The sequence below is a fragment of the Gelidibacter japonicus genome (assembly GCF_010725055.1).
Taxonomy (GTDB): Bacteria; Bacteroidota; Bacteroidia; order Flavobacteriales; family Flavobacteriaceae; genus Gelidibacter; species Gelidibacter japonicus.
The window spans coordinates 1-57,671 of sequence record NZ_BJKB01000013.1 but is presented as its reverse complement, the minus strand read 5'-3'; the positions used below and the strand labels follow the sequence as shown (position 1 = coordinate 57,671).

Annotated in this window: 55 protein-coding genes (1 of these 55 running past the window's edge); 40 read left to right on the top strand and 15 right to left on the bottom strand. The window is 38.3% G+C overall.

Annotated elements, in window-relative coordinates:
- Positions 1–226 carry the start of a response regulator transcription factor gene (locus tag G6N06_RS13555; protein ID WP_163517297.1) on the bottom strand. 404 nt of this gene lie to the left of the window's left edge, so 226 of the gene's 630 nt are visible here — the first part of the coding sequence; its start codon is at positions 224–226; the stop codon falls past the left edge of the window.
- Between the two features lie 152 nt (positions 227–378).
- A complete protein-coding gene (gene nadE / locus G6N06_RS13550; RefSeq protein ID WP_163517296.1) occupies positions 379–1,167 on the bottom strand; it encodes an NAD(+) synthase in 789 nt (262 codons plus the stop codon).
- A gap of 94 nt (positions 1,168–1,261) precedes the next feature.
- Here nadE and gldB point away from each other — a divergent pair, with 94 nt between their 5' ends.
- The 3 genes from gldB (at position 1,262) to G6N06_RS13535 (ending at position 3,250) form a co-directional block, all read left to right on the top strand.
- The gene (gldB, locus tag G6N06_RS13545) at positions 1,262–2,221 is read left to right on the top strand and encodes a gliding motility lipoprotein GldB (RefSeq protein WP_163517295.1); all 960 of its coding nucleotides are present in this window, start codon (positions 1,262–1,264) and stop codon (positions 2,219–2,221) included.
- The gene (gldC, locus tag G6N06_RS13540) at positions 2,221–2,556 is read left to right on the top strand and encodes a gliding motility protein GldC (RefSeq protein WP_163517294.1); all 336 of its coding nucleotides are present in this window, start codon (positions 2,221–2,223) and stop codon (positions 2,554–2,556) included. Before gldB ends, gldC begins: the two co-directional genes overlap by 1 nt.
- An 82-nt stretch (positions 2,557–2,638) precedes the next feature.
- Complete coding sequence (locus G6N06_RS13535; protein ID WP_163517293.1) at positions 2,639–3,250, top strand: DUF4230 domain-containing protein; 612 nt, start codon at positions 2,639–2,641, stop codon at positions 3,248–3,250.
- Here G6N06_RS13535 and G6N06_RS13530 read toward each other — a convergent pair.
- A complete protein-coding gene (locus tag G6N06_RS13530; RefSeq protein WP_163517292.1) occupies positions 3,245–3,550 on the bottom strand; it encodes a rhodanese-like domain-containing protein in 306 nt (101 codons plus the stop codon). The two genes, G6N06_RS13535 and G6N06_RS13530, sit on opposite strands and share 6 nt — an antisense overlap.
- 75 nt (positions 3,551–3,625) lie before the next feature.
- Between G6N06_RS13530 and G6N06_RS13525 the strand changes: the two genes are divergently transcribed.
- The 25 genes from G6N06_RS13525 to G6N06_RS13405 all read left to right on the top strand — a co-directional run bounded on the left by G6N06_RS13525 (position 3,626) and on the right by G6N06_RS13405 (position 24,896).
- Positions 3,626–4,198 (top strand): TetR/AcrR family transcriptional regulator, encoded by a 573-nt coding sequence (locus G6N06_RS13525; protein ID WP_240338071.1) that lies wholly within the window; start codon positions 3,626–3,628, stop codon positions 4,196–4,198.
- A 178-nt stretch (positions 4,199–4,376) separates the two neighbouring features.
- Positions 4,377–5,450, top strand: a complete 1,074-nt coding sequence (gene paaE / locus G6N06_RS13520) for a 1,2-phenylacetyl-CoA epoxidase subunit PaaE (RefSeq protein ID WP_163517290.1) — start codon at positions 4,377–4,379, stop codon at positions 5,448–5,450.
- Positions 5,451–5,599: 149 nt separating this feature from the next.
- A complete protein-coding gene (gene paaA, locus G6N06_RS13515; RefSeq protein WP_163517289.1) occupies positions 5,600–6,556 on the top strand; it encodes a 1,2-phenylacetyl-CoA epoxidase subunit PaaA in 957 nt (318 codons plus the stop codon).
- 59 nt (positions 6,557–6,615) lie between these two features.
- Positions 6,616–6,906 (top strand): 1,2-phenylacetyl-CoA epoxidase subunit PaaB, encoded by a 291-nt coding sequence (gene paaB, locus G6N06_RS13510; protein WP_027125816.1) that lies wholly within the window; start codon positions 6,616–6,618, stop codon positions 6,904–6,906.
- Positions 6,907–6,966: 60 nt separating this feature from the next.
- Positions 6,967–7,317, top strand: coding sequence for a four helix bundle protein (locus G6N06_RS13505; RefSeq protein WP_163517287.1), 351 nt, complete (start codon positions 6,967–6,969; stop codon positions 7,315–7,317).
- 100 nt (positions 7,318–7,417) lie between these two features.
- Complete coding sequence (gene paaC, locus G6N06_RS13500; protein WP_163517286.1) at positions 7,418–8,170, top strand: 1,2-phenylacetyl-CoA epoxidase subunit PaaC; 753 nt, start codon at positions 7,418–7,420, stop codon at positions 8,168–8,170.
- Between the two features lie 86 nt (positions 8,171–8,256).
- Positions 8,257–8,757, top strand: coding sequence for a 1,2-phenylacetyl-CoA epoxidase subunit PaaD (gene paaD, locus G6N06_RS13495; RefSeq protein WP_163517285.1), 501 nt, complete (start codon positions 8,257–8,259; stop codon positions 8,755–8,757).
- 92 nt (positions 8,758–8,849) lie between these two features.
- Complete coding sequence (locus G6N06_RS13490) at positions 8,850–9,629, top strand: enoyl-CoA hydratase-related protein (RefSeq protein WP_163517284.1); 780 nt, start codon at positions 8,850–8,852, stop codon at positions 9,627–9,629.
- A gap of 280 nt (positions 9,630–9,909) precedes the next feature.
- Positions 9,910–10,272 (top strand): four helix bundle protein, encoded by a 363-nt coding sequence (locus G6N06_RS13485; RefSeq protein ID WP_163517282.1) that lies wholly within the window; start codon positions 9,910–9,912, stop codon positions 10,270–10,272.
- A 57-nt stretch (positions 10,273–10,329) separates the two neighbouring features.
- Positions 10,330–11,532, top strand: a complete 1,203-nt coding sequence (locus tag G6N06_RS13480; protein ID WP_163517384.1) for a 3-hydroxyacyl-CoA dehydrogenase NAD-binding domain-containing protein — start codon at positions 10,330–10,332, stop codon at positions 11,530–11,532.
- Between the two features lie 29 nt (positions 11,533–11,561).
- Entirely contained in the window at positions 11,562–11,933 is a 372-nt protein-coding gene (locus G6N06_RS13475) for a four helix bundle protein (RefSeq protein ID WP_163517280.1), read from the top strand.
- Between the two features lie 57 nt (positions 11,934–11,990).
- Entirely contained in the window at positions 11,991–12,398 is a 408-nt protein-coding gene (locus G6N06_RS13470) for a PaaI family thioesterase (RefSeq protein WP_163517279.1), read from the top strand.
- Between the two features lie 49 nt (positions 12,399–12,447).
- Complete coding sequence (gene ypfJ / locus G6N06_RS13465; protein ID WP_163517278.1) at positions 12,448–13,311, top strand: KPN_02809 family neutral zinc metallopeptidase; 864 nt, start codon at positions 12,448–12,450, stop codon at positions 13,309–13,311.
- A 101-nt stretch (positions 13,312–13,412) separates the two neighbouring features.
- On the top strand, positions 13,413–14,627 hold the full coding sequence (gene pcaF / locus G6N06_RS13460) for a 3-oxoadipyl-CoA thiolase (RefSeq protein WP_163517277.1): 1,215 nt from the start codon (positions 13,413–13,415) through the stop codon (positions 14,625–14,627).
- 96 nt (positions 14,628–14,723) lie between these two features.
- Positions 14,724–14,969, top strand: a complete 246-nt coding sequence (locus G6N06_RS13455) for a ribbon-helix-helix domain-containing protein (protein WP_163517276.1) — start codon at positions 14,724–14,726, stop codon at positions 14,967–14,969.
- Positions 14,966–15,298, top strand: coding sequence for a type II toxin-antitoxin system PemK/MazF family toxin (locus G6N06_RS13450; protein WP_163517275.1), 333 nt, complete (start codon positions 14,966–14,968; stop codon positions 15,296–15,298). Before G6N06_RS13455 ends, G6N06_RS13450 begins: the two co-directional genes overlap by 4 nt.
- Positions 15,299–15,461: 163 nt before the next feature.
- Positions 15,462–17,960, top strand: a complete 2,499-nt coding sequence (paaZ, locus tag G6N06_RS13445; protein WP_163517274.1) for a phenylacetic acid degradation bifunctional protein PaaZ — start codon at positions 15,462–15,464, stop codon at positions 17,958–17,960.
- A gap of 75 nt (positions 17,961–18,035) precedes the next feature.
- Entirely contained in the window at positions 18,036–18,332 is a 297-nt protein-coding gene (locus tag G6N06_RS13440) for a GIY-YIG nuclease family protein (RefSeq protein WP_163517273.1), read from the top strand.
- 49 nt (positions 18,333–18,381) lie between these two features.
- Positions 18,382–19,134: an enoyl-CoA hydratase/isomerase family protein gene (locus tag G6N06_RS13435; protein WP_163517272.1), complete on the top strand. Its 753-nt coding sequence runs from the start codon at positions 18,382–18,384 to the stop codon at positions 19,132–19,134.
- Between the two features lie 68 nt (positions 19,135–19,202).
- Positions 19,203–19,577 carry a four helix bundle protein gene (locus tag G6N06_RS13430; RefSeq protein ID WP_163517271.1) on the top strand — a complete coding sequence of 125 codons (375 nt, stop codon included), beginning with the start codon at positions 19,203–19,205 and terminating at the stop codon, positions 19,575–19,577.
- Positions 19,578–19,684: 107 nt separating this feature from the next.
- Positions 19,685–20,299, top strand: a complete 615-nt coding sequence (locus tag G6N06_RS13425) for an acyltransferase (RefSeq protein WP_163517270.1) — start codon at positions 19,685–19,687, stop codon at positions 20,297–20,299.
- A 294-nt stretch (positions 20,300–20,593) separates the two neighbouring features.
- Positions 20,594–20,917, top strand: coding sequence for a GIY-YIG nuclease family protein (locus G6N06_RS13420; RefSeq protein WP_240338070.1), 324 nt, complete (start codon positions 20,594–20,596; stop codon positions 20,915–20,917).
- Complete coding sequence (locus G6N06_RS13415; RefSeq protein WP_163517269.1) at positions 20,904–22,250, top strand: dihydrolipoamide acetyltransferase family protein; 1,347 nt, start codon at positions 20,904–20,906, stop codon at positions 22,248–22,250. Before G6N06_RS13420 ends, G6N06_RS13415 begins: the two co-directional genes overlap by 14 nt.
- Positions 22,251–22,507: 257 nt before the next feature.
- A complete protein-coding gene (locus G6N06_RS13410) occupies positions 22,508–24,592 on the top strand; it encodes an alpha-ketoacid dehydrogenase subunit alpha/beta (RefSeq protein ID WP_163517382.1) in 2,085 nt (694 codons plus the stop codon).
- Positions 24,593–24,653: 61 nt separating this feature from the next.
- Positions 24,654–24,896 (top strand): hypothetical protein, encoded by a 243-nt coding sequence (locus G6N06_RS13405; RefSeq protein WP_163517268.1) that lies wholly within the window; start codon positions 24,654–24,656, stop codon positions 24,894–24,896.
- 34 nt (positions 24,897–24,930) lie between these two features.
- Here G6N06_RS13405 and G6N06_RS13400 read toward each other — a convergent pair whose 3' ends face one another.
- From G6N06_RS13400 to G6N06_RS13385, 4 genes are all read right to left on the bottom strand, one after another.
- Complete coding sequence (locus G6N06_RS13400) at positions 24,931–26,598, bottom strand: SulP family inorganic anion transporter (RefSeq protein ID WP_240338069.1); 1,668 nt, start codon at positions 26,596–26,598, stop codon at positions 24,931–24,933.
- A 166-nt stretch (positions 26,599–26,764) separates the two neighbouring features.
- Positions 26,765–27,295 (bottom strand): DUF4136 domain-containing protein, encoded by a 531-nt coding sequence (locus G6N06_RS13395; protein ID WP_240338068.1) that lies wholly within the window; start codon positions 27,293–27,295, stop codon positions 26,765–26,767.
- An 86-nt stretch (positions 27,296–27,381) separates the two neighbouring features.
- Positions 27,382–29,376: a urocanate hydratase gene (gene hutU / locus G6N06_RS13390; protein WP_163517380.1), complete on the bottom strand. Its 1,995-nt coding sequence runs from the start codon at positions 29,374–29,376 to the stop codon at positions 27,382–27,384.
- Between the two features lie 14 nt (positions 29,377–29,390).
- On the bottom strand, positions 29,391–29,552 hold the full coding sequence (locus G6N06_RS13385) for a C1orf53 family protein (protein ID WP_163517266.1): 162 nt from the start codon (positions 29,550–29,552) through the stop codon (positions 29,391–29,393).
- Between the two features lie 106 nt (positions 29,553–29,658).
- Between G6N06_RS13385 and G6N06_RS13380 the strand changes: the two genes are divergently transcribed.
- From G6N06_RS13380 to hemL, 4 genes are read left to right on the top strand one after another with little or no spacing between them, the layout of a single operon-like run.
- Positions 29,659–29,982 carry a hypothetical protein gene (locus G6N06_RS13380; RefSeq protein WP_163517265.1) on the top strand — a complete coding sequence of 108 codons (324 nt, stop codon included), beginning with the start codon at positions 29,659–29,661 and terminating at the stop codon, positions 29,980–29,982.
- Between the two features lie 4 nt (positions 29,983–29,986).
- A complete protein-coding gene (locus G6N06_RS13375; RefSeq protein WP_163517264.1) occupies positions 29,987–30,898 on the top strand; it encodes a 1-aminocyclopropane-1-carboxylate deaminase/D-cysteine desulfhydrase in 912 nt (303 codons plus the stop codon).
- Between the two features lie 31 nt (positions 30,899–30,929).
- Positions 30,930–31,730, top strand: coding sequence for a glucosaminidase domain-containing protein (locus G6N06_RS13370; RefSeq protein WP_240338067.1), 801 nt, complete (start codon positions 30,930–30,932; stop codon positions 31,728–31,730).
- Between the two features lie 3 nt (positions 31,731–31,733).
- Positions 31,734–33,020 carry a glutamate-1-semialdehyde 2,1-aminomutase gene (gene hemL, locus G6N06_RS13365; protein WP_163517262.1) on the top strand — a complete coding sequence of 429 codons (1,287 nt, stop codon included), beginning with the start codon at positions 31,734–31,736 and terminating at the stop codon, positions 33,018–33,020.
- Positions 33,021–33,104: 84 nt separating this feature from the next.
- On the opposite strand, the gene G6N06_RS13360 is transcribed toward hemL, so the two are convergent.
- Entirely contained in the window at positions 33,105–33,587 is a 483-nt protein-coding gene (locus G6N06_RS13360) for a hypothetical protein (RefSeq protein WP_205334775.1), read from the bottom strand.
- Positions 33,588–33,827: 240 nt separating this feature from the next.
- Here G6N06_RS13360 and G6N06_RS13355 point away from each other — a divergent pair, with 240 nt between their 5' ends.
- Positions 33,828–34,694: an alpha/beta hydrolase gene (locus G6N06_RS13355; protein ID WP_163517261.1), complete on the top strand. Its 867-nt coding sequence runs from the start codon at positions 33,828–33,830 to the stop codon at positions 34,692–34,694.
- A 10-nt stretch (positions 34,695–34,704) separates the two neighbouring features.
- Positions 34,705–35,484 carry an alpha/beta hydrolase gene (locus G6N06_RS13350; RefSeq protein WP_240338066.1) on the top strand — a complete coding sequence of 260 codons (780 nt, stop codon included), beginning with the start codon at positions 34,705–34,707 and terminating at the stop codon, positions 35,482–35,484.
- A gap of 56 nt (positions 35,485–35,540) precedes the next feature.
- On the opposite strand, the gene G6N06_RS13345 is transcribed toward G6N06_RS13350, so the two are convergent.
- From G6N06_RS13345 to lysS, 3 genes are all read right to left on the bottom strand, one after another.
- A complete protein-coding gene (locus G6N06_RS13345) occupies positions 35,541–38,015 on the bottom strand; it encodes a zinc-dependent metalloprotease (protein WP_163517379.1) in 2,475 nt (824 codons plus the stop codon).
- Between the two features lie 401 nt (positions 38,016–38,416).
- Positions 38,417–39,316: an endonuclease/exonuclease/phosphatase family protein gene (locus G6N06_RS20140; protein ID WP_371865864.1), complete on the bottom strand. Its 900-nt coding sequence runs from the start codon at positions 39,314–39,316 to the stop codon at positions 38,417–38,419.
- Between the two features lie 7 nt (positions 39,317–39,323).
- Positions 39,324–41,012 (bottom strand): lysine--tRNA ligase, encoded by a 1,689-nt coding sequence (lysS, locus tag G6N06_RS13335; protein WP_163517258.1) that lies wholly within the window; start codon positions 41,010–41,012, stop codon positions 39,324–39,326.
- Between the two features lie 285 nt (positions 41,013–41,297).
- Between lysS and G6N06_RS13330 the strand changes: the two genes are divergently transcribed.
- From G6N06_RS13330 to G6N06_RS13320, 3 genes are all read left to right on the top strand, one after another.
- A complete protein-coding gene (locus G6N06_RS13330; protein WP_163517257.1) occupies positions 41,298–41,456 on the top strand; it encodes a YqaE/Pmp3 family membrane protein in 159 nt (52 codons plus the stop codon).
- A 487-nt stretch (positions 41,457–41,943) separates the two neighbouring features.
- Positions 41,944–42,660: a lipoyl(octanoyl) transferase LipB gene (gene lipB, locus G6N06_RS13325; protein ID WP_163517256.1), complete on the top strand. Its 717-nt coding sequence runs from the start codon at positions 41,944–41,946 to the stop codon at positions 42,658–42,660.
- A 2-nt stretch (positions 42,661–42,662) separates the two neighbouring features.
- Positions 42,663–43,142 (top strand): hypothetical protein, encoded by a 480-nt coding sequence (locus G6N06_RS13320; RefSeq protein ID WP_163517255.1) that lies wholly within the window; start codon positions 42,663–42,665, stop codon positions 43,140–43,142.
- A 68-nt stretch (positions 43,143–43,210) separates the two neighbouring features.
- On the opposite strand, the gene G6N06_RS13315 is transcribed toward G6N06_RS13320, so the two are convergent.
- From G6N06_RS13315 to rnhB, 4 genes are all read right to left on the bottom strand, one after another.
- Positions 43,211–44,260 (bottom strand): nucleoid-associated protein, encoded by a 1,050-nt coding sequence (locus G6N06_RS13315; protein ID WP_163517377.1) that lies wholly within the window; start codon positions 44,258–44,260, stop codon positions 43,211–43,213.
- Positions 44,261–44,374: 114 nt separating this feature from the next.
- Complete coding sequence (locus G6N06_RS13310; protein ID WP_163517254.1) at positions 44,375–45,706, bottom strand: OmpA family protein; 1,332 nt, start codon at positions 45,704–45,706, stop codon at positions 44,375–44,377.
- A gap of 114 nt (positions 45,707–45,820) precedes the next feature.
- On the bottom strand, positions 45,821–48,169 hold the full coding sequence (locus G6N06_RS13305; RefSeq protein ID WP_205334774.1) for a DUF3352 domain-containing protein: 2,349 nt from the start codon (positions 48,167–48,169) through the stop codon (positions 45,821–45,823).
- Between the two features lie 111 nt (positions 48,170–48,280).
- The gene (gene rnhB / locus G6N06_RS13300) at positions 48,281–48,883 is read right to left on the bottom strand and encodes a ribonuclease HII (RefSeq protein WP_163517252.1); all 603 of its coding nucleotides are present in this window, start codon (positions 48,881–48,883) and stop codon (positions 48,281–48,283) included.
- A gap of 814 nt (positions 48,884–49,697) precedes the next feature.
- Here rnhB and G6N06_RS13295 point away from each other — a divergent pair.
- From G6N06_RS13295 to G6N06_RS13285, 3 genes are all read left to right on the top strand, one after another.
- Complete coding sequence (locus G6N06_RS13295; protein WP_163517251.1) at positions 49,698–52,964, top strand: SusC/RagA family TonB-linked outer membrane protein; 3,267 nt, start codon at positions 49,698–49,700, stop codon at positions 52,962–52,964.
- Between the two features lie 21 nt (positions 52,965–52,985).
- Positions 52,986–54,491, top strand: coding sequence for a RagB/SusD family nutrient uptake outer membrane protein (locus tag G6N06_RS13290; RefSeq protein ID WP_163517250.1), 1,506 nt, complete (start codon positions 52,986–52,988; stop codon positions 54,489–54,491).
- Positions 54,492–54,699: 208 nt separating this feature from the next.
- A complete protein-coding gene (locus tag G6N06_RS13285; RefSeq protein ID WP_163517249.1) occupies positions 54,700–56,622 on the top strand; it encodes a putative porin in 1,923 nt (640 codons plus the stop codon).
- Positions 56,623–57,671 lie beyond the last annotated feature (1,049 nt).

Here is a 57,671-nt window from a genome sequence, read left to right as displayed (position 1 = left end):
CTTTCTCATGCTCTTTTTTAATTGCTCTTAAGGCTGTGATGCCATTAAGTTCAGGAAGGTCAATTTCAGAAATGATAACATCTACGGGATACCGTCTTATAAATTCAAAGATTTCAATACCTGTACCCACAGTTCCGACCACTTCAATGTCTGGATCTAATTCGAAAAGCAATTTCAAGCCTTCTCTTACAATGGGATGATAGTCCACAACCAATACCTTGATCATAATTTGTTGTTTGTTAGTTAATTAAGTAAACCTATGCGCTTAAGAGGATAAGTTTAAGATTGTGGAGTTTTGTTACGTAAATGTATGAAAAAAATCATGATATTCAACTGATTTTGACAACATTCCATGAATTTCACAATAAAAACAGCAGATTACTTTAAATTTTTGGGTATTTCACATATTGGAATTGGAACCATTTTATGTTGGTTGTTTGCGTTAAGTTTTGAGAAAAGTTCAAAGACTTCGCGTTTTCTGCCTTCGAAATCCTCGAGTTTTTTCCCGTTTTCCTTCATGCTCATTGCCCATTCCAATTCAGGATAAGAGGCACCTATTTGGTCTTCATCACTTCGATCATCGCCAAACAAACCGTCACTAGGTACCGCATTGATGATGGAACTTGAAATACCCAACATTTTCGCGAGATCATATACCTCCGATTTTGTAAGATCGGCAATAGGGCTCAAATCTACACCACCATCACCATATTTTGTAAAAAAGCCAACCCCAAAATCTTCTATTTTATTTCCTGTGCCCGCCACCAATAAACCATGCAGTCCGGCGTAGTAATATAGTGTGGTCATTCTCAATCGCGCCCGGGTATTGGCAAGTGCCATATCAACAGTAGCTTGATTGTCAATAATAGAAACTTCAGCTTTGAATTGGTCAAAAACTGGCGTGAGATCCACCAATGTGTTCTTTACGTTTGCAAAGTTGTCTTTTAATTGTTTTATATGTTCTTTCCCTCGTGATACATGGTTTATTGGCTGATGTATGGGCATTTCTAGGCATAAGAGATCCAAGCCTGTCTTGGCGCATAACATCGAGGTCACTGCCGAATCAATACCGCCAGAAATACCAATAACAAAACCATTTACTTTGGCATTGTTGGCGTAATCTTTTAGCCAATTTACTATGTGGTCAATAACTTTTTCTGTTTGCATTTTTTGGAAGATTTAACACAAAGAATACTACCTTTGTACCACAAAAATAAAGCAATCGTCTAAGTAATAAAAATTTAAGAGGTTTAAAACAACTATGAAGAATATTGGTTTTCTATTAGTCCTGCTGTTGGTTTTTAACGCTTGTAAAGAAAGTGATCAGATAGAAAGTGAAATTTCTAAAATTGATATAGACCTGAACGTGGAGCGTTTTGATTTGGATTTTTCGAAGGCCAAATCTGACGACTTACCTAAGTTGAAACGGGATTATCCCTTTTTGTTTTCAGAACGTATCCCTGATTCTATATGGATTGACCGTATTAATGATTCCCTGCAGAAAGAACTCTCTGGTGAGGTGGAAAAAACCTATGCTAAATTTGATGATGTGCATGATGATATCGAATCGCTATTCCAGCATTTAAAATATTACGACAAAACGTTTAAGGTGCCTCGGGTTATTACGGTAACATCAGATGTTGATTATAGAAACAAAACTATTGTAACCGATACCATTGTGCTGATTTCATTAGATACCTATTTAGGTTCTGACCACCACTTTTATGAAGGTATACAACGGTTCTTGACTTTAAATATGAAGCGTTCTCAAATTGTGAGCGATTTAGCGGCTAATTATTCGGAGGGTTATATCTTACAAAATAAACCCAAAACCCTTTTGGATGATATGATCTACTTTGGGAAGCAGTTATATTTTAAGGATAAAATGATTCCATTCAAATCAGATGCTGAAAAGATTGGGTATTCTGAAGAGCAATTGGAGTGGGCTGAAGCAAATGAAAGTGAAATCTGGCGCTATTTTATCGAACGGGAACTTTTGTTCAGTACAGATAATAGTTTGGCTGGACGCTTTATTGCTGATGCACCTTTTTCTAAATTTTATTTAGAACTTGACAGCGAGTCGCCAGGTAAACTAGGTCAGTATATCGGATGGCAGATAGTAAGATCTTATATGAAAAATAATGATGTTCCGTTTATGGAGATGCTGCAAAAGGATGCTGATGAAATTTTTAATAATTCTAAATTTAAACCACGAAAATAATGTCAAAAACTATAAAATCAACCATTGAATTGCACGTTGAATTGGATGAAAACCGCGTGCCTGAAAAACTGAGTTGGACAGCGCCAGATGGCGGTATCGACAACGAAGAAGCCAAAGCCATGATGCTTTCAGTTTGGGATAGTGAAGCGCAAGAAACTTTGCGTATCGATCTTTGGACAAAAGATATGCCCGTAGATGAAATGAAAGTTTTTTTCCATCAGACCTTGGTCGAAATGAGTAATACATTCCAGCGTGCCACAGAAGATGAGAAAATGTCCGCAACCATGATGGATTTCTGCGATTATTTTGCCGAAAAATTAGAACTCAATAAATAAGAGATATAAACCTGCCAGTTTTCAAAAATCAACCTGCAAGGTTTCTAAAACCTTGTAGGTTTGAATCAATAACAAATAAACAATGCGCAAACTCCTGTACATTTTAATTTTAGTGATGGTCGTATTGTTCGGCTATCGCTATGTTTTCAATGACAAGGATAAAACGACTTTACAGGAAAATTCGGCTCTCATCCAAGAGCAGATCAGAAATGTCAGTAAATTGGTCGTCACCGAAGGGCATTTCAGTCAGGTGTTTACCTATAAAAACTCAAAAGCTATTTTTGCCAACCTAGTCAATGTAGAAAAGAAGGCTCTGGTAGTAGTCAATGCAGACGTGACGGTGTCTTATGATTTGAGTCAGATTGAATATGAAGTGGATGAAGCTTCGAAAACCCTCAAGATTTTAAGCATTCCAAAAGAAGAGATCAATATCAGTCCGGATTTTGAGTATTATGATATCACCGCTGATTATTTGAATCCATTTAAAGCAGAAGACTACAACAAAATCAAAGACAAAGTCAGAGCACAATTGATGAAAAAGATTGAAGCATCCAACTTAAAAAGCAATGCACAAAATCGTTTGATCAGCGAATTGTCCAAATTCTATATCTTGACCAGCTCTTTAGGTTGGACACTGCAGTATGAAGGCAATTCCATCAAATCTTCCGACGATTTGCAGAACATCAAACTATAATTTCTTATTCAAACTCAACCAACCACCACCATTGGTGGCGATAATATTATTCAAATTCAAGTATTCAGCGGCCTTTGCTGATCTGGCACCACTCGCACAGCAGGTAATTACTGGTTTCTTTAATTTCTTGAGTTCTCCAATCCGATTTTTAAGTTCATCCAACGGAATGTGTCTTGCATGTTTAATATGTCCATTGTCCCATTCTTTTTGAGTCCTAACATCCAGAATAATCGCGCCCTTTTCTAAAAGCTCATTAATTTGTCTCTTTTTGATACCGAATATAAAATCAAAAATTCCCATAAATTTCTTTTGTTTAAATTTACGAAATATTGAATAAACCTAGACTCATAATCTTTGAATTTAAAACCTCGAAACTTGAATACAGAAGGCACTCGTAGGGATGAAATCATCAACACCGCCACCAAACTTTTTAAAGAAAAGGGATATAGCGCTGTGACCATGCGCGATTTGGCAACGGCTATGGGAATGAAAGCAGCAAGTCTTTACAATCATATAAATTCAAAGCAGGAGATTTTAAAGGCCATCATTATTTCCTTGGCTGAAGAGTTTACCCAAGGTATGGATGTTATTAAAAAATTGGATGAAAAGGCGATCGAAAAATTGAAAATGATCGTTGCTCTTCATGTTGATATTACTACAAGGAATCCCTACGGAATGGCATCGCTTAACAATGATTGGATGCATTTGGAAGAACAACTGGTTTATTATTTGAAATTACGTGAAAGCTACGAGCAGGATTTCGTAGAGATCATTAAAAACGGGATTGCTTCCAATGAAGTCGTCAACAAGAACCCGGAAGTGATCATGTTTTCAATACTTTCTACTTTACGTTCCTTGTATTTATGGATTCCGAAAAAAGAAGAAATAGATTCAAAAGTTTTAGCCGAAAATCTGAGCGACCTCCTCATCAATGGAATTAACAAATAGTTTACAATAAATTTTGTAAATTTGTAGCTCAAACTAACAAGCGTTAGTCCGTAAGTTGCAAGAATAACAAAACCTGGCTGGTTTAAAATTTGCCGCTTTAAAGGCTGTACTCTTTTAGTTTTAAACAGTTTACCTATTACTAACAATAAGACACCACGCTTTCAGGCGTGGCACTATTATGGCAGAATTCCACAACCTCAAAGTGGCAGATATTTATAAGGAAACAAAAGATTGCGTAGTCATTGCTTTTGATGTTCCTGAAGACTTAAAGGATAAATTCAAATATCGCCAAGGTCAACATTTGACTTTGCGCAAGGAGTTCAATGGTAAGGACATTCGGCGTAATTATTCGCTATGCTCAAGTCCGTTGGACAACGAATGGAAAGTTGCTGTTAAAACCATACGGAATGGTGTGTTTTCGAATTTCGCATTCAACGAATTAAAAAAGGGTGATACTCTTGAGGTCATGGTGCCACATGGTGAATTTACGGTTGATGTTGATGTTGAGGCGAGTAATAATTATATCGCATTTGCCGCAGGAAGTGGCATTACGCCATTAATGTCCATTATTAAAACCCATTTGCACGAGGAGCCAAACAGCACCTTTAAGTTGTTTTATTTGAACAGAACCGTAAAATCCATTATCTTTAAAGAAGAAATCGAACAACTTAAAAATCAGTTCTTTGGAAGGTTTCAGGTCTTTTATTTTTTAACAAAGGAACAGCGTGATATTCCGTTTTTGAACGGACGTTTTGACAAAGAAAAATTGGCTGTGTTGACCAAAACTTTTATAGATATTCCAGATACGCAACATGCTTTCATCTGTGGTCCTCAGGATATGATTTATTTAATTCGTGATGAGTTGGAAGCAGCAGGAATGCCTAAGGATAGAATCCATTTTGAATTATTTTTTACAGGAAGTTCTGAAGAAGAAAACAAACATATTGCAGAAGTCCTTGAGCAAAAAATCGAGGGTACCCGAGTAACCATTATTGATGGCGGAAAAGAATTCCATTTTATCATGGACAATGATTTTGACAATATTCTCGATGGTGCCTTGTCTGCTGGGGCCGATTTGCCATTTGCTTGTAAAGGTGGCGTTTGTAGCACCTGCAAATGCCAGGTTTTAGAGGGTTCAGTCAAAATGAAAAAGAATTATGCGCTGGCTGACAAGGAGGTAGAACAGAATTATGTGTTGAGCTGTCAGGCTGTCCCTACAAGCGATAAGGTTGTGGTGGATTTTGATGTTTAGTCGGCACCAACCTGCAAGGTTTAAGTTTGTTTAAAGATTACCCTTGTAGAACAGGATAAAGAGATCATAAAGCGTGACAAGACCTCACAGGTTTTAAAAACCTGCCAGGTCTGAGCAAAGTAAATAACCATTCACTAATAATTATTAAAATGAGTGAAGAGCAAATTAGGAATTTAGAAAAACAATTCGAAGAACGTATCGCAAGAGACGAAAAAATCGAACCGAAAGATTGGATGCCAGAAAAGTACCGTCAGACGCATATTCGTCAAATGTCGCAACATGCGCATTCTGAAATTGTAGGGATGCTTCCAGAAGGCAATTGGATCACCCGGGCCCCTTCTTTAAGACGGAAGGTAGCTTTGTTGGCGAAAGTCCAAGACGAAGCAGGCCATGGTCTGTATCTTTATTCTGCCACTGAAACCTTGGGTATTTCACGTGAAGAAATGTATGAGCAATTACACACGGGAAGAGCAAAATATTCAAGTATTTTCAACTATCCAACCATTACTTGGGCTGATATTGGAGCCATTGGATGGTTGGTGGATGGCGCAGCCATTATCAATCAAGTACCATTGTGCAGTACCTCTTTTGGACCTTACGCTCGTGCGATGGTGCGTGTATGTAAGGAAGAAAGTTTCCATCAACGTCAAGGTTATGAAATCATGATAAAATTGTCAAACGGCACTCCAGAGCAAAAGGAAATGGCACAAGATGCCTTAAACCGATGGTGGTGGCCAAGTTTAATGATGCTGGGTCCTACAGATGCAGAATCAGTCCATACCGAACAATCCATGAAATGGAAATTGAAACGTAAATCCAATGACGAATTACGTCAGCAATTCATTGATCAAACCGTGCCACAAGCAGACTTGATTGGCTTGACCATTCCCGACCCCGATTTGAAATGGAACGAAGAACGTGGTAGTTATGACTTTGGTGAAATTGATTGGGATGAATTTTGGCAGGTGGTCAAAGGTCATGGACCAATGAACAAAGAGCGTTTGAAAGCCAGAGTTAGTGCGTGGGAACGTGGCGAATGGGTGCGAGATGCAGCAATGGCATACGCAGAGAAAAAAGCCGAAAGAAAAGAAAAAGAAGCAGTTTAGCCAACCTGCAAGGTTTTTAGAACCTTGTAGGTTTGAAACATAATATGAAGTCACAAACTATGACAACAACAAAGAATTGGCCTTTATGGGAAGTTTTCGTAAGAAGTAAAAACGGACTGGAACATCGTCATTTTGGCAGTTTGCACGCGGCAGATGCAGACATGGCCTTGGAGAATGCACGCGATGTTTACACCAGAAGAAATGAAGGTGTCAGTATATGGGTCGTAGAATCCAAAAACATCACCGCCTCCAATCCAGAGCACAATGGTGAAATGTTTGAACCTGCAAAAGATAAGGTCTATCGTCATCCAACGTTTTATGAGTTGCCTGATGAGGTGAAGTATATGTAAAACGAACTTGAAATTGAACGTGAAGTTGCCCGCCTGCCGGACGGGCATGAAATTGAAAAAATGAGTGAGAACAAATATGATTTATGCGAACGTTTAGAAGATTTTGCGGCTTCAATCATTTTATTATATGATAAAAAGCCGTTGTCTTATGCTAGTGATTATTTGGCTAAACAACTCATTCGTTCCTCATGTTCATCAGCTTTAAACTATGGAGAAGTTTTGGGAGTAGGAATAGATGCAGACAAAATTAATAAGTTAAGAATTTGCTTAAAAGAATTGAGAGAAAGTCAACGAAACCTCAATATTCAATCTAAAGCTAAATTGTTTTCAAATGAAGATTTATTTGGATTAAAGAATGAAAATGATCAACTGATAAGAATAATAGTTACAAGAATTAAAAACATTAATTAAAAAAGGAGTTGAAATTTAAATCGGATTTCAATTCGAAAAGGACAAATTATGTATTGGAGCCCTTCAATTTCAACTTCAATTTCAACTTCAATTTTTTAAAATGAAAGATAATCTCTATCAATACATCCTCGGCATAGCCGACAATTCCCTAATCCTCGGGCAACGCATGGGTGAACTTTGTGGACACGGACCAAGTTTGGAAACCGACATTGCTTGTACCAATATTTCTTTGGATTTATTCGGTCAAGTACGCAGCTATTATCATTATGCCGCCAAAATTGCAGGTGATGGACGAACTGAAGACGATATTGCCATGCTTCGGAAAGAACGTGAATATGTCAACGTGCTTTTGGTAGAACAGCCCAACACTGATTTTGCTAATACCATGGCACGTCACTTTTTATTTGATGTGTATCACTTTTTATTCTTAACAGAGTTGAAGAAAAGTAAGGACATGACTTTGGCGGCAATCGCCACAAAATGCATAAAAGAGGTAAGTTACCATCAGCGATTTTCATCGGACTGGATCAGGCGATTGGGTGACGGAACTGAAGAGAGCCAAATGCGTATGCAGGCGGCAATTAACGATTTATGGACCTATACCGATGAATTGTTCCACCAAACTGAAGCCGATAAAGCGATGGTTTCAGAAGGCATCGGGGTAGATGTCACCAAATTAAAAGCAGCTTATTACGAAAAAGTAAATACGATTTTAGAAGAATCAACCTTGTCCGTTCCAGAATCCAAATATTTCCAAAGAGGAGGGAAAATGGGTATCCATACCGAACATATGGGGTTTTTATTGGCGGAACTGCAGTACATGCAACGTACTTATCCAAATATGGAGTGGTAAAGAATTGTTGATTGATGAACTGCGATTTATGATTGTAGAAGTACTTCGAAAATCATAAATCTACAATCCTCAATCTGAAATAAAATATGGTCACAACAGAACAAAATATCGACCCAAAATTAATCCCGATCCTGGAAGCAGTTTCCGATCCGGAAATCCCAGTCCTCTCCATTATGGACATGGGTGTGGTGCGTACTGCTGTCATTCAAAATGAGATTGTAAAAGTTCAAATCACACCAACCTATAGTGGTTGTCCTGCCATGGATGTTATTGGTGACGACATTAAAAAAGCTTTAGAAGATGCAGGATACAAATCGGAAATAGAATTGATTTTATCCCCAGCTTGGACCACCGATTGGATTACACCAAGAGGCAGAAAGGCATTGGAAGATTATGGCATCGCGGCTCCTTTGGGTGCTGAAGCCGATAAAGATGTTTTACTCCATGGCAAACGCCTGGTAAAATGTCCACAATGTGGTTCAACAAACACAAAAATGGTGAGCCAATTTGGTTCAACAGCGTGTAAGGCACAGTTTCAATGCGATGACTGTTTAGAGCCCTTTGATTATTTTAAATGTTTAAAGTAGCAAGGATCAACGATTGCAGATCGAAGATTGTTGATTTTTGAAGTACTTCTAAAATCAACAATCGTTAATCTTCAATCAAAAAATCATATAAAATGAATTCAATATTATTAGAGATAAAAAATAGTGTAGCGTATATCACGCTCAACCGCCCAGAAGTCTTCAATAGTTTTAATCGCGAAATGGCGTTACGGTTACAAGACACACTTGATGCTTGTGAGAAAAATGATGAGGTTCGAGCCATCGTTTTGACTGGAAACGGAAAGGCATTTTGTGCGGGTCAAGATTTGAAAGAAGTGACCTCGCCAGAATTAAATCCAGGGTTTAAGAAGATCTTGGAAGAACATTACAATCCGATAATTACAAGAATCCGCTCAATTAAAAAACCAATCATTGGCGCAATCAACGGTGTGGCGGCAGGAGCCGGAGCAAATATTGCCTTGGCTTGTGATATAGTTGTAGCTCATGAAAAGGTCAGTTTCATCCAAGCCTTTAGCCTCATCGGTTTGGTGCCCGATAGTGCAGGAACTTTCTTTTTACCAAGACTTATCGGATTCCAAAAAGCATTGGCATTGGCTATGCTTGGCGATAAAGTATCGGCAGAAGAAGCTGACAAAATGGGAATGCTTTATAAGGTTTTGCCTTTGGAGAGTTTTGAACAAGAGGTTAATGAATTGGCATTAAAACTTGCCAATATGCCTACAAAAGCTTTGGGAATGATCAAGGAATTATTCAATACTTCCATGACCAACGATTTGGAAGCCCAGTTAGCAATGGAATCTAAATTTCAAATTGAAGCAGCACAAACCGAAGATTACGCCGAAGGAGTTGCTGCATTCGTTGAAAAAAGAAAACCGAATTTCAAGGGTAAATAAATATATATTGTAGATTGTTGAATGTCGATTTAAGATTTTTGAAGTGATATTTTTGCATAAATGGAGAGTTTTATTAAAAAAACATTACCGGGGTTCTCGTACCATATGAATTTGCATAAAAAGGAGGCCGATAACTTATTATGAGGCAAAACTTCAAAAAACAACAATTTTCAATCAACAATCCTAAATACTGAGAAAGAAGTATTGACTATTGTTGATTTAAGATTGTAGAAGTTAGAAATGTTAATTTTAAAATCATTGACAGTTTAATTATAAAATTATGAAACCGAACCAATTAGAAGAGCGACTTATTCAGTTTGCAATTGATGTTATTTTGATTTGTAAAAAAGTAGATAATTCATTTGCTGCAGAACATTTAGCCAAACAACTTATAAGATCGGCAACTTCAGCCGCTTTGAATTATGGGGAGGCTCAAGGCGGAGCGTCAGCTAGAGATTTTATTCATAAGATTAAAATTTGCTTAAAGGAGTTAAGGGAATCATTAATCAACATGAAGATTCAAAAAGGAGCCAATTTAATTACTGATATAAATGCGTTGGATAAGTTGATAAAGGAAAATAATGAATTGATTTCGATTTTTGTAGTTAGCATAAAAACGGCATCATTAAAGTTGAAATCTTAAATTATGTGTGGAGCCAAACTTCAAAAATCAACAATTTCCAATCAACAATCTTCAATAATGCAAATAGGAATTATCGGCTCAGGAACCATGGGAAGTGGCATCGCACAAGTAGCTGCAACATCGGGCTGCAAAGTAAAATTGTACGATACCAATCAATCTGCATTGGACAAGGCAAAAGCAGCTTTGGAAAAAATATTGTCACGATTGATTGAAAAAGATCGCATTGATGCTAACGAAAAATCTCGAATTCAAAACAACATTTCCTACGTTGATAATTTAAAAGACCTATCAGACTCCGATTTAACCATTGAAGCCATTGTTGAAAATCTGGACATCAAGAAGAAAGTGTTATCAGAATTGGAAACCTATGTTTCAAAAGACTGTATTATAGCCTCCAATACGTCAAGTTTGTCTATTGCTTCTATTGCCGCATCCTTAAAAAAACCAGAACGTTGTATTGGGATCCATTTTTTCAATCCAGCCCCATTGATGCAATTGGTTGAAGTGATTCCGGCGATACAAACCTCAAAAGAAGTTTTAGAGACATCGAAGAAAATTATATCCGATTGGAAAAAAGTCGTTGCCGTTGCAAAAGACACTCCCGGATTTATAGTCAATCGTGTGGCCAGACCCTTTTATGGCGAAGCTTTAAGAATATACGAAGAGGGTATTGCTGATTTCGCAACCATCGATAAGAGTTTGAAAACTTTAGGAGGTTTCAGAATGGGACCTTTCGAATTAATGGATTTTATTGGAAACGACGTTAATTATACAGTAACAGAAACCGTATTTACTGCCTTTTATTTCGATCCGAGATACAAGCCAGCCTTTACGCAGAAACGTTTTGCAGAAGCCGGTTATTTAGGTCGAAAATCAGGAAAGGGTTATTACGATTATGATGAAAATGGCGCTATGATTATTCCGACTGAGTCTAATAAATCTCATAACGAAGGATTAGCCCAAAAAATTTTCGACCGCGTTTTGGTTATGCTTATCAATGAAGCCGCAGATGCGTTATTCATGAACATTGCTTCCGCAGAAGACATCGATAATGCAATGACCAAAGGTGTCAACTATCCTAAAGGCTTATTGGCGTGGGCCGATGAAAAAAGCATCGAGTGGTGCGTTTCAAAAATGGATGAATTATATAATGAATATCATGAGGATAGGTATCGGTGTAGCCCGCTTTTAAGAAAAATGAAAGAGAAAAAGACTAATTTTTTAGAAGTGAGAGGTTCGAGGTTAGAGGTTCGAGGTTAGAGGTGAGAAAGAAACATTAGAATATTAAAATGAAAAGTAATTATTATTTCAAATTTGAGGATTTACAAGTTTATCAAAAAGCCATAGCTTTTGGTGAATTAGTTAATAAACAAATTGATTCATTTCCCAAACACGAAATGTATAGATTATCATCTCAATTTATTAGAGCTGCAGACTCTATAGCTTTTAATATTGCTGAAGGTTCAGGGAGTACAGACACGAATTTCAACAGATATCTAAAGATGGCTTGGGACAGCGCTCATGAATGTGTGGCTGTTTCAACTAAAGAACGACTTAGAGGTTACATAACTTTTCAGGAGGAAGAAGAAAATAGAAAAATGGTTACTGAAATATCAAAAATGATATCTGCTTTGAGAAGACACTTAAACAATAAGAGCTGAATTGTGATAAATCGTATGATTTCACTCACCTCTCACCTCTACAAAACTCATCACTAAATGGACGGAAACCTCATACCTTACAAAATGCTCGCTCTCGATGCCTACAGCACCTACCTCGGCATTGAGATTTTAGAATGTGAAATAGGACGATGTAAGGTCGGAATGACCATCAGAAAAGAAATGCTAAATAGCATGGGAAAGGCCCACGGTGGCATCAGTTATTCATTAGCAGACACTGCTTTCGGATTTGCGGCCAATACGCATGGTAAATACGCAGTTTCCATTGAAACGAGTATCAATCATATCGAAGCATTAAATGAAGGCGATTATATAGTGGCAGAATCCGTAATTGAGAAGGTGAAAAACAAATTAGGATTTAATATCATCGAGGTTAAACGAGGTGATGAATCGGTCGCTCTTTTTAAAGGTATCGTATATAGAACCAATAAAGATTGGGAAGAATAAATAAGAATGTTTTAAATTTAATAACTAATAATTTTAAACACTAAAACATATGAAATGGAAAGGTAGAAGACAGAGTGGGAATTTGGAAGACCGTCGTGGCATGTCCAACAAAGGCAAATTAGCTGCGGGCGGTGGCTTAATAGCTATCGTGGTCGTCTTACTTCAGCTGTTTGGAGGTGAAACGGGACAGCAATTGGCACCAATCCTTGAGCAGGTCAATCAGTCGCGATCCGTATCAGAACCAGGAGAGCAAAGAGAATTAACTGCAAAGGAGAAAGAGATGGGCGCTTTTGCTGCTACACTTTTAGCAGATACCGAAGATGTTTGGAACCAAATTTTCAAGGAGAATAATCTTGGCGATTATCAAGAACCAGGAATGGTATTGTTTACAGATGCTGTAAGAAGTGGCTGTGGAAATGCCAGCTCTGCCTCAGGTCCTTTTTATTGTCCAGCCGATCATAAACTTTATATGGACTTGGTGTTTTTTGATGAATTAAAAACACGATTTGGAGCGAAAGGCGGCGATTTTGCCATTGCTTACGTCACGGCTCACGAAGTTGGCCACCATGTTCAGACCTTACTCGGCACTTCTCAAAAGGTAAGGCAGATGCAACAACAATCCAGTGCGGCACAAGCCAATCAGCTTTCAGTAGCACAAGAACTGCAAGCCGATTTTTACGCAGGTGTTTGGGCGCATCACAATAGAGAATATTTGGAAGAAGGCGACATTGAAGAAGCTTTAAGTGCTGCAAATGCAGTAGGTGATGATGCCATTCAAAAACGAACGCAAGGTAGCGTGCAACCAGATAGCTTTACCCATGGTACTTCCGAGCAACGCATGCATTGGTTTATGAAAGGGTATAAAACTGGCGACATCAGACAGGGCGATACGTTTTCGGAAATACTGAATTAAATTATTCCTACGAAGGCAGGAATATCGGAACCTTGTAGGTTTGGAAATTAATAACAAAACAAAAGAAAAGATTCCCGCCTTCGCGGGAATGACATAAGCTTATGAAAGAAGCATATATCATAGACGGAATCAGAACTCCAATAGGAAGTTATCAAGGCACTTTATCTGCAGTAAGAACTGACGATTTAGCAGCTTTGGTCATAGCAGAAATTGTCAAACGGAATCCAAACATTCCAAAGGAGGCTTATGACGATGTCATTTTGGGCTGTGCCAACCAAGCCGGAGAGGACAACCGAAATGTGGCGCGTATGGCTTTGTTATTGGCGGGATTGCCATTTACTGTTCCAGGTGAAACGGTCAACCGCTTATGCAGTTCAGGACTATCGGCAATCATTCAGGCCAATCGCGCCATAAAAGCAGGTGACGGCGACGTGTTTATTGCCGGAGGTGTGGAGCACATGACCCGCGGACCGTATGTAGTAGCCAAACCATCCAGTGCTTTTGGAACCGATGCTAAAATGTACGATTCGAGTTTTGGCTGGCGCTTTGTCAATCCGAGAATGCAAAAATTATATGGAACCGATGGTATGGGTCAAACTGCTGAAAATCTAGTGGAGAAATATAAGATCTCTCGAGAAGATCAAGATAAGTTTGCTTGTTGGAGTCAGATGAAAGCAGCTAAAGCCCAAGAAAACGGACGTTTAGCTAAAGAAATCATGACTGTTGAAATTCCTCAACGAAAGAAAGATCCCATTCTGTTTTCAAAAGATGAATTTGTAAAACCGAATACCTCTTTAGAAGTTTTAGGAAAATTGCGCGGGGCATTCAAAGCTGAAGAAGGAAGCGTCACCGCTGGAAATTCTTCAGGACTGAACGATGGTGCGGCCGCAACGATTATCGCTTCTGAAGCAGCTGTAAAAAAATACAACTTGAAACCATTGGCGAGAATTGTAAGTTCAGCAGTGGTTGGTGTCGAACCAAGAGTCATGGGCATCGGTCCAGTGGAAGCTTCTAATAAGGCATTACTAAAAGCAGGTTTGACGATGGACGATATGGACATCATCGAACTCAATGAGGCCTTTGCGGCACAAGCTTTGGCGTGCACCAGAGCATGGGGATTGGCAGATGACGATCCAAGATTGAACCCTAACGGAGGGGCCATTGCCATTGGTCATCCGCTCGGTGTAACGGGAACTCGAGTGGCATATTCTGCTGCACTGGAGCTTAGAGAAACGGAAAAAAGATATGCTTTGATTACAATGTGTATTGGGGTTGGACAGGGGTACGCTGCTATTATCGAACGAATTCCTGCGTAGCAGGAAACCTTTAGGTTCAGCGTAGCTAATCTCATTGGTGAAAGTTGAACTATTAATCAATAAATATTTTCTATATTTATATAAAACAAATATAAAATGGCAACATTTACATCGTCATTACCGGACGAATTGCTTAAAGAGCTTGCTGACACGGCAAAAAAACTTAAGCTACCGAAGAACAAAATTATAGAGAAAGCATTGGAATATTATTTAGACCAAATCAAGCGTGCTGAATATGCCAAATCTTTTCAACGTGCTGCAAAGGACCCAGAAATGCTGTTAATTGCAGAGGAAGGCTTGGAAGATTATGTCAGGATTTTAGAGGATCTGGAGAAGAAATGAAACAGGGTGAAATTTGGAGTGTTTATTTCGATCCAATAAAGGGCAGTGAACAGGCTGGTAATAGACCAGTAGTTATTATTAGTGGGAATTTGATGAATTCAAAATCTGATTTGGCAATTGTATGCCCGTTAACCAGCTCAATCAAAGATTATAAAGGAAATCCCATTTTGAAACCTGATAAAATTAATGGTTTGGAATTGCCGTCGGAAATTTTGGTTTTTCAAGTTAGAACGCTTTCGAAATTGCGCTTTAAGAAGAAAATAGGAATTATTTCAGAAGAAACTGTTTTAGAAATAAAAAAAACACTTGATGATATTTTACGATTATAAAATTGAATATTGTGTTTATTTTAATTTTCGGTATTGAATGAAAAGACCTGGCTTTTCAGAGAATTTTGGATTGGGGTCTGTAAGGTTTGAACAGAATTATAAATATATAAGTAAAGAAGTTTAACTAAAAAAAGCCCTTTCCTTTGGAAAGGGTTGTGATAGGATGAAAAAAATACAAAATTACGTCACAGGACAATGGATAGAAGGGAAAGGAGAAGGTACTCCGATGTACGATGCCATCACTGGCGAAGTCGTTGCGCTTTCAGACACTCAAGGACTGGATTTTGCTGAAATTCTCCACTACGGAAGAACCAAAGGCGGCGAAGTACTGCGTAAAATGACCTTTCAAGAACGTGGGAATATGTTGAAAAGTCTCGCTTTGTACCTTACCAAAAAAAAGGAAGCCTTTTACGAATTAAGCTATAGAACTGGCGCAACCAGAATGGATAGTTGGATTGATATTGAAGGCGGATTCGGTAACCTTTTTTCCAACGCGTCCCTAAGAAAATTATTTCCTAACCAATCCTATCATGTAGAAGGAGAGCCTATCGATTTGTCCCGAGGCGGACGGTTTATGGCACATCATATCATGGTGCCAAAACGCGGGGTGGCTGTTCATATCAATGCCTTTAACTTCCCCGTATGGGGCATGTTGGAAAAATGCGCCTCCAATTGGATGGCAGGTGTTCCCGCAGTTGTTAAACCTGCAACAAATGGTTCGTTTTTAACGGAAGCTGTTGTGCGTGAAATTATAGCCTCGGGCATTCTTCCAGAAGGTGCGTTACAATTAATCACAGGATCAGCCAGAACAATTTTAGATACGGTCGAATCTCAAGATGTGGTGACTTTTACAGGGTCTGCAACCACCGGGCGACTCCTAAAATCGCATAAACGTATCATAGAAGAGTCCGTGCCATTTAATATGGAGGCCGATTCTTTGAATGCTTCTGTCTTAGGGAAAGATGCCATTCCTGGAACACCTGAATTTGATTTGTTTATCAAAGAAGTCAGAAATGAAATGACGGTCAAATGCGGGCAAAAATGTACGGCAATCCGTAGAATTATCGTACCGCAAGATTTGGTCGATGAAGTTCAGATTGCCTTAGGAAAAGCCTTGGACAAGGTCACTATCGGCGATCCGAGACTTAAGGGCGTAAGAATGGGTGCATTGATAAGCAGGGATCAAGTAACGGAAGTTAGGAATCGGGTGAAGGAATTGGCCAAAACCGCTAGTATTGTCTATGGCGATTTGGACAAGATTGATACCATCGGCGCTGATTCCAAAAAAGGAGCGTTTTTAAGTCCGATTTTGCTGCGTGAAGACAACCCATTTAAAAACTTATCGGTGCACGAAACCGAAGCTTTTGGTCCAGTGAGCACCATTATGCCTTATAATAATATAGAAGAAGCTGTTACCTTGGCCCAAATGGGGAAAGGTTCACTAGTATCGTCTATTGCAACTTTCGACGATAAAATTGCCAAAGAATATGTGGTCAATGCGGCAAGTCATCACGGACGGATTTTAGTCATCAATCGTGAAATGGCAAAGGAAAGTACAGGGCATGGGTCGCCATTGCCAAACTTAGTACATGGAGGTCCAGGACGTGCTGGAGGTGGTGAAGAAATGGGAGGTGTAAGAGGAATCAAACATTACTTACAGCGTACCGCTATTCAAGGATCACCAACAACATTGACGGAAATCACTGGAATTTATCAAGCTAATGCCAAATATATTGAAGCCGAGCAGCATCCTTTCAAATACCATTGGGAGGACATCCAACCTGGAATGTCGTTAAAAACCCATAAACGAACCCTTACTGATACGGATATTATCAATTTTTCGAATCTTACTTGGGACCATTTTTATGCACATACAGACATCACCTCTTTGGACGGAAGTATTTTTGAAAAACGAACTGCCCATGGTTATTTCATCATTGCCGCTGCTGCTGGGTTATTTGTCTATCCAAATAAAGGACCTGTAGCCGCAAATTACGGATTGGAAGACTGTCGATTCTTACGCCCATTATATCATAACGATACGATTTATGTGCGATTGACCTGTAAGCAAAAAGTGGATAGAGATGTCGCTTCCGCAGAACATCCAAGTGGGATTGTAAAATGGTTTGTTGAGGTTTTTGATTCAGAAGATGAATTGGTAGCCGTCGCTACAATTTTGACCATGGTTCAAAAAAAACAAGAGGTTTTTGTAGAAATGACCGATGATAAAATCGAAGAATTGCTTTCAAAGTTAATGCCAGACATGAAGCCAAAATGGGGCATCATGACCCCACAGCACATGTTGGAGCATCTGGAATATACTTACAAAATCGCTTCAGGTGAGATTCAGGATTTTGATGTCACAACACCGGAAAAGATATTGGAAAAAATTCATGCGAGTCTTTATACCTATGAGAAGTTTCCAAGAAACACGAATTTTCCATTACTCGATAAAGACAAACTCGAAGATTTAAAATATCCAGATTTGGAGACGGCGAAACAAAAATTCAAGGAACAAAGAGAAAAGTATTTGGAGTTTTTCAAGGAACATCCAGAAGCAAAACTGAAAAATCTGGTTTTTGGGGAGTTGAATCGTTATGAATCGTACTTGTTGGAAAGGAAACACCTTAACCATCACTTTGAACAGTTTGATCTTTTATAAAAGATCAAACTGTTCAAAGCACCCGAGAAATCGGGTGTCTCTTAAATAAAAGTTTAATTAGAGAGTTTTGCTTTTATGGAGAAAAATATAACATGGAGCGTTTATATTATTACGAATAAACCAAATGGTGTTTTGTATATAGGAGAATCAAAACGATTAAAGAAGAGAATATATCAGCATAAGAACAAAGTTCATCCAAGTACTTTTTCAGCGAGATATAATTTGAATAAACTCGTTTACTTTGAAAATTATGATACAGAAAGTGATGCAAAATTGAGAGAAGTCCAATTAAAGAAATGGAATAGAGCTTGGAAAATTGAATTGATAGAGAAATTGAATCCGAACTGGTTGGATTTATACGATAATTTATAATTAATAATTAAATGAGTTTCCCGTTTTCACGGGAACACACGCAAGCGTGATGAAAGAGCCATACGTAACACTAAAAAACAAAAACGGAGTAGGATATATCGAATTTTTCCATCCTGCCCAAAACTCCTTACCCGGAAATCTATTGTCAGAATTGGCAAGAACCATTCATTCTGCTGGTGAAGACGATCATATCAAGGTCATCGTCCTGCAGAGCGGGGGCGATAGAACGTTCTGTGCAGGTGCAAGTTTCAACGAACTTGTTGTTATCAACGATGAGGAAACTGGAAAGATATTCTTTTCGGGTTTCGCGAACGTCATTAATGCCATGCGAAAATGTCCAAAATTCATCATCGGTCGTATTCAAGGAAAAACCGTTGGTGGAGGTGTCGGACTGGCATCAGCCACCGACTATTGTATGGCAACTAAATATGCCCAAATCAAATTAAGCGAACTGAATGTTGGCATCGGACCGTTTGTGGTTGGGCCTGCAGTACAACGCAAATTGGGCTTAAGTGGAATGTCACAAATAGCCATGGACGCCAATACCTTTTATACCGCGGAATGGGCCATGCAAAAAGGGTTGTTTACCCACGTATTCGATTCTGTTGAACAATTGGACGATGCTGTAAAAACATTCGCCGAAACCATGTGCAGTTACAATCCAAAAGCCATGGCCGAAATGAAAACGATGTTTTGGCGAGGTACCGAAGATTGGGATCAACTGCTGTTGCAACGTGCAAAAATTAGCGGGCGATTGGTCTTGAGCGAGTTTACGAAGGAGAAACTCAAAGAATATAAATGATTTAGAGGGTAGTTGTTAGAGGGTAGAGATTAGTGGCTCTAATAACAAGATGCTAAAATATATTGTCTATGGAAAGTAAATATCATTTTAATTTCGAGGATTTAAAAGTGTATCAAAAAGCTATAGAGTATGGCGAATTAGTTCATGAGCAGATTAATCATTTTCCTAAAATTGAAGATTATAGATTGTCAGCCCAATTTGCACGGGCAGCCGATTCCATTGCTTTTAATATCGCAGAAGGTTCTGGTAGTTCAGATGCAAGTTTTCTGAATTATTTAAGAATTGCTAGGGATAGTTCTATGGAATGTGTTGCAGCAACGACAAAAGCATATTTGCGTAATTATATAACTTTTGAGCAAAGTGAAACCAATAGGTCTTTACTTGTTGAGATTAATAAAATGCTGTCCGCATTAATGAAACATTTAAGAAATAAAAAGTCTTAAGCAGAACATAACAAGATGATAATAATAAATAGGAATTATATTTTACCCACTGAAAACTACCCTCTACCCACTATTAACTACCCTCTAATCACTAAAGGCTACCCTCTATGATCTACTCATTCAAAGGATACACCCCCGTCGTTCACGAAAGTAGTTTCGTGCACCCCTTAGCGGCGGTAACAGGAAATGTCATCATCGGCAAAAATTGTTATATCGGTCCGGGAGCTGCCATTAGAGGCGATTGGGGACAGATTATTCTGGAGGATGGCGTCAACGTTCAAGAAAATTGCACGGTTCACATGTTTCCAGGCAAATCGATCACCTTAAAAGAAAGCGCTCATGTTGGTCATGGTGCGATTATTCACGGGGCTAATTTGGGTAGAAATTGCCTGATTGGGATGAATTCAGTGATTATGGATGATGCTGAAATCGGCGATGAAAGTATCGTTGGAGCTATGAGTTTTGTTAAGGCAGAAACCATTATTCCAAAGCGAAGCTTGGTAGTTGGAAATCCGGCAAAAGTGATTAAAGAAGTCAGTGACGAAATGATTGCATGGAAAACCAAAGGGACACAGCTCTATCAGCAATTACCAACCGATTGTCATGAGAGCTTAAGAGAAGTGGAGCCATTGAGGGAAGTTCCAAAGCATATGAAAATACAGGAAGATGTTTATAAAACGCTTCGAGAACACTTCCTGCGAAAGCAGGAATCTCGTGATTAAATGCTCAAGCATCTTGATTTGGTGAATAGCATAGATGAAAAAGGTAAAGTGCATAATATGAGGTTTTTTGGCGTTACCCTAACGGGTCAGGCTTTCGGCAGTCGCTCTCTTCGAGGAGCTCCAACAATGCCTCAATCCTTAACGCAGTTACGAGAATATTAACGAAATTTTGATAACCAGTAGTGTTCAAATCTTCTTGGTTAAAAATAAAGGACAATGAGTAAAGAAAAGAGATCCCACTTTCGTGGGAATTAACCAACTTCCTGCGGAGGCAGGAATCTAAAGCATAAAGCAATGAAATCATGGTTCGTCTATATCATGTCTAATAAGCCACAAGGTGTCATTTATGTGGGTGTAACTAATAATATTGATCAAAGAGTAAAAGAACATAAGCTTAAGATTTACCAGGAATCATTTACGGCAAAATATAACTGTGATAGATTGGTGTATTTTGAAATATATGACAATGATAAGGAAGCTCTAATAAGAGAAAGAAGGATGAAGAAATGGAAACGTGATTGGAAAATACAACTGATTGAAAGTATGAATCCAAGCTGGATGGATTTGAGTATGAACTGGAATTTGGATTTTAATAATTATCGAAATGAAAGAAAATAAGAGATTCCCAATTTCGTGGGAATTAAGGATGCCCAAAATGGGCGAAAGCATCACCGAAGGTACCATCATCAGTTGGCTCATCGATGAAGGTGATTCATTTGAAGAGGGCGATATCATTTTGGAAGTTGCTACCGATAAAGTCGACAACGAAGTTCCAGCGCCAAAATCTGGGACACTAATACAAACATTATTTAAAGAAAAAGATGTTGTTCCGGTTGGTGAAATCATTGCAATTTTTGAAGCTTCGGAAGACATAACTTCTGATAAGAAAGATGTTCTTCCTTCTCAATCTGAAGTTTCTAAAGAAAAAACAAAGCAAACGTCAAAAAAACAAGAGATGACGAAAGCTTCTTTAAAGCAAAAAACGTCAACTTCATTTTCTCCCGATAGTTATCGGGATTCAACTTCAAACCATTTCTTCTCACCGCTAATCCTAAAAATAGCAAAGGAACAACATATCAGCTATGAAGAGTTGGCGAGAATTCCAGCAACTGGACATGAGGGACGATTACGAAAAAGCGATGTCTTCAATTATATTGAGGAGGGAAGACCTTATAAGTTTGCACAACCTGTAATGCAAGATCCAACGGCTTACCGAATTCCACAATTGAATTTTGAAAAAGGTAAAGGTAAAATCATCAAAATGGACCGGATGCGCCAAATGATTGCCGATCATATGGTCTATTCGAAACACACATCGCCTCACGTCACCGCTTATGTGGAAGCCGATATGACCAACATGGTCAACTGGAGAAACGCTAATAAGGAAGCTTTTCAAGAAAAATATGGCGAGCGATTAACCTTTACACCATTATTTGTGGAAGCCGTCGCCAAAGCCGTCAAGGATTTTCCAAACATCAATGCCTCTGTGGATGGGAATAATATCATCGTTAAAGAAGATATCAATATAGGAATGGCAACAGCGTTACCCAGTGGGAATTTAATTGTTCCTGTAGTGAAAAATGCAGATACCAAAGATTTGAGAACATTGGCTGAAAAAGTCAATGAAATGGCTAAGAAAGCCAGAGAAAACAAATTGGGAGCCGATGACATTAAAGGCAGTACGTTTACCATTTCCAACGTAGGAACTTTCGGCAGTGTGATGGGAACACCCATCATCAATCAGCCTGAAGTGGCCATTTTAGCTTTGGGTATCATCAAAAAAAGACCTGAAGTGATAGAAACTGAAAAAGGCGATGAGATTGCGGTTAGAAGTATGATGTACTTGTCCTTGTCGTTCGACCATCGCGTGGTTGATGGTTTTTTAGGCGGTAGTTTTGTGCGTCGCGTTGCCGATTACTTTGAGCAATTTGATGTTAATAGAGAAATATAGATATGAACAAGACCTGACAGGTTTTAGAAACCTATCAGGTCTGATCCGAAATCGTCCACCATACCTTTCAGGTTTTCAAAACCTGAAAGGTTTTAAAACGATACATAGAAAAATATAGTAAGAATGCAGATCTCACAGATTTAATTCCGACGTTTCGGTTTTGTGAGGTCTCAACATAAATTAAAGAATTCGTGTCAAAAAATATAAGTAAAGATCTATTGAAAAAAGCTTTTAAACATCTTTGTACAGCCAAGGCTATGTCCGAATTGTACGAAGCCAATTTCAAGCAAGTATCCAAGTACGTACACGCCACATCAAGAGGCCACGAAGCGATCCAAATAGCGTTAGGCATGCAATTGTTGCCACAGGATTATGCATTTCCGTATTATAGGGATGATGCGATGTTGCTATCATTTGGATTGAAACCATACGATTTGATGTTGCAATTGTTGGCCAAAAAGGATGATCCATTTTCCGGAGGACGTACCTATTACGCACATCCAAGTTTACGGGATTTTGATAAACCTAAAATCCCGCACCAATCGTCAGCCACTGGAATGCAGGCCATTCCGGCGACAGGTGTCGCGATGGGGTTTAATTACCGCGAAGGCGGTAATCTCTTTAAAGAAGAAAACGAAGCAACGAAAAAATCAATCCTTGAGGGAGATGAATTTTCCAATGATTACGATACATCTGTTCATTCAGAAGATTCCCTTCTTCGGGGGAATGCACCTATCGTGGTCTGTTCCTTAGGCGACGCTTCCGTAACCGAAGGCGAAGTTTCTGAAGCCTTCCAAATGGCCGTCTTGAAAAAGCTGCCCATCCTATATTTGGTACAGGATAACGAATGGGATATTTCAGCCAATGCAGCTGAAATCAGAGCGCAAGATGCCTTTGAATATGCTAAAGGTTTCAAAGGATTGGAAGCCATAACTATTGATGGTGCTAATTTCATCGAAAGTTATGAAGCCCTTGAAAAAGTGATTGCGACCATTCGTACAGAACGTCGGCCATTTTTGGTTCATGCTAAAGTGCCTTTGTTGAATCATCATACCTCTGGTGTGCGAATGGAGTGGTATCGTGATGATTTGGAAGAGGCCAGATCTCGGGATCCTTATCCAGTGTTGAAACAACAATTATTGGACCATGGATTTTCAAATGATGATTTAGAAACCATAGAAAAAGAATGTCATACGGCTGTGGAGAGCGATTATAATCTGGCCCTAAAAGCCGCAGATCCCAAACCAGAAGATTTATTTACCCACGATTTTGCACCCACACCAATTACTGAAGAAAAAGGTGAGCGTTCTCCAAAAGGTGCGGAGAAAGTCGTCATGGTCGATTGTGCTCTGTTTGCTGTGGAAGAATTAATGAGAAAGCACAAAGAATGTTTGCTCTATGGACAGGATGTTGGTGGTCGTTTGGGTGGTGTGTTTAGAGAAGCGGCAACCTTAGCTCAAAAATTCGGAGATGAGCGGGTGTTTAATACACCAATTCAAGAAGCTTTTATAGTGGGGTCAACCGTTGGCATGAGTGCTGTTGGACTAAAACCAATCGTTGAGGTTCAATTTGCCGATTATATTTGGCCAGGCTTGAATCAATTATTTACAGAAGTCAGTAGAAGCTGCTATTTATCTAATGGAAAATGGCCCGTGAGCATGATTTTGCGTGTGCCAATTGGGGCTTATGGCAGTGGAGGTCCGTACCATTCATCGTCAGTGGAAAGTATCGTCACTAATATTAGAGGCATTAAAATAGCTTATCCAAGCAACGGTGCCGACCTAAAAGGCTTAATAAAAGCAGCCTATTACGATCCAAATCCAGTTGTTATTTTGGAGCATAAAGGGTTGTATTGGAGCAAGGTGCCGGGCACTAAAGGCGCCACATCTGTTGAGCCAAGCGAAGATTATGTGCTGCCTTTTGGCAAGGCTTGGGTACTTCAAGAAATTTGGAAACAGGAAGATAAAGAGACCATTACTATTGTTACTTACGGCATGGGTGTGCATTGGGCATACAATGCATCTGGTGAGTTGGACATGCGCGATCAAATTGAAATTATCGACTTAAGAACCTTGTTTCCTTTAGACGAAGAGACCATTATGACCTCCGTTAAGAAAACAGGAAAGTGTCTTGTGGTAACTGAAGAGCCTTCAAACAATTCGTTTGCAAGGGCTTTGGCAGGCAAGATTCAGGAAGCATCTTTTAAATTCTTAGATGCGCCGGTGATGACTATTGGCAGTGAGAATATGCCTGCTATTCCTCTGAATTCCATATTGGAGGAGACTATGATTCCGAGTACCGAGAAGGTGAAGCAAAAGATAATTGAGTTACTTAATTATTGATTACAGTCAAAACGACTGTTGATAGTATGATAGTTTTACACTAAATATTAAAACTCATATTATGAAAAAAATAATTTTTATGTCAACGATGTCTTTGTTTATGACCTTTTCGTTGACTTCCTGCAGAGAAGAAACTGAGAAGGAAAGAATCATAAATGAAATGCAAGATGAAGGTGCTGATATTGATGTCAGTGAAGATGGCGACAAAATTAAAATGGAAACCGAAAACCGAAAAGTCAAAATTAAAACTGATGATGACGGCGATGTCAAAATAAAGGATAAAACTGACAATGACGATAATTAATTTAAAAAAAGCGACTCAAATGGGTCGCTTTTTTTTATAGATCGTATTCCGAAAGGGGTTTGGTAAATTTTTCAGGATCTTCTGCTAAATAATAGCGCGGATCATCAACGTCTTCAATAATTACTTCCTTAAATTTCGGACTTGCTTTATGCAATAATACTTTACTGTCTTCATTTAGATGCTTTAATCTAATCGTTTTACCCTCGGCTTCATATTTATTTACCAAATTATATATGGCTTCAATAGCCGAATGATCACTCACACGAGATTCTACAAAATCAATGACTACATTTTGAGGATCGTTCTTGACATCAAATTTATTGTTGAAATTTTGAACAGAACCAAAAAATAAAGGTCCCCATATTTCGTAAACTTTTGTACCGTCTTCTTTTATACGTTTGCGAGCTCTAATCATGGTTGCATTTTTCCAGGCAAATACTAGGGAAGATAAAATAACTCCAATAAATACGGCAATGGCAAGATCGTAAATGACGGTTACTGTAGATACAGTGACAAGTACAAATGCGTCTGCAACAGGAATTTTTCTAATAATCCTGAAGCTGGACCAGGCAAATGTTTCAATAACCATCATAAACATGACGCCTACTAAAGCGGCAATTGGCACTTGTTCAATATATTGCGCAGTAAATAAAATAAAGGTCAATAGCGTTAATGCCATGGCAATTCCAGATAAACGTCCTCTACCACCAGCATTAATATTTATAACGGTTTGTCCAATCATTCCACAACCTCCTGTACCCCCAAATAAACCACTGACCATATTTCCAGCACCTTGTGCCACACATTCTCTATTTCCATTACCGCGAGTATCAGTTAATTCATCAACCAAGTTCATGGTCATTAACGATTCGATCAGACCTACAGAAGCTGCTAAAAATGCGTAGGGAAGAATGAATTTAAGCGTTGCGAAATTGATAGGTAGATTTTGCCAGAGTTCCGTATTGAGGGTCGGAAGCTCACCTTTCAATCCATCTCCACCACCTTCTATAATATACGAGCCAACGGTGCTCACATCTAATCCGCCAAAAATAACTACGCCACTTGTAACGATAATTGCTATTAAGGCTGAGGGTATTTTAGTAGTTATTTTAGGGAGCAACCAAATAATAGCCATGGTGAGTCCAACGAGCCCAAGCATGGTGTGTAATTCAGAGCCCTGCATCGGAATGTTTATGTATCTCTTTAGACCATCTGCTCCGATTTCTAATTCTTTGTGGGAGAACATGCGGACTTGGGCCAAAAAAATCACAATGGCCAATCCGTTGACGAAACCCATCATTACCGAATGCGGGATCAATCGAACAAAGCGTCCTAATTTTAATACCCCAGCGCCTATTTGAATGAGTCCCATTAATATGACGGCTGCCAACAAATAAAAGTAGCCCATATTTTCAACAGGGGTGTCAAATAACATGCCTCTCTCATGTCCTTCTGAAACGAGATTTACAAAAATAACGGCAACAGCACCGGCAGCACCCGAGATTAATCCAGGTCGGCCTCCAAATATTGCAGCAATTAATCCTACTATGAATGCACCTGATAAGGCTACCAAAGGGTCAATCTGCGCCACAAAAGCAAAAGCGACAACTTCAGGAATCATGGCTAATGACACGGTAATACCTGCAAGGATATCATTTTTAGGATTTTGGGTGAAATTTTTTCTGGTTTGGCTAAACATCATAATTTTTGCACTTAAAAGGGGGCAAATATAAGGTTTTAGAATGGAAGGCTAGTTTTGCTAGGTGATTTTAAACATAAAAAAAGCACCAATAATTAAAATTGATGCTTCAACATTTTATTTTCACTATAGGGTTTTAATGCCCTAAGTTCCTTGATTTAACCTAAGATTACTGTTGTGATCCAGGAGGGTATCTCTCCATTATTTTGGCGACAAATTCCTTGATGCGTTCTTCTTTTTTATCCATGCGTTGCGATAAATAGCCAACCCCCATGCCTTGCCATACCAATTCCTTTTTATTGGCGTCAATTAAGTCAATATACAATGTGCCTTCTGTAGAGGTAGAAACCGAATTATAGCCTGTGTTCCAATAATATGGACTCCATCCCCAGCCGTACCCGTAAGGACCGTAGCCGTAGGCACTGTTGTAAACATTGACTTTGTCACGGGATTTTGTAAAAATGCTGACCAATAAATCTGGGTTTTCAGATTTTGTGTAGCCTTTAGCCAATAGTTCACTTTCAATAGCTCTTAAAATACGTCGTTTGTCAAGATCGCTGATTTCCGCTTTGTCAATGCCAGTTTTGAAAAAGGCAAAAGTTTTATACTCATTAAAATTTGCATTCTTGTCATAATCTGCTGCAACTCTTACTGAACTGCAGGAAGTTGCTACAACGAGGAGCAGAGTCATTGTTGCCATTGTTAATATCGTTTTTCTCAGGTCAAAAAAACGAAAAACGAGTTCCTGAAATTTGTTCAAATTTTTCATAGCATTTTTATTTAGGGTTAAATTAAGTTCAATAAATTGCTGTCCACAACATTTGGAAGCGTTACTTTTAAATTAGGCTCGGCTTCCATGGCGCGTTTTATTGCGAAAATGGCTTCATCATTTCTTGCCCAACTACGTCTTGAAATACCGTTATTGACATCCCAAAAAAGCATGGACTTTAGGCGTCTTTCGGCATCTTTACTACCATCAAGAACCATACCAAATCCACCGTTGATAACTTCGCCCCAACCAACGCCGCCGCCGTTGTGGATGCTTACCCAGGTGGCTCCTCTAAAGCTGTCACCTATCACATTTTGGATGGCCATATCTGCTGTAAAACGAGAGCCATCGTAAATATTTGAAGTTTCCCGGTATGGCGAATCTGTGCCTGAAACATCATGATGATCGCGTCCTAAAACAATATAACCAATTTCTCCTCGGGCAATGGCATCATTAAAGGCTTTAGCGATCTTTGTGCGACCTTCAGCATCGGCGTATAAGATTCTGGCTTGTGAACCAACCACTAATTTGTTTTCTTGAGCGCCTTTAATCCATTGGATATTGTCGGCCATTTGCTGTTGTATTTCTTCAGGAGAGTTTAATTTTATTTCTTCTAAAACCTTACAGGCAATTTGATCGGTTTTTGCCAAATCTTCTGGCTTGCCAGAGGTGCAAACCCAACGGAATGGCCCAAAACCATAGTCAAAACACATGGGACCCATAATATCCTGTACATAACTCGGAAATTTGAACTCGCGTCCTAATGTTGGATTGTGGGACATCACATCGGCGCCTGCTCGTGAGGCTTCCAGTAAAAAGGCATTGCCATAATCGAAAAAATAGGTGCCTTTGGCTGTGTGTTTGTTAATTGCTTTAGCATGTCGGCGCAAGGTCTCCTGTACTTTTTCCTTGAAGAGCTCTGGGTTATTCGCCATCATGTCATTGGCATCTTCAAAAGAAATGTCAACCGGATAATAGCCTCCAGCCCAAGGATTATGTAGTGAGGTTTGGTCACTTCCCAAATCGATTCCAATGTTCTCTTGATCAAATTTTTCCCAGACATCAACAACATTTCCTAAATAGGCAATAGAAACGGTTTCTTTATCCGCCTTTGCGGTTTTCACCCTACCTACAAGTTGGTCTAAATCTGAAATCCTTTCATCAATCCAACCTTGATCCAAGCGTACTTGGGTAATTTTCGGGTTGACTTCAGCGCAAACCGTAATACAGCCCGCAATGGTTCCCGCTTTTGGTTGTGCCCCAGACATGCCGCCTAATCCTGAGGTGACAAATAAACTTCCTTTTGGCGATTTATTTATTTTCCGAAATCCGTTGAGAACCGTAATGGTGGTGCCGTGAACAATTCCTTGCGGCCCGATATACATATAGCTTCCCGCAGTCATCTGACCATATTGTGTAACGCCCAAGGCGTTGAATTTCTCCCAATCGTTGGGTTTTGAGTAATTTGGGATCATCATACCGTTGGTCACTACAACTCTAGGTGCTTCTTTATGACTTGGGAATAACCCCATAGGATGCCCAGAGTACATGGTCAAGGTTTGTTCATCAGTCATTTCGGCCAAATACTTCATGGTCAATCGGTATTGCGCCCAATTGGAGAATACCGCCCCATTGCCCCCATAAGTAATGAGTTCATGTGGGTGTTGCGCCACGGCATAATCGAGATTGTTTTGAATCATCAACATGATTGCCGCTGCTTGTTTTGATTTAGCAGGATACTCTTCCAAAGGTCTGGCGTACATTTTATAATCCGGACGCAAACGGTACATATAAATTCTGCCGTAAGTCTCTAATTCATGCTTAAATTCTGGGAGTAATTCCGCATGCTGGCTCGGGTCAAAATACCGCAAGGCATTTTGTAAAGCCAACTTTTTTTCTTCATCAGATAAAATGTCTTTGCGTTTTGGGGCATGATTGATCGCCTCATCATAAGGTTTTGCTGGAGGTAAAACACTCGGGATGCCTTCTAATATCTGATCTTTAAAAGAAATGGAAGTACTTTGCATTAGTTTGTTTTTAATTTTTTCTTATCAAAACCATAAGGGCAATGTCTACAGCCACTTTCACAACAATAGCCACGCTTAAGTAGATATTGAGCAGTAAAACAGCGGTAGCCTTCTGGTGTCAAATAATAATCGCCTTCTTCAAGAGGCACAATTTTTTTCATAGTATTACAAAGATAGTGTAAATTCGAGAAAATATTCCTTGTCTCAAAATTCAAGTTTTCGGACCCAATATATGGGCCGTCCAAGGGATTTTTAAGTGATTGATTCATGATTTTAGTCTCCAAATACATTGTTCCAAAGGGTTATACCGGCATTGCCTTGTTTCCGTTTGTATTTGTAAAGCACGCTTATCTCAAACTTAATGAAGTTTTTGTCAATCATGAACGTATTCACTTAAAACAACAAGCGGAACTCTTGATACTTCCCTTTTTTATCTGGTATGGTCTGGAGTTTTTGGTGCGTTATGGGTACTATAGGAATTGGCATAGGGCTTATCAAAATATCTCCTTTGAGCGTGAGGCCTATCAGAATGAGCGCCATTTAGAATTTCTTAAAAAACGTCCTTTTTGGAACTTTTTGAAATATCTTTGAAGCCATGAATTTTAAGGTACATCTTTCAGAAAACCAAATCTTAAACTTGGGACCAAATTCCAATCATCTACTTTCTGTTAAAAGGGAAGACCTTATCCATCCTTATATTTCAGGAAATAAATACCGAAAATTGAAATATAATTTGGTGCAGGCAAAACAGGAAGGAAGAAACACCTTGTTGACTTTTGGAGGTGCTTTTTCGAATCATATTGCCGCTGTTGCTGCGGTGGGGAAAGAGTTCGCTTTTGAAACGATTGGCGTAATTAGAGGCGAGGAGTTGGTGGATAAAGTAGAAGGCAATCCCACCTTGAAATTCGCCAAAAGTTGTGGCATGCAGTTTAAATTTGTGACCCGCGAGGCGTTTAGAAATAAAATTTCCGAAGAATTTATTCAAAACTTAAGACGTGAATTTGCAGACTTCTATTTAATTCCAGAAGGTGGCACCAATGAATTGGCTATTAAAGGTTGTGAGGAAATCCTGTTGGAGGAAGATTCTAAATTTGATTATATCTGTTGTTCTGTGGGAACTGGAGGAACTATTTCTGGAATCATCAATGCCTCAAAACCGCATCAGAAGATTCTAGGTTTTCCTGCGTTAAAAGGTGATTTTTTGAGAGAAGAAATTAGTAAGTTTGCCAAAAATCCAAACTGGAAACTCATCACCGACTATCATTTTGGCGGATATGCTAAAATAAATACCGAATTAATCGGTTTTATGAATGAGTTTAAAAGAGATTATAACATTCCGCTGGATCCTGTTTATACTGGGAAGATGATGTATGGCGTTATGGATTTATTGAGCAAAGGATATTTTCCTGAAGCCTCAAAAATATTGGTCATTCATACTGGCGGTTTACAGGGGATTTCTGGAATGAATGAATTATTGAATAAAAAGCAATGGCCCTTAATTAGTTAATTTATCTATGAAATTTAGTCTGAGATTAATAATGATTTTGATTGTAGCGTTGACGCTTGCAAGTTGCGGAGGGAAGAAGCGGATTGTTACCAAAAAGAAAAATGCTAAAACAAAAACCGAACGTGTTGTTAGAGATCATCGCTCTTCCATTCCGTCGGATGAAGGCTCTCCTGTCGTTACTACTCCGAGGCCATCCGGAAATTTAAATGTCAACGAAATCTATATTGCGACCTACAGTGAAATAGCCAAAAATAATATGCGAACGCACAAAATTCCGGCAAGCATCACTTTGGCCCAGGGCATTTTAGAATCAGGCTCTGGAAGAGGAAGATTGGCCGTGGAAGCCAATAATCATTTTGGTATTAAATGTCATGGATGGACAGGGGAAAAGATTCATCATGATGACGATGCATCGCAAGAATGTTTTAGAAAATACAAACATGCCGAACAATCTTTTGAGGACCACTCTGAGTTTTTAACTTCTCGTGGACGATATTCCAAATTGTTCCAATTGGATATTGATGATTATCAAGGTTGGGCAAAAGGCCTAAGAGCAGCAGGCTATGCCACAGATAGAAAATATCCCGACAAATTGATCAGTTTGATTGAACGTTTCCAACTGTATCAATTCGATCAAGAGGTTTTGGGCACAAAGTCAAAACCTCGAAGAAGTGAGGTTGACTCACAGCTCACCCATAAAGTGGTGAAAGGAGACACAATGTATTCCCTTTCAAAACGCTATAATCTTTCCGTTGATGAGTTGCAAAAGCTGAACGGAATGAACAATAACGATTTACAAATAGGTCAAATTCTCATTATTAAAGACAATTAGTTCATGTTATATCAACGCAGTAGTAGTTTATTTAAAGACGCAGAAAAAGTAATTCCAGGTGGTGTGAATTCGCCCGTAAGAGCATTTGGTGCTGTTGGCGGAACACCTATTTTTGCCAAATCGGCTAAAGGTGCCTATGTGCATGATGAAGATGGAAATATTTATATTGATTATATCAATTCATGGGGGCCTATGATTCTCGGCCACGCTTTTGAGCCGGTAGTGGATGCGGTCATTAAGAAAGCGAAACAAGGCACTTCTTTTGGAATGCCGACAGCCATTGAAACAGAGATTGCACAATTGGCGATTTCAATGGTGCCCAATATCGATAAAATAAGATTTGTCAATTCAGGAACGGAGGCATGTATGAGTGCGGTTCGATTGGCACGCGGCTATACCAAAAAGGATAAAATTATAAAGTTTGCAGGGTGTTATCATGGACATAGTGATGCGTTTTTGATCGCGGCAGGCTCTGGTGCAATTACTTTTGGCACGCCTAATAGTCCTGGTGTTACCCAAGGTACGGCAAAAGATACGTTTCTGGCAAAATTTAATGATATTGACAATGTCACACAATTAGTGGAAGCGAATAAGGGTGAGATTGCTTGTATTATCATTGAACCGGTTGCCGGAAATATGGGGTGCATTCCCCCAAAGGATAATTTCTTGAAAAAGTTGAGAGCTTTATGCGATCAACATGATATTTTGTTGATTTTTGACGAGGTCATGACCGGATTTAGATTGGCTCCTGGTGGGGCCCAAGAATTATACAATGTCAATGCCGATATCGTTTGCTTTGGAAAGGTGATCGGTGGCGGTTTGCCAGTTGGAGCCTTTGCGGCAAGAAATGAAATCATGGATTTTTTGGCACCCCTTGGTCCTGTGTATCAAGCGGGAACTTTAAGTGGAAATCCTTTAGCCATGGCGGCAGGCCTGGCCATGTTGCAACATTTGAATAGTGATAGAACGGTTTTTGATCGTTTGGCAGAGAAAACAGAATACCTACACCATGGAATGTCGAAAGCCCTTGAAGTCAATAAGGTGAAGCACACCATCAATAGAATGGGATCAATGATTTCCATCCATTTTGAGGAGCACGAGGTGCATGATTTTGAATCTGCTGCAAAAGCTAATAACGAGACCTTTAAAAAGTTCTTTCACGGCATGCTTAAAGAAGGGGTTTATATTGCCCCGAGTGCTTTTGAGACTTGGTTTATATGTGATGCCCTGAGTTATGATGATCTGGATGCAACGATCAAAGCCGTGGCAACCGTAAGTAAAGATCTTTAAAATTCATAGAATTATAATAAAGTAAAAAGGGAATTTCTAAAGAAGAAATTTCCTTTTTACTTGGTTTAATTTGAAGTTTAAAAATTACTGTTTTGCTTTTTGTTGATGCATTCCCTCTTTTTTGTTTTTGGAACGCATACCGTGTCTTTTGCCTTTGTGTTGACGTCTTTCACTCATTTTATCCCATTTTTCATATTGCTCCGCAGATAAAATGTCTTTCATTTTTTTCTTCATTTCAATTTGCTGGTCCAATCTTGCATTTGCCATTTTAAAACGCTCTTCTTTTGAAAAAGTCTTATTTTCTTCTTTCGCTTTTGATTCTAAATAAGTTTCTTTTTGACTTTGTCTCAATTTGGCTTGTTCCAAAAACAGATCGGATACTTCTTTTTGTTGTTTGCTGTTTAAATCGAGTTTTAAGGTCAATTTCTTAGACTGGAGTTGCGCTGTTTCTTCAGGAGAATAATCCATTCTGGAAGTCATACGCTGTTTTTTCATTTCTCTTTTTTGGTCCTGAGCCGAAACTTGTAGTGTTGCAACTGCAATCAGGATCATTATTAGTTTTTTCATGTTTCTATTTTTTAAAGGTTTGTAGTGCTATGACTGATAATGATGAGGAAAGTTTAAAATGTATGAATTCTAAAGAAGGTTTATGTAGGAATTTAACATGCTTTTAATGTTTAATTGGTTCCAAACCTTCGTGAACTATTACTTCTAAAGAACTTCAAGTTTGAAACAAGAAACAAGAAACAAGAAACTCGACTAAACCTAAAGTCTTTTTTATATCTTGTATCTCAAATATCGTTTTCCATGGCCTATTGGTTGTCAGCGTTGGTTTTTGTAGTCATCGTTTACATTATTGTAAGCGTTGCATTATATTACCTGCAGGACTATATGCTGTTCAAACCAGAAAAACTGCCCAAAGGCTTTCAATTCAACTATGACAATCAGATTTTTGAAGAACACAATCTTGAAACACGGGATGGGGCTATCATCAATGCCATACGATTTTTTCCAGAAGGTGAAAGTAAAGGCATTGTGTTGTACCTTAAAGGCAACTCCAAAAGCATAAAGGGTTGGGGCAAGTTTGCCGTCGATTTTACCCGTCTTGGCTATAATGTGCTGATGGTTGATTACAGAGGTTTTGGTAAAAGTACGGGAAGACGCTCGCAAAAGGCCATTAAATGCGATCTGCAGGAGGTTTACAATAAGATCAGGGAATTGACCTCTGAAGATCGCATCATTCTTTACGGGCGCTCTTTGGGTTCTGGTTTTGCCGCGAAGCTGGCCTCAATGAACCATCCTAAGATGCTTATTTTGGAATCGGCCTATTACAGTTTAACGAAAGTTACCAAACGTTATCTGCCGTTCATGCCGTTGTCGTTGTTGATAAAATATCCTCTACCAACCTATAAATGGTTAAAATACGTGCAATGCCCTATTCATATCATTCATGGCACCGATGATAAATTGATTCCCTATACAACAGGTGTTAAACTCTCACTTATCAATCCGAAGTTGACCTGTTTGCATACCGTAATTGGCGGAGGGCATAAGAACTTGAACAACTTTGAATCCTATCACATCATGCTTGAGGATATCATCACCACAACTCCAAAAAATATTGACCTTAACACCACAAGCATTCATGTCAAGCATTCAAAAAACAAAAAATAAACTTAAAAATGTGCTACTAGTTATAGTGGCTTTATATATTATGATTGGAGCATCTTTATATTTTTTACAAGAGAAAATTCTTTTTATGCCGACGGTTCTACCTCAGGATTTTCAATATGAATTTAATCATCCGTTTGAAGAACTATTTTTTAAAACAGATGATCATGCGGTGATTAATGCCATTCACTTTAAAGCTGAAAATCCCAAAGGGGTCATTCTGTATTTTCATGGGAATGCTGGCGATTTATCCCGATGGGGAACCATTGCAGAGTTCTTTGTACATATGGATTACGATGTGTTGATTATGGATTACCGAACTTATGGTAAAAGCACCGGGAAATTAAGTGAGGCTGCGTTTTACAACGACGCACAATATTGCTACGATTACTTAAAGGAAAACTATTCTGATTCGGAAATCGCACTTTACGGAAGGTCCTTGGGAACTGGGATTGCGACCTATCTCGCGTCTAAAAATAAAGCCAAACTATTGATTTTAGAAACCCCTTATTACAGCATGGTTGATGTGGCAAAGTCCCGCTTTCCTTTTCTTCCGGTTGAAAAGTTATTGCAATATAAATTTCCTACCAATGAATTTATTACTTCCGTGAGATGTCCCATTGTGATTTTTCATGGTACTGATGATGGGGTGGTGCCATACGAATCTGGTAAAAAATTAGTTGATATCCTGCCAAAATCGCAAGTGACATTTATAGAGATTGAAGGTGGAGGCCATAATGACCTGATTGAGTTTGAAGCTTATAGAACTGGCATTCAAGAGCTTCTGAGATAAAAAAATGCTTCAAGAACGTCCTGAAGCATTTTTTAAATTTATTACTAATTAAGATTTTAACTCTTCGGATTCAATATCGCATCAATCCTTTGTAAAGCGTCTGTCAAATGGATTCTGCTCATGGTGTCATTAGTTCTGGCCAATCCAGATCTGATGGTGCCTTCGAGCGTTTTCAACTCGGCTCTTGTGATGGCTCTGATGTCTGATTGACTTACATCGACATTCGTTCGGGAGATAAAACGTCTGAACTGTGACGGAACAGGGGTCTGCTCTTTGGTCATTAAATAGTTCATACGATCAATATAGGCACGTTGAAGGTTTCTTCTGTAAACATCTATCGATTTTCCACTGTTCAATTCACTGAAAATACCTTTGCGTAAATCTTGCATCATGGCTAATAAACCATAAGCATCTTTTCCGTTGATCGTTTCATTTTCACTCATACGCTGCATTCTTCCAAAATCAAGAATATTATCAAGTGTTCTGGTCTGTGTGCTGCGGATGCGCTCTAAGCTACCATCAAATTCAATCTTGTTGAAAATATCGTTGTCCAAAAGCCATTCTGGAGTGGTGAACAATTCTTTTTGAAGAAATTGTAAAGCCTCTTTTTGTTTGGCCTTGTCAACATGCGTATAAACGTCTCCTTCTTGATCATAAGTTTTGTAAATTTCATAGACACCACCAATGTTCGCAGTGACGTGTCCCATATAACGATTGTATTGGCCTAATACTTCGCCATACATGGTTCCTAAATCGCTATAATCCTTACCATCTTCAGCAGTCCATTTGAGGAGGTTTGGAACGATACGTTTTAAGTTGGCAATGCCGTAGGCGCTCGCCTTCATGGCATCATCTCCCAAATCTTCTGTTTGCGAGCTAGGGTCAATGACACCGCCACTTTGCTGTCTTCCAAAACGATACATTGGATCTCCTGCATGCTTTAAAATCCAGCTATCTAAGGTTTTCTTTTCATCTTCTGGTGTTTCGGCATCCAAAATTGGACGGTAACCCCAAGCGATGGCATATTTATCATACACCCCAATGTTTGGCATTAAAGCAACCCCTTCATCACCTGGTTGTGCCACGTAATTAAAACGCGCATAATCCATAATGGATGGTGCAGTTCCGTGTTTTTTAGTGAATTCTGGATCACGTAGGTCGTCCACTTTATAAGCAGAACTACTTGCCATATTATGGGGTAAACCTAAAGTATGTCCTACTTCGTGTGAGGACACAAACCGAATCAATCGTCCCATGATTTCATCTTTAAATCTCACACTTTGTGCTTCAGGATTGATGGCCGCAGTTTGTACAAAGAACCAGTTGCGCAACAAGGTCATAACGTTATGGTACCAGTTGATATCGCTTTCTATTATTTCGCCACTTCTTGGATCACTAACGTGTGGGCCATTGGCATTTGGGATAGGGGAGGCTAAATAACGCACAACAGAATAACGCGCATCTTCCGGGCTCCAATCCGGATCCTCTTCAATTGTAGGAGGATCTTTGGCTATAATTGCATTTTTAAACCCGGCAGCTTCAAAGGCCACTTGCCAATCTTCAATACCTTGTTTGATGTATTTACGCCATTGCTCAGGAGTCGCTCTGTCAATATAGTAGACAATTTGTTTTTTAGGCTCCACCAATTCACCACGCTTAAATTTCTCAATGTCTTCATCCTTGACCTCAAGTCGCCATCTATCCAAATAGGTGACTCTCTTGCTCTCATGGGCATCCAAACCGTAATCTATTTGTCCACTTGTAAACCAGCCGACACGTTGATCAAATATTCTACGTTTCATCGGTACTTTAGGTAATAGGATCATGGAGTTGTTGAGCTCTATGGAAATAGCACCACTGGTTGCATTGGAAGGGGGTTCACTAGCATTGTAGGTTTTTACATGGCGTGTTTCAATATTCAGTGGGTAACTTTTTATACTCTCAATATACGAGAGGTCTGAGTCTAAACGGGTTACTTTATATTGTTTTCTACTTCGGTCAGGTAAGCCTAAAGGTTTTACATCTTTACTAAATAAATCGGTGACATCAATTACGGTGGTCAACGAATCTTTACCAAAAGCTTTTATTGGAAAGCTGAACAGTACAGGTTCAAAATTGGAATTTACAACCGCTTCATGAACTGGTAAGGTGTCATTGGCAACGACGTTGTGTGAAACCATGCGGAGTAAGACTCTTTTACCTTTCTTTTGCCAACGCAACACCTGCTCGTCTTGCTTGCCACCACCAAAACCTAAACCACTGGCTGTTTTGGCAATACGGGTCACTTTTAGCATTTCGCGTTCAAAAAGTGAATCGGGAATTTCATAAAAGTAGGTCTCGTCTATTTTGTGGACCGTAAACAATCCTGGATCGCTTACAGCATCTTTGGTAATGACTTTGTTATACGGCTGGATGTCATTTTTTCCAGGTTTTTTAGCGGCATCTGAAGCGGCACTGCTGGGAGCTGGTGATTTGGATGCTTTTTTGGAAGTTGAACATGATGCAACTAAAAAAAAGGACGCCAAAAACATCGCGCTTAAGGAGATTTTTTTCAAAATGTTAGGAGTTTAGAAATTAAAAAAGTGAAAATACGGAATACCTATCATTCATAGAGTATTGCAATATATTTTAATATTTATTTAACTATTGGAATCATTGTTGTCCGATAAGGTATCAAGACCCTGTCTGCTGGCGGGGAACCTGGACTTTATTATAATTAATTGATAAACATGTATTGTTTAAACTAAAATTGCCCAAACAATTTCTAAAGAAATAGTTTCTAAAAACTAGGATGTCATTGATAAAATTCGGTAAAACACGTTGTTTTACCAGAACTAATGTACTGAACTACGGAAATATACGAGTTTTTGTAATTAAAAGAGCATTCGTAGAAATAGTTTATAAGAAATTGGAAACACTGACTACCGAAATATTATTTAAAATATCCCACGAGCATGGCATGATCAGACACATTATAGTAAAACTTTTGAAGTAGGATGGGGCTTAGCGTTTTAACGGTATAAATTTGATCAATCTCAAGCAAAGGAATTCCAAAGGGCCAAGTGGCACTAAATCCCTGTCCGTAATCATGGAAGCTATTGTAGTCGATTTCAAAATTTCTGAAATGAACACTTTCATACGGTGTGTTGAAATCGCCGACAATAAGATCTACATTTCTCTCGGAAACTAATTGCAATACCGTTCCCAAAGTTTTTCGTTTATCCATTGTTGGTTTTTGAAAAGTGTCCGTAAGCGCAACTAATAAGGGGCCATTGGCAATCTCCATCTCCACAAAATTTATGTCATGACTATATTCTTCAATGACGTAAGATACGTTTTTGATATGACCTTTAACTCCAATCATCATATAGCCATCAAGTATTCGAAATTCATAAGCAGGAAACTCCTCCGAGAGCTGGACAATGTCTTCTTGGGTGGCGTGTTCTGTTTCAACAAGAGCGATAATGTCAGGTTGAATTTTGTTGATGTTTTTTGAAAGTATAGCCATGGGAATTGTCGGTCTATCTGCAGCATTCCAGAAAATAACGGAAGTGGCATTTTCTGGTATTTCAACATGTCTTGGGAAAATATAAGCATTGTTGAACCAAAAAATATTAAGAACTATAATCAGGCAGATTAAAAAGATAAAATATGCTTTTGACCTATAAAATAAAATGGTAATAACACTTCCAATAAAAATTAATATAGGTAGCGGAAAGGCGTAGAAAACAATTTGGAGAAACTGGAAATGATCCTTTAGGATAAAATGTATAAGTAATAAAAAAGCATATGCAAACAATGCACATGCTCTTAATATTACAAAAATTTTCATCATGATATTAGATGATATCTACAAATAATCCGGCTTCAGTTTTATTCACTTTGGCAAGTTTGTTTTTTGTCAGGCCTTTAATAGTGGCATCCCACTTTTTGTTGCTCAATCCTGATTGGGCTTTTAAGGTGTTTAAATCGATTGGCCCATTAGATTTTAGAAGGGTCAGCACAGCTTTTTCTTCATCCGTCATTGCAACAGCCTTCTTTTCTGGTTTCATTTGAGGGAAGAACAACACTTCCTGGATGGATTGGTTATTGGTCAAATACATGATAAGTCGATCCATACCTATGCCCATTCCTGATGTTGGAGGCATTCCGTATTCTAAGGCCCGTAAGAAATCGTAATCAATCATTTCAGTAGCTTCGTCATCGCCTTTTTGAGCCAATTCCATTTGATGTTCAAAACGCTCACGTTGGTCAATAGGGTCGTTCAATTCAGAATAGGCATTGGCGATTTCCTTACCGCAGACCATCAATTCAAAACGCTCAGTGAGTTCCGGATTGTCGCGATGTTCCTTGCATAGCGGACTCATTTCCTTTGGATAATCTGTAATGAATGTGGGTTGGATATAATTGCCCTCGCACTTTTCACCAAAAATTTCGTCTATCAATTTGCCTTTACCCATTGTTTCATCTACAGCAATGCCCATATCTTGGGCGGCTTTTCTGATCTCATCTTCAGATTTTCCGGTAATATCAAAACCGGTAAAATGCTTAATGGAATCCGTCATGGTGACACGGGCATATGGCGCTTTAAAATTGATTTTGTGCTCGCCAAAAGTTGCTTCGGTAGTACCGTTTACGGCAATGGCACAATGTTCTAACAATTCCTCACAAAAGTTCATCATCCAATTGTAGTCTTTGTAGGATACATAGATTTCCATTGCTGTAAACTCCGGATTATGGGTACGGTCCATGCCTTCGTTTCTGAAATTCTTTGAAAACTCATAAACGCCGTCAAAACCTCCAACAATAAGACGTTTCAGGTAAAGTTCGTTAGCAATTCGCATGTATAACGGAATGTCTAAACTGTTGTGGTGCGTTACAAACGGACGCGCAGCCGCCCCTCCTGGAATGGGTTGCAAAATAGGAGTCTCTACCTCAAAGTAACCTGCATCATTAAAAAACTGACGCATGGCATTGTATAACTTGGTACGTTTGATAAATACCTTTTTAACATTTGGATTGACCACCAAATCGGCATAACGTTGTCTATAGCGTTGCTCAGGATCTGTAAATGCATCATAGATCACACCATCCTTTTCCTTTGGCAGTGGTAAAGGTTTTAGGGATTTACTCAGTAAAGTAAAATTTTTGACTTTTACCGTTTTTTCGCCAACTTGAGTTGTAAATAATTCCCCTTCAATCCCAATGAAATCACCAAAATCCAATAGCTTTTTAAAAACCTCGTTGTATAAGGTTTTATCATCGCCAGGACAGATTTCATCTCGATTGAAATACGCTTGGATTCTCCCTTCAGAATCCTGTATCTGGGCAAAGCTTGCTTTCCCCTGAACTCTTACGGACATCAATCGGCCAGCAATGACAACTTTCTTGCCTTCTTCAAATTGCTCTTTCACCTGTTTGGACGTATGGTCCACAGGATATAAATCGGCTGGATATGGATTAATACCCATTTCACGTAATGTGACTAATTTCTCTCTTCGAATGAGTTCTTGTTCTGAAAGTTGCATGCTGTTAAATTTTAATGTGCAAAATTACACTTTTTTAAAAAATAAACCTCCTACTTTCATGGATAGATTGGCTTTTTGATTGATTATTCAGGGAAAGATTTTAATAAATGGTGAAGTTGTTTGTTTTTAGCAGTGCTTTTCAAATTTTTGATGATTTTTGCATTTCATTCAGTTTTTAAAAGGACTGTTTATAAGTAGAATTCCGTAACAAATCTTAAGTTTATGCGTCTTATTGTCACACCAACCTAACGGAAGGTGTATCAATCATTAAAAATCATCAAAATCATGAGTATTTGGAGAGTCATTCTTTCTATTTTTTGTCCACCTTTAGCTGTTCTTGACCGGGGGTGTGGCTCTATCGTTATTGTCTTTTTATTGTGGCTTTGTGGATGGGTCCCTGGAGTGATTGCGGCCTTGGTGATATTAAACAATCCAAAGCGATAGATTAATAGTCGGCAGCCTGCCCGTACCGATAAGGCACGTTCGGGGCGGGTCTTCAGTCTCAGTCTCAGCGACGGTCAATGATAATTCGTTCATCTATGAGTTGGTTATAGCTTGATAATCGCCTCGATATTTTTTATAGGACAAAAAACTCTGATAAACAATAGAATTATAAGATCATTTTCATACACTATCCATACACTATCCATGGAGTATCTATGGAGTATATACGCTATACCTTTTTTGCTTGACCCGTCTTGACCCGTCCTAAAATAACCATTCTGGCCAAAGAAAAATTCCTAAAATAATTATGCAATTAGGTTTCTTTTATTAAACAATTGTGCCCTTTTTCAAACGCAAGTTTTGAGCTCTATTCATTGTTCTTTGAGGGACCATCTGGTGTGAAATGGGAATCGATAAATTCAACTGGACCATCTTTTTTGATGATCCGTTACCCATCATCCATCCAAAATAGTTTAAATTTGTTGGCATGAATAAAAAAGTTGAAGTTCAAGATTTGGGCCATAATGATTATAAATCGACTTGGGATTACCAGGAGGGTTTATTCAAGTCTGTTATAGATGCAAAAATTAAGAACAGGAGAGAGAATAGCAACTTAGAAACCCCAAATTATTTCTTGTTTGTAGAACATCCACATGTGTATACATTGGGTAAAAGTGGCGATTTTTCACATCTGTTATTAAATGAAGAACAACTGGCCCAAAAGGGTGCCACCTTTTATAAAATAAATCGGGGAGGAGACATAACCTATCACGGTCCGGGGCAAATTGTGGGTTACCCGATTCTGGATCTGGAGAACTTTTTTACCGATATTCATAAATACTTGCGCTTACTTGAGGAAATGATCATTTTGACCTTGACGGAATACGGGTTAAAAGCTGAACGAAGTCCGGGAGAAACCGGTGTTTGGTTAGGTGTGGGAACGCCGTTTGCACGGAAGATATGTGCCATGGGTGTCAGGGCAAGCAGATGGGTGACGATGCATGGATTTGCACTGAATGTAAATGCCGATTTGGGCTATTTTGACAATATCATTCCGTGTGGCATTCGTGGCAAAGCCGTTACCTCATTGAATGTGGAATTAGGTATTGATAAGGTGGATGAATCAGAATTAAAAGCAAAACTCTTAAAACATTTTATAGCCCTGTTTGATGCTGTGCCACAGTATAAAAAGGGCGTATTGTAGATATGGGACACCTCCAAAAAATCATTTTGTTGGTTTTAGTTGTGCCCTTGGCGCTGTTTCCTGGGGGTCTGATCTCTTATGTCTTGATGTATGAAGAACTGAAATTTGAAACGTCGATGTGGATTCCGATTGGAATGACCGCTTTGGGGATTGGCAGTTTTATTTTTCACTTTAAAACCAAAAACTTTTACAGATTGGTCAAAAAAGATGAGGAATTGCCAAGAGTAGATCTGTTGTTATGGATTTTAAATTTCGCTTTCGGAATGGTTTATATCCTGCTCTCTTTTTTCATGATTTATGTTATGTACACATTTAGGACAGAAAAGAACTGGTTTATGATGTTGATAACCATCATTCCTATGTTCATTGTAGGTATATGGACCGTTTTTGATGCTTTGTATCTCAATAAGTTAATCGGCATTCATAAGTATGAACATCGTCATTCTGAAATTGAAGATATCAAAGGAAATATCACGGAATAGGATTTTGGTCTGCGAGAAATTCATTTTTTTATAATTCGTCAATCGTCAATCGTCAATCGTCCCTTCCTCTAGCTTTCCTCATTAAAAAACACCTTATAATAATGCATTTTCTTAATGTCATCGTAACCGCGTTCCAAATATTCAGCAGAAGCATCAGGAGCGTCAACATCTAATTTGATCTGTATATTGGTGTCCAATTTAATTTCCGTCTTAATCTTCTGTCTTTGTTTTTTGAGAACATTTTCGGAAACATCAAACTGGTTGCGGATGATCAATGCGCGATCGGTTTCGAAACCTTTTTTATAATCCTCAAAAAGATCTTTGTACTTATCATCTTCAAAAACATTATCTTTAAAGTTTTCAACGTTGATCACTTCGTTTTCCTTGAAATAATCGATGGTTTTGGCCAAAAACGAACTTTTTTCCTGAATTCCTAAGCTCGGTTTTAAAACATCTTCAGAAAAATCCCTACAGAGTTCAATGTAATTTTTGGTGTGTTGGTTGTGGTCATCGGGATACTTTATGTTGAGAAAGTGCTTGATCCAATATTGGGTGTCGTACGAATTGTTATCAACGCTCAGTATGATATTGCCTTCTGTATCTGAAGTGTTTAATATAAGGCAGCCTTTATCCACTTTTTTCGTTGGAATTCCTTTTTGGGTGATGAGATCATAGCTGTTGTTTTCCAAATAGGTTTGGAAGAATTCCGCTCTATTTTCAATTTTGAAGATGCCGATAGCTTTGACGAACATATCGTCGTATTGAATGTCCTCGAAAACACATACCAACACGTCTCCCGTCTTTATTTGGGACGAATTACTTTGCTCAAACAAATGGGTGACCACATGTTTTGAAATTTCTATAAAGTTGCTTTCGTCGGCGAACAACTGGGTCGCGTAGGTATTGATTTCGTTGAGGTTAATGTTGGAGTGGTGATTGAACCGATAGCTCTCTACCAAACTCCCAAAAGGACGCAGCAAATAGCCCAGCATCAAGTCGTAACTGACTTCGTCGAAATCTAGCTCCTGTTCAGAAAAGGCGTTTTTAGTACTGTTAAACTTATTACCAACCTTGTGGAGGATTGCTTTTGAAATAGAAGCTTTGGTACGTTTGATCATGTCAGAATCTTTGCATTTTGAAGTCTGCAATACTACATAATTTTGACTGAATAAAAATAGAAAACGCCAAGGATTTTCCTTGACGTTTTAAAAAACATGGAGATTTACTTAGTACTAAATTTTGATAAATTCGACACGTCTATTTTGCGCTTTGCCATCGGGGGTGGCGTTGTCGGCTACCGGGGTACTCGCGCCTTTGCCGTCCGTTTGGAGTCGGTCTGGTGAAATGTTGTAAAGATTTATCAAAGCATTTTTGACAGACTCTGCACGCTGTTTTGATAAAGTCATATTGGCATCACTGTTGCCATCAGCATCGGTATGGCCAACAATGGTGAGTTTCATATTTTCATCTTGTAATAATACTTGCGAAACCTGTAATACGATCCCCAAGGATTGCGGTTTTATATTGGCCGAACCGGAGTCGAAGAGGATGCCGTTGGTAGAGATTTTGCCTTCCGACAATAATTTTCTACGCAAGTCTTCACCACCGTCGGCAACTTTAAGATTGCTTATAAATATACGCTCTTCGCCTTCTTTAAGGCCTATCACATTGAACTTTAAATGTTTTAATACATTCAATTCTGTAACCATTCGTGGAATGTCTAAGTATTTTGTTTCATTGACCCAAAGTCGGTAGCGATTTCTCGTAACCGCAATGGCGATATGAGGTTGATTAAGTAAGGCTTCTCTGATATCGGCTGCCACTTTACTGTCAATGCCGCCACTTTTGTTATTGAAAATATTTGTGGAATGAATGCCGTAGGTGTTATATTGGCATAGTGATAATGAGCTTTGAATATAATTGTCTGAGTACTTCCGTAGAGCGTCTGAATCAGTTAAAGAGATTTGCAGATAGGAACTGGAAGAGGTTTTTTGACTGAACCCTTGGGTGACGATATCGAACTCAATCGTGTAGTCCTCTGGTAGGTTTTTGACATCAGGAATATAGAAAACGGAATGTCCTGTATTTAGTTCGAACCAATTACCATCCACATTGTTTAATTTCACCACTTCACCTGAACCATTGGTATTCCATTTTGACGGGAAGTCACCTATAAAATCCTGTGAAAAGTCGTCATAGAACAGCACCTTGTCCCCGGGCACAAAATCGTATTTGCTGTACACTTCAAGGTCGTCTGAGAGGTTTTTTTTATTCGCTGTTTTTGTGGTCTGGGAGTTGCTATCGCTACTGGTGGATTGATTGTTAACGGAGTGGTCTGATTCATTCGAAGGCGATTCAGCAGACGGTGGTTTCTGACTTGGATCCAGTATGGAGTCCATCATCTTGCCGGTCTCTTTTTCAGTTTTCCGTTCTAGTTTTCGTTCGACGGTCCGTTCGGCACTTTTTTGTATTTTTTTCCATATTTGCGCATTCGCTGTAGGCGTCATAAATAGGCTAATAAAGGCAAGCCCAAAAATAGTTTTTAAAGGTAAAAAGCATTTCATTTCTATACAATATAAATTAAGAGTTAATAGCAATTTATAATATAGTAAGAAACCATCTTTAAACGAAGGGAAACTGTATGGTTGGTATGACTTTATGTGTGAATGGCAGAAAGTTTAATTTATCTGGTAAATAATGATGCCGTTTTGATCGCCCTTTGTCACAAATTCCGGACTTTTTCCTTTGTCGATATTGTTAAGGTCAATGGTGGAATTTCCGTAGACTGGGAAGTTGTTAATGCTCTTTCCCAAACTATCAAAAAGATAGACCTTCTTGGCCTGTAAATCGGTAACCGATACATAAATCTTATCGTTGACATAAAAGATTTTTGGTGGTGTATAGTCTCCAAAATCGAGCTCTACTTTATGGGTTTTGATATGCAGAATATTGTCGGAAAGTGTGACTAAGGTCTTACTGGTTGCAGTGATGCTGTGTTTTTCTCCCAAATTGAGATTGCTACTGCTCATGTTGCCATTTTCATCAATTTGGACAAGATCCCCTTTAGCTGTCGTTGTTGTGAATTTATTGTCGTATAGGTAAATGCCACTATCGCTGAAGCTGATGTTATTCTTTACGTTAACGCGTGTTTTACCAACACGGCTCAATATTTCGAGTTCGTTGCCTTGCACAAAAACGATATAATCCTTTCTGCCAATTCTGAAATGTTGAGGTTGTGTATTAATAGTATTCTCTGCTTTTTTGTAGTCAAAACCTCTTACAATGTTTCCTTGTTTGTTGTACAACAAAACAGATGAGCCCTGAGTGACCATCAACCTGTAATCTCTGTTTTTATCATAATCAAAGACTGATAATGGCTGCGTGATCTGATCTCTAAACTTTAAAGGAAATGAGCCGACATCCTTTCCATTACGGTCTAAAACATAAACCTGATGCTCAGTGGCAAATGCCAATTGGAGTCGTCCGTTTTTATTGATGTCAATTTGTTCAATTCTCCCTAAAATCTTACTGTCCAATTGCTTTTTCCATTGCACCTTGCCATCCTTGGAAATAAGATATAAATTGTTGCTAATGTCCTGCACCACCACTTCCATCTGATTGTTGGTGTGGTTGTTTACAAACTGAGGATTGGTCAATACGTCGGCGTCGAGAGTTATGCTAACGTCTTCATAAACCGAAGAATTCGAGATGAATTTTTTCTTGTTTTTCTGTAGGATGGCATGAACGTGGGCAAAATCGGTTTCAAATACAAACTGAATGGCGGACGCATTGAAACCATCCGGATTGAGTGTGTTCTCAGATTCGAAATTTGAGTTGAGAATGTCTTTTAAATGATTGGCATTACCGTAAGCAAACAATGACGACTCATCACTCAATTCGTCCATCATGTCTTCAAAGGCATGGGAAGTATAGAGTGTTGCATTGTTTTGATAACTGCTAATGACCTCTTTTAAGAGTTCCATATCATCTGAAAACACAAGATAGTCATCGATATTGATAAACTTTGTGGCATTAGTGTAAGTGATCAATGGTGAAAATAAATTGGAAAAAAAATCAGGTTTATCAAAAGAATAAATAGCGATGCCACGATAGGTGTCAATACTGTTTTCTTCTCCAAAAAAAGTGCTCATATTTTCGGCATCGATACTGTTCAAAACGACAGCTTGCTGTTTGTTTTTATATATAACACCGGCTTCTAAAATACTTTCAAAGAGCGGTTCGTTAAATACGGAATCTTGTTTTTTGAACTTAGAAAGATTTTCTTGGAATGTTTTAAAACTGTGAAAGGAAAAGCTCAAGAATCCGTCACTATCTGGCGGACATATTTTTGGCAATGAGCTTTCTTGGGGAAAGGTGTTTTTAAAAATATTGATCAAGCTTTTAGATGAATCCTTAGCAATGGTAATCCCATCAAATTTGAGTTGATCCTGTGTTAAGTCGGCATCCAGTAATAGGTAATTGGTGAGCTGAACCTTGTTAAGTTGCTCATTGAAGAAGAATTTTGGCTGAAAAGCTTTTTCTCTGGTATTGATTAAAATGGATAGGGTTTCTCCGTTTGAAGTTGTCTTAAACAACTCTTTTAACCACGGATATGTGTCCTTTTGTTTAAATGCTGCTTCGGTAAGCGCCCTGTCATTGGAGGCAAAGAACACACTGTCTTTAACGATGCTATAAATAACTTCATCCTCAATGGTGGTTTTGGTTAAAGAGTGGCCTTTTAAGGAGATGGTCTCTACAGAATAGTTGCGAAGCGAATCTAATTTAAAAAGATCCGTATGATATTTTGTGATCACTGAAACTTGGAGACTGTCTGTTTTGTCCTTTCCAAAGGCAATCAGAAGATCCTCCGAGGGTTTAAGATGTTTAAGAAAATCGAGTTTTCTGTTTAAGTGGTCAAGTGAAGATTTCCTTGAAAATTGACTGAGCAAACTACTGTTTTTAAATACGCTGCCTAAACCTTCAATCGATGTTGTTTTTACAACCACAAAAGCATGACTAGGTACCAATGTTATGAGATTGGAATGCTTATGCGTATCGCTTTTACAACTTATGATCAGTATACATGTTAACAGTAAACAAATATTTCGCATGTCGATTTTTTTTGTAAATATAAAAAGTTAGAGTGGCAAGTGTAATTGATGGGGCAATAATCTAAAGGTTTTTCTGTGATAAGGCGTTATTCCATATTTTTTTATCGCCTCGCGATGTTCTTTTGTTGGATAACCTTTGTTTTGTCTCCAATTGTACATGGGGAATTCTTCGTGAATTTGACACATATACGCATCTCTATTGGTTTTGGCCAAGATAGAAGCAGCCGCAATATTGAGATGTTTGCTGTCGCCCTTAATAATGGTTTCGTGAGGGATATCTGCAAAAGGCTTAAACCTATTGCCGTCAACACTTATAAATGTCGGCACTGTTTTCAATCCACCAATCGCCTTATGCATGGCCAAAATGGAAGCGTTCAAGATGTTGATTTCGTCAATTTCTTCAGGATAGACATGTGCAAACGCGAACGATACGGCATCTCTTTCGATGATGGGTTTCAGGAAATTGCGTCTATCTTCCGATAGTTGTTTAGAGTCGTTCATCATCAGATTCTCAAAGGTCTCGGGTAAGATAACTGCCGCTGCCGTAACTGGGCCTGCAAGGCAACCCCGACCAGCTTCATCCGTTCCACATTCTAAAGGATTTGATGTAAAAGAAAGTTTGAGTTTCAAGTTTTAAAGATTTATACAAATTTAAAACAATAAAGTAACATCAAAAATTCAAGAATACTTCAATTGTACTAATTGTCTTCACTTTTAGATGAATGTCCCTATCAGCGAAATATTAAGATACATATATATATGGTATGGAAAAGTTAAAATCCTTATGAAGCATGTTTAATGAGATGTGCTTGTCAGTTGAAGCGAAACTATAGCCCATCAATTCTTTAATATTATAAACCAATAATAGTCACTTTATAATGCCCAGTGTCTGTAAATTGAACAAACAGAAATCTGATTTAGGTAAATTTTCTAAATTCACATCATCATTTTGACCACTTAATATAGTGATATGGTTCTGCTGTCTGTCAATAGGCAAATAAGAAAATGGGTGTGTCAGAACCTAATAAGTGAAAGTTCTATAATTTTTTTAAAACACTTCAAGGATAGATCACATAGTCTTCTCGAAATCAAGTTTTAAAAATAATGTTGAATAAAGAATTCAAAACAAAGGTATTTTTATGAGTTTTATTTTTAGGAAGAATAAACATATTATTTTTTTTGACAAAAAAGTTGGTTTATTCTTTAAAAACTGACATCTAAATTGCATTATATTCTGTGTCATGAAAAATCGACTTCAAATAGTTAAAATTTTAACGGAGCCTTTATTGAAAATATGCGTCTAATTAGTATTGGTACTTAGCGTTTTAGGGGTTAAAGCGCTTGCCAAAAGCGCATTTGGCGTTAACATATTATTATATATAAAACTTGTTTTTTTAATATATTATTATGATGTTTGCGCAAGACTAACTCAAATAATTGTTTTATGAAATTAAAATTAACATGGTTAATGACGCTTTTCATGGCGTTTGTGATGCAGTTTTCTTTTGCACAAGAGAAAACTGTCTCAGGTACGGTCACATCTGTTTCGGATGGTTTACCGTTGCCTGGTGTAAGTATTATTGTAAAAGGAACGACTCGTGGGGTCCAAACAGATTTTGATGGAAATTACTCCATTAATGTTCGTGTGGGGGAGACCTTGGCGTTTTCGTTTGTAAGTATGAAGAGCACTGAAGTCGTAGTTGGTGCCAGTAATACTTATAATGTTGCGATGGAAGAAGATATTGCTGCTCTTGATGAGGTGATCATTGTAGGGTACGGTACTACTACCAAACAAGCATATGCAGGAACTGCAAAAACAGTGGAGGCTAAGGACATTGAGTTTAAAAACTACTCAAACGTTTCACAGTCACTTGCAGGTGAGGCCGCTGGTGTAACTGTAATTAACACTTCTGGTCAGCCTGGTACAACTTCTACAATTAGAATTAGAGGTTTTGGATCTGTTAATGGAAACAGAGCTCCTTTATATGTAGTTGACGGTGTCCCGTTAACTACAGGTGCTTTTAATGCCAACGGGGATATGGTGAACACTGGGAGTTTAAATTCTATCAATCCATCAGATATTCAAAGTACTACCATTTTAAAAGATGCTACGGCTACCGCAATTTATGGTTCTCGTGGTGCCAATGGTGTCATTTTGATTACTACTAAATCTGGGTCTTCAAGAGAAACTTATGTTGAAGTAGATGTTAAAACAGGTATAAACACTCAAATGATTCCAAGATATGAGGTGGTTACATCTCCAGAGGAGTCTATTGGTTTGATTTGGGAAGCTAAGGTTAATAGAGAGCGCCTAAGAGGCAATCCGGACCCAATTGGAACGGTTAACAATACCTTGTTTACCACAATTATTGCTCCTGGATATAATATGTGGAATGTTGCGAATGGTGCAGAACTTATCGATCCAGCAACTGGCCAAGTAAGACCTGGTGTGACGAGACGTTACACACCTGAACGATTTGAGGATCTTTCCTTTAATGAGGCTTTTAGAACTGAAGCCAACTTAAGAATGGGCGGGGGTACAGAAAAATCAAAATATTATTTTTCTACTGGTTACTTAGATGACAACGGCTACGCAATAAACACAAGTTATAAGAGATATACTACTCGTTTAAATATCAATACAGATATAAAAGAATGGTTTAACGTTGGGGCTAATATTGGATATACGTATTCGGAAAGTCTTAATAACGGTCAAACGGATGGGGCCGAAAACATTTTTGAGTTTGCTGACAAAATGAATCCTATTTACCCAGTATTCTTAAGAGATGACAATTATCAATTGGTTCCTGATCCAATATTTGGAGGCTATCAGTATGACTATGGTTCCAACTCTGGCTATAGAGAGAGGCCGAACGCCAACAACTTGAACCCGATAGCATCGGCTTTGTACGATCATAATGGGACTAAAAGACATGAGATCAATGCGAGTTTTAATGGTAAAATAAAATTGACCTCAGACTTAAGCTTTGAAACTACTTTTGGAGCTCAATATTCGAATAACATTTTTAAATCAATGGGTAACCAATTTTATGGTGTAGCTACTGCTAATTTAGGGGATATATTTATGAGACAAACCGAGTCTCGTACAATCAACTTCTTACAGTTACTTCGTTATAAGAAAAGTTTCGGAAATCACACTTTAGAAGTGTTGGCTGCTCATGAGAGTAATGAGTTCAAACAATCTCTTGCTACCCAATATAAAGGAAAAGCGATTATTCCAGGTGGATTGGAGCTTGATAACTATATTGTTAACTTGAGTCCTGCAACAGGATTTTCTCAAGCAAGAACCTTAGAGTCTTATTTTGGTCAAATCAATTATGACTTTGACAATAAGTATTATTTGACAGCTTCGGTACGTAGAGATGGATCTTCAAGATTTTACAAAAACAAATGGGATACTTTTGGTTCTATTGGAGCTGCTTGGGTTATGAGTAATGAAGAGTTCCTTAGAAGTAGTGATTTATTGACTTTTCTTAAGTTGAAAGCGTCTTACGGTATAACTGGAGATGAAAGTGGAGTAGACTACTATACAGGGATCAATACTTTTGGTGTGACCAATCTAAACGGTGATTTCGCGATAAATCCAGATTTATTTGCAAATCCAGATTTAACTTGGGAAACTGCCAAGCAGTATCAAGTTGGATTAGAGTTTACTTTAGGTAACTTCTTAGATGTTGGTTTGGATTATTATATCAAAGATACTGACAATTTGATCTTTGATAGAAGAATATCACCTTCTTCTGGTGTTGCTCTCCTTACCGTAAATGATGGTGTCTTAAGAAACAGTGGTTTTGAATTTGATTTGACAGGACATATTATCAAAAAGGAAAATTATGCTTTATCTCTGTCCCTTAACGGCGCAATGTACAATAACGAAATCACAACAATGCCGTTGGATCCAGAAACTGGAGAGCCGGCAAATTTAAATAATGTTGGAAGATATGGTTATTCTAAAGGTCGATCAATTTATGACTTCTATATCAGAGAATACGCTGGTGTAGATCCAGCTGATGGCTATCCAATGTGGATACAGCATTTTGATGATGTCAATGGTGATGGTGAGTTTAATGCTGGTGATATTCCAATTGCAAGTCTTACTAAATACTTAAAAGATAACAGCAATGCGAATGTTGCTAGTAGAACGACAAAGACCTATGCTAGTTCCACAGAAAAATATATCAATAAATCAGCAATTCCTGATGTAGCTGGTGCTTTTAGATTAAATGCTAAAATACATGACTTTAATATTTCAGCGCAATTTGCATATTCGTTTGGCGGATATGGTTATGATGCTCAATATGCCGAGTTAATGCATGACAATAACGGAGGGATCACTGCTCAAAATAGACATATAGATGTGCGTAACAGATGGCGTGAGCCAGGTGATATTACCGATGTGCCTTTAATTGCAGATAGAGTAATACCTAACGTGAACTCTACATCTTCAAGATTTATCACTAAGACTGATTATTTGGCATTGAACAACTTATTGGTAGGGTATACATTGCCATCTAAATATACAGAAAGAATTGGTGTGAGTGGTTTGAATATTTATGCTTCTGGTGATAATCTATTTTTTAAAGGCGAGAGAAAGGGATATAATCCTACCACAAGTGAGAGTGGGAATTCAGGAAGAGCATTATATGCACCATTAACTACATTCACACTTGGAGTTAGGGTGAAAATTTAAAAAAAAGAAATAGAAAAAGATATGAATACAAAAATAATAAAATTAACCGGAATAGCGTGTTTGACACTGATGCTGTCTAGCTGTGACAAAGATTTTTTGGTTCAAGAACCAACACAGTTTATTAACGCTGATCAGTTAGCTGATGCTATCGTGAAAAACCCTGACGTAGGGGCAGGTTCCATTACAGGTATCTATGCCACCATGTTTACAACAGGTACTGGTGGAACAACTTCGCAGCAGGATTATGGACAAAAAGGATACGACGTCTATATGGATATGTTATGTAGTGATATGGCACTTACCACTAGTACTTATGGCTGGTACAGAGCCCGAATTACGGAATATCAGGCACCTTTAGATTATACACAATTAGAGAATTACCAACCATGGCGTTATTATTATAGACAGATTAATCAAGCTAACTTGGTAATCGAGAGTTTAGGAGGTAACGATGTTGAACCAGAAGATGAAGAAACTCAACATGTTTTGGGTCAAGCTTTAGCCATGAGAGCACATTCTTATTTTTATTTAACTCAATTCTTCATTAATGATGTCACAGCGTCTTGGAGTTCACCAACTTTACCTATCTATACTGTACCAGGATTTATTGGGAATGCTAAGTCAACTACACTAGACGTATTTACCTTAATGGAGGACGATTTAACAAGAGCTATAGAGTACTTAGATGGATACTCTAGACCTTCAAAAACTGAAGTAAATAAACCAGTTGCTCAAGCTATTCTGGCCTATGTTTTGGCGTCAAGAGGAGACAGATGGTTAGATGTTGTCACTTTAACTAACGAGGCAATGACAGGTAGTGGAGCTGCTTTAATGTCTGATGATGATACAAGAGATGGTATCTTTGGTGGTTTTAATGATGTCAACTCAAAAGGTTGGATCTGGGGTGTTGACCTTAATGATGATATTGGACTTAGTTTAGTGTCATGGTGGGGTCAAATTGATGCCTTCTCTTATAGTTATGCTGCTGTTGGAGACAATAAAGGAATGGACATTGATTTATATAATAGTATGGATGCAGATGACGTACGTAGAGATCAATTCTTAAACAATCCTGCCAGTTCAAGACATTTGCAACCTATTTATAAGTTTTATGATGCTGATAGGGTAGTTTTTGGAACTTCTCAGATAGTTAAAGCTGATTATATCTACATGCGCTATGCTGAACTTTTGTTACTAAATATCGAAGCATTGGCAAGGTCAGGACAAGAAGGTCCTGCTAAAATTGCATTAGCTGATTTCGTATCTCAAAGAGGTATTAATCCGCTTTATGTGACGGGCTTAAATGGACAGTCATTGTACGATGAAATTTATAAGCAAACGCGTCTTGAGCTTTGGGGTGAAGGTAAGAGTTACTTAGCTATGAAACGTAACAAAGCGACTATTAAAAGAGGATCAAACCACCTTTCATTCGTTGGGGTAGAAATACCTTTTGATGATGAACGTTTGACTTTTGAAATTCCATTGCAGGAGATTCAAGATAATAACTTAATTAATGATCAGAATTAATTATTTCTGATAATAATCACAAAAGGCAATCTGAAAAGATTGCCTTTTTTTATGCAATAAATCGAAAATTCGTTGTTTTCACTTAAGGTTCCATAAAATACGTAGAGTAGCTGCCAAGCTATAAACACGCAAAATTACTTTCATTATCTCTATAATATAGAACCTAAATAGGAGTTATATTATTATTTTTGCCACACAACTATGGATAATGAATAAACTTTTCTTTCTATTTGCGCTTTTGCTTTGTAACTTCTATACTGTATTAGGACAAGTCAGTCTTTCAAGAGAAACTGGAGGTCCAGGAATGGATAGCCTAAAGTCAAAACCCAAAGTTGCCAAGGTTGAAGATTATCTCATTATTGGTTTTGACAGAGATACCACCTATCTCGATACCACCTTGTCCATTAAAAAAGAGTACAAATTCAATTACTTGAGAAAGGATGAATTTGGTTTGATTCCGTTTTCTAATATCGGACAAACCTATAATAGCCTTACCCATGACTATAAAAATAAGCGTTCCTTACCATTATTTGGTGCAAGAGCTAAGCATTTTAATTATATGGAGAAGGAGGATATCAACTACTTCCATGTGCCGACACCACTTACTGAGCTGTTCTACAAAACCGCATTCCAGCAAGGTCAGTTGGTTGACGCTTTCTTCACAGTCAATATGTCGAAGCAGTTTAATTTTTCAATAGCCTACAAAGGCCTCCGTTCTTTGGGAAAATATCAACATATTCTAACGAGTACTGGAAATTTTAGGTTTACTACAAGCTATAATACTAAAAATGACAAATACCAAGCACGGGCCCATATTGTGATGCAGGATATTCTCAACCAAGAAAATGGAGGGTTGACGGATAATGATATTGAAATCTTTAAATCAGGAGACCAAGAATTTATAAATCGAGCCGTGTTTTCTCCAAATTTTGAAGATGCAGAAAGTATGCTTGAAGGCAAAAGGTTTTTCTTAGACCATCAATATAATCTGCTCAAACCCTCGGATAGCTTGAGTAACAAGTTGAGTCTTGGACAAGTGATTTCATTTGAAGACAAATACTATCAGTTTAGACAGGACAATCAAAGTGATTTTTTTGGTGAAGCTTTTTTGAATACTACCCTTGGGGATAAAGTAACCCTTGAAGATTTTTCAAATCGTTTTTTTGTCAATTATAAGAATGATGTACTAGGCGAGCTGCAATTCAGTGCGGATTATAATAACTATAATTATGGATATGATGCCATTACGGTCATAGACGGCACAAGAATTCCAAACCGATTGAAAGGAAGTGTTTTTGGAATAGGAGGAGCCTATAAAAACAAAATAGGCGGATTTAATTTGGATGGGGAATTCGGGCTTAATTTATCAGGTGACTTCAATGGAAATTTCCTAGATCTCAATGCATCCTACAAGTTGAACTCAGATATCCAAGTGCTAGCCCGGTTGAATTCAAATTCAAAGCGTCCAAATTTCAATTTGATGTTGTACCAAAGTGATTATATCAATTATAATTGGGACAATAGTTCGTCGTTTAAAAACATACAAACCCAAAATTTGGCCTTTAAGCTGCGATCAAATCGTATAGCCTCAGCTGAAATAGAATACACAACTATAAACAACCATGCCTATTTTACAAAAGATCTCAATAACAATGTTAAGCCAGCCCAAGCGGAGAATACACTAAACTATTTAAAGCTAAATGTGTCCAAGGAGTTCCATTTTGGCAAGTTTGCTTTAGATAATACCATAATGTATCAAAACGTTGTCGATGGTGAAGGCATATTGAATGTACCACAAATTATCACTCGTAACACCATTTATTTTTCTGATCATTTATTCAATAAAGCACTCTTTTTACAAACAGGGATTACTCTCAATTATTTCACAGAGTATAAAATGGACGCCTACGATCCTTTGCTGGGAGAATTTTACACCCAAAATCTAACTGAAGTTGGTAATTTCCCCCGATTGGATTTCTTTATCAATGCAAAGGTCAGGCAAACGCGTATCTATTTTAAGGCTGAACACTTCAATTCAGCATTCACTGGCTATAATTACTTTTCGGCTCCCAATAATCCTTACCGGGATTTTAGTATCCGTTTCGGAATCGTATGGAATTTCTTTCTTTAGGATCGACCAAACTTAAATGTTTTACCATTCTGTTTTATTGTTTTATTAAACTTGTTAAGGTCATGTATTAAGATTTGTTTGTTGTCCTCGACAGAACAAGCAATAGAAAGTTTCGCATATTATGAGATGATTTTTGGGGTAATTGTGAGTGATCAATTTTCGTCTTGCTATAATTCGACCGATCCTCAATCATATTGAACGTGTTTTGAATCTACAATTATTGAGCATCTTTATCCTATTAGGGCTACTTGATTTAGTTGTTTAATGACTTTTGCTCTTCGGATTTAGACTTCAAATTCAGAATCAGAGTTTATTTGTCCTATGAGTATAGTGTCTGACAACCTTAATAGATCTGAAATGACAGACACAACTATCCATTATATAATAGGAGTATTGGATGTAGTTTAATAAAACAGTTCTATCTCTTTATTATATAGGAGTGACAATTAGATTTATTTCGGGCGTTTGTTCTGCCGAAGGGGCAGCCCACCGCGCTCTCGCCCCTCACTTTTTCCGGCCGCTTTGGCGTCCGCAAAAGAGTTCAGGCAAGGGCTCCATCGCTAACGCGGGGCCCGTCCACGCCACCTGGGCAATTGGGGTTGATGTTTTCCCTCGTCCTAAGGCGTTCATTTCCAGCGCGGAGAAAAATAGTTGAAAAAAAGTTCGGTTTTATTTTGTCCGTAAGGGAAAAAGGTCCGTATATTTGCACCCCGCAAACGAGGGGCTTGGGACCGAAGGGAGCGGAAAAAAGTTCATTTACATCCTTGGGAAAAGAAAGCAAAATTTTTTTGATAAAAAGTTTTGCAGAACGGAAAAAGGTTGTATGTTTGCAGCCGCAAAAAACGGCAACGTTGGCAGCGGAAAAAGGTTCATTGAAATCGTGTTTTTAGAGGTTGATCGGAGTGTGAAAAAAAACTTTCGAAAAAAACTTTCAAAAACATTGTGTGGATCTAAAAAAGGGTTGTATATTTGCACCCGCTTAGCGATTGGGTTCGCCGAGGAAAAAGAGAAACAAGTTCATTAACATATTGGATTGACAGCGTAGCGAA

Excerpts from the sequence above, each read along its gene's own strand:
- G6N06_RS13480 (WP_163517384.1), top strand. The coding sequence starts at position 10,330 with ATGCAAATAGGAATTATCGGCTCAGGAACCATGGGAAGTGGCATCGCA.
- G6N06_RS13490 (WP_163517284.1), top strand. The coding sequence starts at position 8,850 with ATGAATTCAATATTATTAGAGATAAAAAATAGTGTAGCGTATATCACG.
- G6N06_RS13450 (WP_163517275.1), top strand. The coding sequence starts at position 14,966 with ATGAAACAGGGTGAAATTTGGAGTGTTTATTTCGATCCAATAAAGGGC.
- paaD (WP_163517285.1), top strand. The coding sequence starts at position 8,257 with ATGGTCACAACAGAACAAAATATCGACCCAAAATTAATCCCGATCCTG.
- nadE (WP_163517296.1), bottom strand. The coding sequence starts at position 1,167 with ATGCAAACAGAAAAAGTTATTGACCACATAGTAAATTGGCTAAAAGAT.
- ypfJ (WP_163517278.1), top strand. The coding sequence starts at position 12,448 with ATGAAATGGAAAGGTAGAAGACAGAGTGGGAATTTGGAAGACCGTCGT.
- G6N06_RS13320 (WP_163517255.1), top strand. The coding sequence starts at position 42,663 with ATGGGACACCTCCAAAAAATCATTTTGTTGGTTTTAGTTGTGCCCTTG.
- G6N06_RS13440 (WP_163517273.1), top strand. The coding sequence starts at position 18,036 with ATGGAGAAAAATATAACATGGAGCGTTTATATTATTACGAATAAACCA.
- paaC (WP_163517286.1), top strand. The coding sequence starts at position 7,418 with ATGAAAGATAATCTCTATCAATACATCCTCGGCATAGCCGACAATTCC.
- paaZ (WP_163517274.1), top strand. The coding sequence starts at position 15,462 with ATGAAAAAAATACAAAATTACGTCACAGGACAATGGATAGAAGGGAAA.
- G6N06_RS13375 (WP_163517264.1), top strand. The coding sequence starts at position 29,987 with ATGAATTTTAAGGTACATCTTTCAGAAAACCAAATCTTAAACTTGGGA.
- G6N06_RS13345 (WP_163517379.1), bottom strand. The coding sequence starts at position 38,015 with ATGTTTTTGGCGTCCTTTTTTTTAGTTGCATCATGTTCAACTTCCAAA.
- G6N06_RS13330 (WP_163517257.1), top strand. The coding sequence starts at position 41,298 with ATGAGTATTTGGAGAGTCATTCTTTCTATTTTTTGTCCACCTTTAGCT.
- lysS (WP_163517258.1), bottom strand. The coding sequence starts at position 41,012 with ATGCAACTTTCAGAACAAGAACTCATTCGAAGAGAGAAATTAGTCACA.
- G6N06_RS13315 (WP_163517377.1), bottom strand. The coding sequence starts at position 44,260 with ATGATCAAACGTACCAAAGCTTCTATTTCAAAAGCAATCCTCCACAAG.
- pcaF (WP_163517277.1), top strand. The coding sequence starts at position 13,413 with ATGAAAGAAGCATATATCATAGACGGAATCAGAACTCCAATAGGAAGT.
- G6N06_RS13290 (WP_163517250.1), top strand. The coding sequence starts at position 52,986 with ATGAATACAAAAATAATAAAATTAACCGGAATAGCGTGTTTGACACTG.
- G6N06_RS13430 (WP_163517271.1), top strand. The coding sequence starts at position 19,203 with ATGGAAAGTAAATATCATTTTAATTTCGAGGATTTAAAAGTGTATCAA.
- G6N06_RS13295 (WP_163517251.1), top strand. The coding sequence starts at position 49,698 with ATGAAATTAAAATTAACATGGTTAATGACGCTTTTCATGGCGTTTGTG.
- hemL (WP_163517262.1), top strand. The coding sequence starts at position 31,734 with ATGTTATATCAACGCAGTAGTAGTTTATTTAAAGACGCAGAAAAAGTA.
- G6N06_RS13360 (WP_205334775.1), bottom strand. The coding sequence starts at position 33,587 with ATGAAAAAACTAATAATGATCCTGATTGCAGTTGCAACACTACAAGTT.
- G6N06_RS13455 (WP_163517276.1), top strand. The coding sequence starts at position 14,724 with ATGGCAACATTTACATCGTCATTACCGGACGAATTGCTTAAAGAGCTT.
- G6N06_RS13425 (WP_163517270.1), top strand. The coding sequence starts at position 19,685 with ATGATCTACTCATTCAAAGGATACACCCCCGTCGTTCACGAAAGTAGT.
- G6N06_RS13470 (WP_163517279.1), top strand. The coding sequence starts at position 11,991 with ATGGACGGAAACCTCATACCTTACAAAATGCTCGCTCTCGATGCCTAC.
- G6N06_RS13370 (WP_240338067.1), top strand. The coding sequence starts at position 30,930 with ATGATTTTGATTGTAGCGTTGACGCTTGCAAGTTGCGGAGGGAAGAAG.
- G6N06_RS13415 (WP_163517269.1), top strand. The coding sequence starts at position 20,904 with ATGAAAGAAAATAAGAGATTCCCAATTTCGTGGGAATTAAGGATGCCC.
- gldC (WP_163517294.1), top strand. The coding sequence starts at position 2,221 with ATGTCAAAAACTATAAAATCAACCATTGAATTGCACGTTGAATTGGAT.
- G6N06_RS13535 (WP_163517293.1), top strand. The coding sequence starts at position 2,639 with ATGCGCAAACTCCTGTACATTTTAATTTTAGTGATGGTCGTATTGTTC.
- G6N06_RS20140 (WP_371865864.1), bottom strand. The coding sequence starts at position 39,316 with ATGAAAATTTTTGTAATATTAAGAGCATGTGCATTGTTTGCATATGCT.
- G6N06_RS13530 (WP_163517292.1), bottom strand. The coding sequence starts at position 3,550 with ATGGGAATTTTTGATTTTATATTCGGTATCAAAAAGAGACAAATTAAT.
- G6N06_RS13285 (WP_163517249.1), top strand. The coding sequence starts at position 54,700 with ATGAATAAACTTTTCTTTCTATTTGCGCTTTTGCTTTGTAACTTCTAT.
- lipB (WP_163517256.1), top strand. The coding sequence starts at position 41,944 with ATGAATAAAAAAGTTGAAGTTCAAGATTTGGGCCATAATGATTATAAA.
- gldB (WP_163517295.1), top strand. The coding sequence starts at position 1,262 with ATGAAGAATATTGGTTTTCTATTAGTCCTGCTGTTGGTTTTTAACGCT.
- G6N06_RS13505 (WP_163517287.1), top strand. The coding sequence starts at position 6,967 with ATGAGTGAGAACAAATATGATTTATGCGAACGTTTAGAAGATTTTGCG.
- G6N06_RS13410 (WP_163517382.1), top strand. The coding sequence starts at position 22,508 with ATGTCCGAATTGTACGAAGCCAATTTCAAGCAAGTATCCAAGTACGTA.
- paaA (WP_163517289.1), top strand. The coding sequence starts at position 5,600 with ATGAGTGAAGAGCAAATTAGGAATTTAGAAAAACAATTCGAAGAACGT.
- G6N06_RS13395 (WP_240338068.1), bottom strand. The coding sequence starts at position 27,295 with ATGGCAACAATGACTCTGCTCCTCGTTGTAGCAACTTCCTGCAGTTCA.
- G6N06_RS13380 (WP_163517265.1), top strand. The coding sequence starts at position 29,659 with ATGATTTTAGTCTCCAAATACATTGTTCCAAAGGGTTATACCGGCATT.
- paaB (WP_027125816.1), top strand. The coding sequence starts at position 6,616 with ATGACAACAACAAAGAATTGGCCTTTATGGGAAGTTTTCGTAAGAAGT.
- G6N06_RS13355 (WP_163517261.1), top strand. The coding sequence starts at position 33,828 with ATGGCCTATTGGTTGTCAGCGTTGGTTTTTGTAGTCATCGTTTACATT.
- G6N06_RS13310 (WP_163517254.1), bottom strand. The coding sequence starts at position 45,706 with ATGAAATGCTTTTTACCTTTAAAAACTATTTTTGGGCTTGCCTTTATT.
- G6N06_RS13405 (WP_163517268.1), top strand. The coding sequence starts at position 24,654 with ATGAAAAAAATAATTTTTATGTCAACGATGTCTTTGTTTATGACCTTT.
- paaE (WP_163517290.1), top strand. The coding sequence starts at position 4,377 with ATGGCAGAATTCCACAACCTCAAAGTGGCAGATATTTATAAGGAAACA.
- G6N06_RS13385 (WP_163517266.1), bottom strand. The coding sequence starts at position 29,552 with ATGAAAAAAATTGTGCCTCTTGAAGAAGGCGATTATTATTTGACACCA.
- G6N06_RS13435 (WP_163517272.1), top strand. The coding sequence starts at position 18,382 with ATGAAAGAGCCATACGTAACACTAAAAAACAAAAACGGAGTAGGATAT.
- G6N06_RS13400 (WP_240338069.1), bottom strand. The coding sequence starts at position 26,598 with ATGATGTTTAGCCAAACCAGAAAAAATTTCACCCAAAATCCTAAAAAT.
- G6N06_RS13475 (WP_163517280.1), top strand. The coding sequence starts at position 11,562 with ATGAAAAGTAATTATTATTTCAAATTTGAGGATTTACAAGTTTATCAA.
- G6N06_RS13420 (WP_240338070.1), top strand. The coding sequence starts at position 20,594 with ATGAAATCATGGTTCGTCTATATCATGTCTAATAAGCCACAAGGTGTC.
- G6N06_RS13485 (WP_163517282.1), top strand. The coding sequence starts at position 9,910 with ATGAAACCGAACCAATTAGAAGAGCGACTTATTCAGTTTGCAATTGAT.